This window comes from Phenylobacterium sp. (assembly GCF_030679875.1).
GTDB lineage: Bacteria > Pseudomonadota > Alphaproteobacteria > Caulobacterales > Caulobacteraceae > Phenylobacterium.
Genome location: NZ_JAUXSP010000006.1, coordinates 112143 through 169263, shown reverse-complemented (window position 1 = coordinate 169263; position 57121 = coordinate 112143). Strand labels below are relative to the sequence as shown.

Sequence of the window (57121 nt, the reverse complement as noted above, 5' to 3'; positions counted from 1 at the left end):
CGTCCACATCGGCGAAGGCGTCCTGGATTCGTTCATCCAGCGTCAGCGGTCGCTTGTCATGCCAGGCGGTCAGATCGACGAAGCGGGCGTTCACCCCGCGCCGACGCAGCTCCAGCGTCAGGTTGTGGGCGCTGTGGACCTCACCGAGGGAGGCCAGCATCTCCCGGGCCGCCCCCAGCTGGGTGTCCAGGCGGAAGTGGCCGTGGGCGCAGAGGCGCTGCAGGTCGCTGAGCGCAGAGCGGGCGTCTTCGATCCGCGCCAGAATAAAGGCGTTAGCGGCCTGCCGGTCCTCCCCCTCTTCGAAACGTTCCGCATTGATCTTGAGCATGTCGGCCTGCAGGCGCGCCATGGCGTCGAGCCAGGCTGAAGCCTCCATGGCTGACGCGCCGGCGAACAGGGCGTACACCCCGGGCGTCCCGGTCTTCTTGTGCTCCAGCAGCTGGTTGGTGATCCCGGCATAGGCCGAGACCACGAAGATGCGTCCATAGAGGTCAGCCCCCTGGCGGTCGCCCACCAGGATGTTCTCCATCACCGCATCAGTGTTGGAGATTGAGGTGCCCCCGATTTTCTCGACTGAATGTCCGCTCATCAGGCCGCCCTCACCTGCTGGGCCAGGCTCCCGGAAAGGGGCGCCAGCCGTTGGATATGCTCCCGCGCGCCGATGAATTCCGGGCGCGGGCGCTCGGCCCCGAAGGGCTTTTCAAGGCGGTTGGCCCAGGCGTTGTAGACCATGAAGGCGTTGGCCCGGGGGAAGGGCGTGATGTTGCCATTCGAGCCATGCATGGTGTTGCAGTCGAAGATCACCACCGAACCGGCAGGTCCCGTGGGCGCGACGATCCCGTGCTGCTCGGCCAGCTTGGCCAGGCTGTCGCGGTCGGGCACGCCGTACTCCTGCTTGCGCAGGGACTGCTTGTAGTGGTCCTCCGGGGTCGCCCCGACGCAGGTGACGAAGGACTTGTGCGAGCCGGGCATCAGCATCAGCGGCCCGTTGAACTCGAAATTGTCCACCAGCTGGACCGACATGGAGATGGCCCGCATGCGCGGCATGCCATCCTCGGTGTGCCAGGTCTCAAAGTCGGAGTGCCAGTAGAACTCCTTGCCGTCGAAGCCCGGCTTGTAGTTCAGCCGGGTCTGATGGAGGTAGACCTCGTCACCCAGGATGTGATTGGCGATCGTCACCAGGCGCTCGTCCGCCGCCAGCCGCCCCAGAAGCGCGCTCTGCTGATGGACCGCGAAGATCGAGCGCAGGGCGCCCGATGAGGGCTCGGCGACAACGGTCTGCGGATCCAGGGTGCTGGGAATACCCCGCAAACGGTTCATCTCGGCCTGTAATGCGGCGATTTCGTCAGCTTCGAAGACGTTTTCCAGCACCAGAAAGCCGTCGCGCTCGAAGGCGTCGTGCTGCGCCTGGCTCAGGGGGGATTCCGAATGCCAGTCGCTGTGGATCACAGGGTCTTTGCGGGCCAGCCACTGCGGCTGGTCGGCGACCCGGGATGGGTAAAGATCGGTCATGAAAGGCTCCTTCCGCCTCGGGGCGCCTGACCGCGCCCAGCGGCGCGGGTCAGGGGCTCCATCAAGTCAAAGGGTGGGGCGTGGGCTGGCCTGGGCCGCCCTGGCCGGCCTCAGACGGTTTCGGCTTCCAGCGGGTAAGCGCCGGTGTCGTCGTGGACCTCCAGCCCGTTGAGGGGCGGGTTGAACACACAGGCCATCTTCATCTCGGTCTTGGCCCGGAGGATGTGCTTGTCGTGCTTGTCCAGGGCGTACATGACGCCGGGCCTGATCTGGTGGATCTCGCCGGTGGCGATGTCCTCGATGGAGCCCTCGCCGGAGACGCAGTAAACGGACTCCAGGTGGTTCTGATAATGCATGGGCAGGTCAGAGCCGGCATAGATGGTCGTCATGTGGAAGGAGAAGCCCATCTGGTCCTCCTTCAGCAGCAGGCGGGTGCTCTCCCAGCCCTTGGTGACCACCCGGCGGCGGGTCTGCTCGGCTTCGTGCAGGTCGCGTACAATCATGGAAATACTCCCTTAGGCCGCCGAGCCGAGCGCCTGGCGCTCGGCGACTTCGGCGACACAGCCGGCCAGAATGTCGAGGCCGGCGTCGAGGTCGACGTCGGTGATGTTGAGGGGCGCCAGCACCTTGAGGATCTGGTCATGGGCGCCGCTGGTCTCGATGATCAGGCCGCGCTTGAAGGCCTCATCGACCACGGGATCGGACACCTCGCTCGATCCGACATCCAGGCCCAGCATCATGCCGCGGCCCTTCACGTCCTTGACCACACTGCGGTTGGCCAGGGCGATTTCCCGCAGGCGTTTGCGCAGCCGCTCACTCTTCTTCTGGACATCGGCGGCGAAGCTGTCGTCGGACCAGAAGGTGTCGATGGCGGCCTTGGCGGTGACGAAGGCGTGGCAGTTGCCCCGGAAGGTGCCGTTGTGCTCGCCGGGCTTCCACTGGTCGAATTCCGGCTTCACCAGCACCAGGGCCATGGGTAGGCCCATCCCCGACAGGGACTTGGCCATGGTGACGATGTCGGGCTTGAGGCCCATGCCTTCGAAGCTGAAGAAGCTGCCGGTGCGGCCACAGCCGGCCTGGATGTCATCGACGATGAACAGCGCGCCGTGCTTGTGGGCGATCTTCTCGACCTTGCGCAGCCAGTCGGCCGAGGCGACGTTCAGGCCGCCCTCTCCCTGCACCACCTCAACGATGATGGCGGCCGGCTTGTCGACGCCGCCGGAGGGGTCGCTCAGCATCTGGTCGAGTTGGGCCGCGGTGTCCACGTCCTGACCGAAGTAGCCGCAATAGGGCATGCGGGTGACGCCGCTGAGCGGGATGTGCGCCCCGCCCCGATGGTGGCTGTTGCCGGTGGCCGCCAGGGCGCCCAGGGTCACCCCATGGAAGCCGTTGGTGAAGGCGATCACATTGGTCCGTCCGGTCACCTTGCGGGCCAGCTTCAGGGCCGCCTCGACCGCGTTGGCGCCGGTGGGACCGGTGAACTGGGCGCGGTAGCTCATCTTCCGGGGCTTGAGGATCTTGGCTTCCAGAGCCTCCAGGAACTCGGCCTTGGCGCGGGAATGCATGTCCAGGCTGTGAACAACGCCATTGCTCTCGATGTAGTCCATCAAGGCGCGCTTCATGGCCGGGTGGTTGTGGCCATAGTTCAGCACCGAGCAGCCGGTCAGAAAGTCGAGATAGGCCCGGCCGTCCTTGTCGTACTGCCGCGAGCCCTCGGCCCGGTCGAAGACCGCCGGGAAGCTGCGCGAATAGGAGCGCACCTGCGACTCCAACCGCTCAAAGGTGGCGAAGGGGCGCGAGGTCTGCGCCGAGGTTTCTGAATCATACATGTTGATCTCCCTTCCTTGGGGTCGGGTCCGTGAAATGAGTGCTGGCCGCAGGGCGGCCTGATGGGATGGCAAGGCCGCCGGGCGGCTCGAAAGGCCCGATGCTGACCAGCTGTTCGGTCTCGTGACCTGGAGGAAAGTGCTGGCCCTTCAGGAACCAGGGCGCGTCGTCGAGCGGCGCCGACAGCTTCCGCGCCACCCCCTTGAACAGGCCCCAGGAGGCGCTGTTGTCCGGGGTGATGGTGGTCTTGATCCGCTCCACGCCTGCGCAGGCAGGCTGTTCAAGCAGGTGCAGGATCATCCGTCCGGCGAGGCCAAGGCCCCGGGCTTCCTCGCCCACGGCCACCTGCCAGACAAAGAGCGTGTCAGGCTCCTGCGGCGGTCGGTAGGCGGAGACCCACCCCACCAGCCGGTCGCCCCGCTTCACGGCCACACAGGTGTCGGCGAAGTGGGTGCATTGCAGGAGGTTGCAATAGACCGAGTTCTGGTCGAGCGGCGGACAGGCGGCGATCAGGCGGTGAACCGCCTGGCCATCGTCTGCTGTGGGTGAAGAGAACTCCAACCCGCCCCCCGAGCGCTCTCCGGCCCCCGGCGAACCGGGAGTCGATTGATTGCTCTGCATATCCATGGGCCGTTATTTCGTTTGTGGAACTAATTATGTCAACCCCAGCTGCATAGCGTTTGCGCACCATCGGGGCTGTGGATATGGGAATTCGCGGGCAAAACAGGCAGTTCCGCGAGAATTCGCAATTTCCGTTAATTTGCACTTCAAATTGTATGTGAGCCCTAACTTCCGGACGCTTGCGTCCCTGACAAAGTTGCGGGATCAGGGGTCTGCGATGACTCGCGAAGCCTAGGGGAGATGGAATGGAGAGCCGCGTCAGTGACGCCCTGGTGGCGATCCGCCGGATCGTGCGGGCCGCCGAGTTCGCCTCGCGGGATCTGGCCCGGACCACGGGGCTGACGCCCTCCCAGCTCATCGTCCTGCAGATCGTCGCCCGGGAAGGCGAACCCGGCGCCGGCGCCATCGCCGAGGCCGCCCGGCTGAGCCAGGCCACCGTCACCGCCCTGCTGGACAAGCTGGAGGCCCGGGGCCTGGTGATCCGCAATCGGGGCAGTCAGGACCGGCGCCGCGTCTCGGTGGAGCTGACGGCCGAGGGTCGTCGCGCCCTGGCCGACATGCCCGACGTGCTGCAGGACCGCTTCGCCGCCCGCTTCGAAAAGCTCGCCGACTGGGAGCAGGCCTCGATCATCGCCGGGTTGGAGCGCGTCGCCGCCCTGCTGAACGCCGAAGGCATCGACGCCTCGCCGGTGCTGGATGTGGGCGCGTTGGATTAGAGGGCGGGCGCCCTGCCCCCACCCCCCGTCATTCTCGGCCTTGTGCCGAGAATCTCCCTCGCCGCCCGCGCCCGCCCTCGACAGGGATGCTCGCCACAAGGGCGAGCATGACGTGAGGCTGGTGGAAGGGGGTCGGAAAAGCCGCCCCTCAGAGCGGCGTCAACGGATGGGCAGCGAACCTTGACTGTGCGAATCTCCTCTGCAGGCTGCGGAGGGAAATCGGGCACGTGTCTCTACTCAGGCTTTTGAGCTTCCGGGGCCGGTCAAGTCGGCGAACGTGGTGGGCCGTGGTCATCAGCGTTGCCGTCGCTGAGGCAAGCATGTCGGCATGGCTCACCGGCGAGCCGTTCCCGCTAGACCCACGACTTCCGGCCGATACCAAGGCAATAGGCGGCCTCCTCCGTCTCGCTACTATTTGGCCTGTTGTCGCCGTATCCGTTCGCCGGGCGCGCGACCTGAACCACTCAGGATGGACCGTTGTTTGGCTATGGGCTGTATATGTACTGGGTGGGCTCGCATTCGCCTTTCTCAGCCACTGGACCGGGGTCGCTGCCGCTATCGCAGGTGTCTCAGCCCAGGTCTGGATCGCCTTTAACCTCGGCCTTCGCAAACGCCGAGATGACGCCGCGGTCGGAGACTCGATGTCGAACCAGGCAGACGCCTCAGGTCTTTAGCGGATCGGGAGCCGAAATTTGGCGAGCAATGCCCGCACTCAGCCCTTCAGGCGCTCCGCATGGAAGGCGACATGGTCGGCGATGAAGCTGGCCATGAAGAAGTAGGAGTGGTCGTAGCCGGCCTGGCGGCGAAGGGTCAGTTTCTGGCCGGCGGCGGCGCAGGCGGCCTCCAGCAGGTCGGGCTTGAGCTGTTCGGCCAGGAAGTTATCTCCCAGGCCTTGGTCCACCAGGATGTCGTCGAACCGGCCCTTGGCGGCGCCGGCCTCGATCAGACGGGCCGCGTCGTGTTGCGCCCAGGCGGCGCGGTCCTCGCCCAGATAGGCGGTGAACGCCTTCTCGCCCCACGGGCAGCGGGTGGGCGAGCAGATCGGGGCGAAGGCTGAGACCGAGGCGAAGATGTCCGGGTGGCGCAGGGCGAGCGTCAGGGCGCCGTGGCCGCCCATGGAGTGGCCGGACACGCCGACCCGCGCCCGGTCGACAGGGAATTCCGCGACCACTGTGTCCAGCAGTTCGCCGGTGACATAGGTCTCCATCTGGAAGTGTGACGCCCAGGGGTCTTGGGTCGCGTCGAGATAGAAGCCCGCCCCCTGCCCCAGATCATAGGCTGGATCGTCGGCCACGCCTTCGCCCCGAGGGCTGGTGTCGGGCGCCAGGATGGCCAGTCCGTGGGCGGCGGCGGGGCCATAGGCGCCGGCCTTGGTGGTGAAGTTGTCTTCCGTGCAGGTCAGGCCCGAGAGCCAGACCAGCAGGGGAAACGGTCCCTCCCCGTCCGGCAGGAATAGGGAAAAGCGCATGGGCGTGCCGGTGACCGCGCTCTGGTGGCGGAGATAGCGCAAGGTCCCGCCATGGACGCGGTGCTGCTGGAGGATTTCAACGCTCATTGGCCGGCTCTAAAAGACCACGACGCTGCGGATGCTCTCGCCCGAATGCATCAGGTCGAAGGCCTCGTTGATCCGCTCCAGCGGCAGGGTGTGGGTGATCATCGGGTCGATCTCGATCTTCCCGTCCATGTACCAGTCGACGATGGTCGGCACGTCGGTGCGCCCGCGGGCCCCGCCAAAGGCGGTGCCTTTCCAGACCCGGCCGGTGACCAGCTGGAACGGCCGGGTGGCGATCTCCTTGCCGGCCTCGGCCACGCCGATGATGATGCTCTCGCCCCAGCCGCGGTGGCAGGCCTCCAGCGCCTGGCGCATCACCTGGACATTGCCGGTGCAGTCGAAGGTGTAGTCGGCGCCGCCGCCGGTCATCTCCACCAGATGGGCGACGACGTCGCCGGAGATTTCCTTGGGATTGACGAAGTGGGTCATGCCAAACCGGCGGCCCCATTCCTCGCGGTCGGGATTGATGTCGACGCCGATGATCATCGAGGCGCCGACCATGCGCAGGCCCTGCAGGACGTTCAGGCCGATGCCGCCGAGGCCGAAGACCACGGCGTTGGCGCCGGGCTCAACCTTGGCCGTATTGGTCACCGCGCCGACGCCGGTGGTCACGCCGCAGCCGATGTAGCAGGCCTTGTCGAAGGGGGCGTCGGACCGGATCTTGGCCAGGGCGATCTCCGGCAGGACCGTGAAGTTCGAGAAGGTCGAGCAGCCCATATAGTGGTGGACCATCTGGCCCTTGTAGGAAAACCGGCTGGTGCCGTCGGGCATGACGCCCTTGCCCTGGGTGCTGCGAATGGCCGTGCAGAGGTTGGTCTTGCGCGACAGGCAGCTTTTGCACTGGCGGCACTCGGGTGTGTAGAGCGGGATCACGTGATCGCCGGGCTTCAGGCTGGTGACGCCTTGCCCCACTTCGACCACCACGCCCGCGCCCTCATGACCGAGGATCGAGGGGAAGACCCCTTCTGAATCCAGGCCGTCGAGGGTGTAGGCGTCGGTATGGCAAATGCCCGTGGCCTTGATCTCCACCAGCACTTCAAAGGCCTTGGGGCCTTCCAGATCCAGTTCGACGATCTCCAGCGGCTTCTTGGCTTCGAAGGCGACAGCGGCGCGGGTTTTCATGAATGGCTCCCTCTGGTGGACGGTCCCTGGTGGCGCCTTGCGGGCCCCGGATCAAGCATCAGCGGTGAGAAGTCAGCCCCCGGCGCGATCATCGGTGATATGGTGAACGCCACCATGCGGGCGGCCATTTCGCCCGTAGACGCCAAGGGAGTACTGCATGTCCGGCCCAAGGCCGAACACTAGGGGCTGGTGGAGGGCCGCGGGCCTGCTGCTGACCTGGCTGCTGGTCCTGGGAAGTCCGGCCGCCGTCGCCGCCCAGACGCCATCCGCCCCGCCCTCCACCGCGCCGCCGGCGGCGCCCCTCGTCCTGGTGTTCGACCTGGACGGCGCCGTCGGACCCGCAACGGCGGAGTATCTGCAGCGCGGCCTGGCCACCGCCGCCGAACGTGGGGCCGAGCTGGCCGTGATCCGCATGGACACCCCAGGCGGCCTGGACTCCTCCACCCGCGAGATCATCGCCGACATCCTGGCCTCGCCCGTGCCGGTGGCGGTGTTCGTCGCCCCGGCGGGCGCCCGGGCCGCGAGTGCAGGGACCTACATCCTCTATGCCAGCCACCTGGCGGCGATGACGCCGGGCGCCCACCTGGGTGCGGCGACCCCGGTGCAGATGGGCGGCTCCAATCCCTTGATGCCCGAGAGGGGCGAACCGGCCGGCCAGGGGCAAGACGGGGCCGATGGGCCCCCGACGGACGCCATGACCGCCAAGGTCACCAACGACGCCGTGGCCTATATCCGCAGCATGGCGGGCCTGCATGGGCGGAACGCCGACTGGGCCGAACAGGCGGTGCGCCGGGCCGAGACCCTGACGGCGACCGAGGCGCTGGACCAGGGCGTCATCGAAATCCTCACCCGTGATCTGGACGGGCTCCTCGCAGCGGCCGATGGCCGGACCGTCATGATGAATGGCGAGGCGCGGGTGCTGAACACCGCCGGCGCTCAGGTGGAGACCTTGGCGCCAAACTGGCGGGCTCAGATCCTGGCGGTGATCACCAATCCCAATGTCGCCTACCTGCTGATGATGATCGGGATCTATGGGCTGATCTTCGAGTTCACCTCGCCCGGGACTGTGGGGCCAGGCGCCGTCGGCGCGGTCTCTCTGCTGCTCGGCCTCTTTGCGCTCAACATGCTGCCCGTGGACTATGCCGGGGTGGCCCTGATCGCCCTGGGCGTAGGGCTGCTGCTGGCTGAGGCGCTGGCCCCCGGCTTCGGCATCTTCGGAGCCGCCGGCGCTTTGGCCCTGGCGCTCGGTTCGGTGTTGCTGTTCCGCGACGTCCCCGGCTTCGGGGTTTCGCCCTATGTCATCCTCATCACCGTGGGGGTCAGCCTGGCCTTCTTCGTGTTCGTCCTTCGCGCCGCGGTTCAGGCCAGTCGCCATGTCTTGACCACGGGTCAGGCGGCCCTGCTGCGCGCCACCGGCGTGGTCCAGAGCTGGGCCGGCGGCGAGGGTTATGTCCACGCCCAGGGCGAGGATTGGCACGCCCGCTCCAGCGTTCCCCTCACCTCTGGCCAGTCGGTGCGCATCGCCGCCCGTGATGGCCTCACCCTCATCGTCGAGCCCGAAAACCCCGCCTGAGGCGGAGAAGGATCAAGCCCATGTTCGATATCGCCAGTTTCGGCGCCCTAGCGGTCTTCGTCATCATCATCCTGCTGCAGGCGGTGAAGGTGATGCGGGAGTACGAACGCGCCGTGGTCTTCACCCTCGGCCGCTTCACCGGCGTAAAGGGGCCCGGACTCATCCTGCTGATCCCCATCGTCCAGCAGATGGTCAAGGTGGACCTGCGCACCATCGTCCTGGACGTGCCCAGCCAGGACCTGATCAGCCGTGACAACGTCTCGGTGAAGGTCTCAGCGGTGATCTATTTCCGCGTCATCGACGCCGACCGGGCGGTGATCCAGGTGGAAAACTACATGGACGCCACCAGCCAGCTGGCCCAGACCACCCTGCGCTCGGTGCTCGGCAAGCACGACCTGGACGACATGCTGGCCGAGCGGGACAAGCTGAACCAGGACATCCGCGCCATCCTCGACAGCCAGACCGAGGAATGGGGCATCAAGGTCGCCAATGTGGAGATCAAGCACGTCGACATCGACGAGAGCATGATCCGCGCCATCGCCCGCCAGGCCGAGGCCGAACGGAACCGTCGCGCCCGGGTCATCAACGCCGAAGGCGAAAAGCAGGCCGCCCACGCCGTGCTGGAAGCCGCCCAGACCCTGGCCACCATCCCGGAAGCCATGCAGCTGCGCTATCTGAACACGCTCTCCGACATCGGGGCCGACAAGAACACCACCATCGTCTTCCCCATGCCGATCGACCTGGGCACGGCGCTGAGCAATCTGGGCAAGCCGAAGACCTGAGGTCCTCAGGCTGAGGCGACGATCCCGGCGTCGTGCAGCCGGGCGATCTCGGCGCCGTCCAGGCGCAGGAGGTCGCCCAGCACCTCTTCAGTGTGTTCGCCCAGCCTCGCGGCTGGGCGGGCGTCGCCACGGTCGTCCTGCGGCAGGGTGGCCGCATAGCCGGGGACCGGATAGGTCGCGCCGCTGACCTGAGCGAGATCCGAGAAGATCGGATTGCCCTTGAATAGCCGCGGGTCTTCCAGGGCCTGTTCCAGGGTCTGATAGGGTCCCCAGCAGACGCCCAGCTCATCGAACCTGGGCAGGAGGTCTGTGCTGTCGGCGCGGGCGAAGCCGGCCTCGAAGATCGGCATCAGGGCGTCGACGTGGGCGAAGCGCACGCCCTCATCCTTGCTGAAGTCGACGCCTCGCACCGCTTCGAGGGCCGCCACCTCGGCGCCGACCCCCAGAACCTGGATCAGGCCGGTCCATTGGCGCGGGGTGATGGCCACCACCATCAGGCGCTTGCCGTCGCGGGTGACGAAATCCCGCCCAAACGCGCCGAACAGGGTGTTGCCCTGCCGGGGACGCTCGCCTCCGCCCGCCAGGATCTCGGCGGTCATGCCCATATTGGCCAGGGTGGCGGCGGCGACGTCCGACAGGGGGATGCGGATCTCGCGGCCCTGGCCGGTGCGCATGCGGGCCAGAAGGGCTGCGACCATATTGAAGGCGGCGAAGGCCCCGGTCAGCAGGTCCCAGGCCGGCAGGACATGGTTCACGGGCCTTGGATCATCCGGATGCCCGGTCATCAGCGGCACGCCGATGGCGCTGTTGATCGTATAGTCGACGCCGGGTCCGCCATCAGCCCAGCCCATGACCCGCACGCAGATCAGGTCGTCGCGCAAGGCCTTCAGCTTCTCGTAAGAGAGGAAGCCCTCGACGGGGAAGTTGGTGACGAACAGGCCGGCGTCAGCGCCTGGCGCGGCCGCCAGGCGCTGGGCGATCTCACGGCCCTCCGGACGCGACAGGTCTAGGGCCACCGATTTCTTGCCCTTGTTCAGCCCCTCCCAATAGAGGCTGGAGCCATTGGGTGAGAGCGGCCAGCGGCGGAAGTCTGGACCGCCGCCGATATTGTCGAAGCGGATCACCTCGGCCCCAAGCTGGGCGAGATACAGCCCGCAGGTGGGACCGGCGATGAAGGCCGAACCTTCGACCACGGTCAGCCCCTTCAGCAGATCGTACATGGCCCTCTTCCTCCCGTGGATGCGCCAACGCCCCCTCGCGGCCATAACATGACCCCGGGTTGACGCTGGGGGCGCCCTGGCCCTGGCGGGTCAGGGAGTGTCATATCCTGGCCTGACGACTCACAAGCCCAAGGCGGAGGATGCTTGGTCCAGTTTCGCTCGCTCCTGTTCACCCCAGCCAATCGACCCGATCGCTTCGCGCGCGCCCTCGACAGCGGCGCAGACGCGGTATGTCTGGATCTTGAGGATGCGGTGGCGCCGGCGGACAAGGCGAGCGCCCGGGCCAGCGCGCTGGAGTTCCTCTCTCAGCGACCCGCGGGCGGCGTTCAGGTCGGCCTGCGGCTGAACGGTCGGACCAGCCCGTGGTTCACCGATGACCTTCGGACCGCAGCCCCGGCCCAGGCTGACTTCTTCATGATCCCCAAGGCCTCCAGCGCCCATGAGTTCGGCATGCTGCAACGCGCCCTGGGGGACGCCCGCCCCTTCTGGCCCCTGGTGGAGACTGCCGAAGGCCTGATGCGCTGCTGGGATATCGCCGAGGCGCCCGGCGTGGGTGGGATCCTGTTCGGGGCCTTCGACTACAGCGCCGAGGTCGGCTGCGACATGACCTGGGAGCCCCTGCTGTTCGCCCGCAGCCAGATCGCCGCGGCCTGCGCCCGGGCCGGGATCCAGGCCTTGGACGCGCCGCCTGGCCTGGTGGGGGAGCCCGAGGTGTTGAGCGCCGAGACCGACCGCGCCCGGCGCCTGGGCTTCACCGGCCGGGCCTGCATCCATCCTGACCAGGTCGCGCCCGTGAACGCCGCCTACACCCCCAGCGCCGAGGACCTGGACCGAGCCAGGGCCGTGATCGCCGCCTTTGACGCCGCTGAGGGCGGCCCCGCCCTGCTGGACGGGAAACTGATCGAACTGCCTGTGGCCCGCGCCGCCCGGCGGATCGTGGATCGCGCGAGAGGATAGAGTGATGAAGACGCTCAAGGAGATCGCGCCTGGGCGCTACCGGGAGACGTTTGGCCGCTACTATGACGACTTCGTCGTCGGCGACGTCTATGAGCACCGCCCTGGCAAGACGGTGACCGAGGCCGACAACCACCTCTTCACCCTGCTGACCCTGAACACCCATCCGCTGCACTTCGACGCCGAATACGGCAAGCAGACGGAGTTCGGCCAAAACCTCATCGTCTCGACCTACACCCTGGCCTTGCTGATCGGCATGAGCGTCAGCGACTGCTCGCAGAAGGCGATCGCCAATCTGGGCATGGACGAGGTGAAATTTCCCGCCCCGGTCTTCGCCGGCGACACCCTCTATGGGGAGAGCGAGGTGCTGGCCAAGCGCGAGAGCAAGTCGCGGCCTGGCCAGGGTATCGTCACCATCCGCACCCTCGGCAAGAACCAGGACGGCAAGATCATCGCCACCTTCCGGCGAGACATGCTGATCCCGGCTCGCGGCCAGGCGCTGGAGGACAAGCCCGGCAGCGGCTACTAGAAGCTTCACCATAAGAAGACCGGTCGGGGAGAACGGGACGATGACCACGCCCAAGGACGCCACCGAAGCCACCCTGCGGGCCCACGCGGCGCTCCGGGCCGAGTTGCCGAGGGATGACGGCCAGGACTGGGCCGACGCCCGGCGCGGCTATCTGGGCTCCATCCCCGACGGACGCATTGAGAACGCCAATGGCGGCGTGGTCTGGAACATGGGCGCCTTCGCCTTCGAGGAGCCCGAGGAGGCCCCGCCCACGGTCAATCCCAGCCTGTGGCGCCAGGCCCGGCTCAACGCCCTGCATGGTCTCTTCGAGGTGACGCCTGGCGTCTACCAGGTGCGCGGCTTCGACCTGTCCAACATCACCTTCATTGAGGGTGAGACAGGCTACCTTGTCATCGATCCGCTGATTTCGGCTGAGCCGGCGGCTGCGGCCCTGGCCCTGATGCGCCAGCATCGCGGCGACAAGCCGGTGACTGGCGTCATCTACACCCACAGCCACGTGGACCATTATGGCGGCGTGCGCGGGGTGATCTCCGACGCCGATATCGCCGCGGGCATGCGCATCATCGCGCCCGAAGGCTTCCTGGAAGAGGCGGTCAGCGAAAACGTCCTGGCCGGCAACGCCATGGGCAGGCGGGCGACCTACATGTACGGCGCGCTGCTGCCCAGAAACGCCCAGGGCCATGTGGATTCTGGCCTCGGCAAGACCACCTCCATGGGCTCCGTCAGCCTGATCCCCCCCACCGAGAGCATCAGCAAGACCGGCACGAAGCTGACCATCGACGGGATCGAGATCGAGTTCCAGGTGACGCCGGACACCGAGGCGCCGGCGGAGATGAACTTCTTCTTCCCGCAGCTCGGGGCGCTCTGCATGGCGGAGAACTGCTCCTGCCACCTGCACAACATCTACACGCCGCGCGGGGCGCAGGTACGCGACGCCAAGCGCTGGGCCTTCTATATCGACGAGGCCGCCGACCTGTTCGGCGACCGGACCGAAGTGCTGTTCGCCAGCCACCACTGGCCCCGCTGGGGACAGGACCGGGCGCGGAAGTTCCTGAAGAAGCAGCGCGACCTCTACAAGTTCATCCACGACCAGACCCTGCGGATGGCCAACCATGGGATGACGCCCCTGGAGATCGGGGAAGCCCTGAAGCTGCCGCCGAGTCTTGAGGCCGAGTGGTACACGCGCGGCTACTACGGGACGCTGAACCACAACGCAAAGGCGGTCTATCAGCGCTATCTGGGCTGGTTCGACGGCAATCCGGCCAACCTGCATCCCCATCCGCCGGTGGAGGCGGGCAAGCGGTATGTGGACCTGGCCGGCGGGCCTGAGCCCCTGCTGGCCAAGGCCCGGGCGGCCTTCGCCGCCGGAGACTACCGCTGGACCGCCGAGCTGGTGAACCACCTGGTCTTCGCCCAGCCTGACAACGCCGAGGCCCGCGAACTGCAGGCCGACGCCCTGGAGCAGATGGGCTATCAGGCGGAGTCCGGCCCCTGGCGCGCCTTCTATCTGACCGGCGCCCAGGAGCTGCGTCACGTCAGACCGCCCTCACCCACCCCGCGCCAGGGGGCGGCTGGCCAGATCCGCAACCTGCCGGCCGAACAGTTGCTGGACTCCCTGTCGGTGCGGCTGAACGGGGAGCGCGCCGGGGTCTTGGACGTGGCCCTCGACCTCACCTTCACCGACACCGGCGAGCGGTTCGGACTGAGCGTCGAGAACGCTGTCCTGCACCATGCCTGCGACAAGGCTGCGCCGGGGGCGACCCCGGTTCGCCTGACCCGCGCAGCCCTGGTGGCCCTGGTGCTGGGCGAGACCGACCTGGCCGCAGCCATGGGGAAGGGTGAGGTTGCAACCCCCAGTCCCGATGACCTCGCCGCCCTGCTGGCCTGCCTCGACCGCTTCGACTTCTGGTTCGAGATCGTCCTCCCCTAAGTCGCCGCCCCTATCGGCGGCGCCAGAAACTCTAATGTCCGCCAGTTTAATTCCCACTAGTCCGATAGGTTTGAATCTGCTTCATTGGCTCGTCCTCGAACGGGAGAGCGAGAATGACGATGACCTTGAACCGCCGGGCCGCCTTGATCGGGGGGCTGGCGAGCGCCGGGGCCCTGGCCGCCTGTGCGCCTCGAACCGGAGCCGCGGGGGCCGGCGCTCTGCTAAATGTCAGCTATGACCCCACCCGCGAGTTTTACCGGGACTACAACGCGCTCTTTGCGCAGTTGCAGCCCGACCTGGCCGGCGGGGTGCGGGTCGAGCAATCCCACGGCGGGTCGGGAAAGCAGGCTCGCTCGGTGGTCGATGGGCTGGAGGCCGACGTCGTCACCCTCGCCCTGGCCGCCGATATTGACGAGCTCGCGAAGCGGGGCCTGATCGCCTCCGACTGGGCCAGCCGGTTGCCCGACAACAGCGCGCCCTACACCTCAACGATTGTCTTCCTGGTGCGCAAGGGGAACCCCAAGGCCATTCAGGGATGGGATGATCTGATCAGACCCGGGGTCGAGGTCATCACCCCGAACCCAAAGACATCGGGCGGGGCCAGGTGGAACTACCTGGCCGCCTGGGGGCATGCCCTCAAGCAGAGCGGCGGAGACGCCGCTGTGGCCAAGAGCTTCGTCCGCGCCATGTTCCAGCGGGTTCCGGTCCTCGACACCGGGGCGCGGGGTTCGACGACCACCTTCGCCCAGCGCGGGATCGGGGACGTTCTGCTGGCCTGGGAGAACGAGGCCTTTCTGGCCATGCATGAGTTAGGCGCCGGCGGGCTCGACATTGTCGTCCCGGCCACATCGATCCTTGCTGAGCCGCCGGTCGCTGTGGTGGACGCCATCGTGGCGCGGCATGGCACCCGCCCCCTGGCGGAAGCCTATCTTGAGGGGCTCTATACTCCGGAGGCGCAGGACCTAGCGGCCCGCCATCACTTTCGGCCACGACGCGCTGAGGTCGCCGCCCGCTATTCGGACAAGTTCGTCCAGCTCCAAATGACGACCATAGCCGACTTTGGAGGCTGGGCCGTAGCTCAGGCCGAGCACTTCGCCGACGGGGCGGTGTTCGATCAGATCTATCAGCCGCAATGAGCCGGGCCCTGTCTCTCGCTGTGGCGGCCAAGGCCCGCAAACCCTGGCGGAAGGACTCCGTTCTCCCGGGCTTTCCCCTGGCGCTCGGGATCACGCTGACCTGGCTGAGCCTGATCTTTCTGCTTCCCCTCAGCGCGTTGCTGCTTCGTCCGTGGGAGCTCGGCCTGTCTGGCTTCTGGACAGTGGTCACTGACCCCCGGGTCATCGCCGCGCTCAGGATCAGCTTCGGCGCCGCGGCCCTGGCGGCCACCATTAATGCCGGCCTCGGCCTGCTCATCGCCTGGGTGCTCTCGCGCTACGCCTTTCCGGGGCGACGGTTTGTCGACGCCCTGGTGGACCTCCCCTTCGCCCTGCCAACCGCTGTCGCTGGCATAGCGCTCACCGCCATCTACGCCCCGAACGGTCCGCTGGGCGCGCCCCTGGCTGAGCTCGGGATTCGCATCGCCTACACGCCCCTCGGGATCCTCCTCGCCCTGATCTTTGTCGGTCTGCCCTTCGTCGTTCGGACGGTTCAGCCCGTGCTTGAAGACCTCGACCGCGAGGTGGAGGAGGCCGCGCGCACCCTCGGCGCCACACCCCGGCAGACCGCTTGGCGAGTAGTGTTGCCCGCCCTCGCCCCCGCCTTGCTCACCGGCGTCGGTCTGGCCTTCGCCAGGGCGGCTGGCGAGTACGGCTCAGTGATCTTCATCGCCGGCAACATGCCTTTGCGTTCGGAAATCGCGCCCTTGCTGATCGTCATCAAGCTGGAGCAATTCGACTATGCCGGCGCCGCAGCTGTGGGTCTGGCCATGCTGGCCCTGTCGTTCACGGGCCTTCTGCTGCTCAACTCACTGCAAGGCGCGCTCGCGCGGCGGGGGCGGGCATGACCGGCCGCAGACCCTCCCCGGGCTCGCTCGCGCTGATCACCGGGGCCCTCGTTGTGCTCGGCCTGATCGTCGTCCTGCCGCTGATCATGGTCTTTCACGAGGCGTTCCGCCTGGGGGCAGGCGCCTATATCGCCGCCCTAAAGGAGCCCGACGCCTGGGCGGCCATGCATCTCACCATGCTGGTCGCCGCGATCGCCGTGCCCCTCAACGCCGTGTTCGGCCTGGCGGCCGCCTGGGCGATCGCCAAGTTCGAGTTCAGAGGCCGCAGCCTGCTGATCACCCTGATCGACCTGCCGTTCTCCATCTCGCCGGTGGTGTCGGGTCTCGTTTGGGTGCTGCTCTTTGGCGCAAACGGTTGGTTTGGGCCGCTGCTCCAGGACCTCGGCATCCGAGTCATTTTCAACATCACAGGGGTGGTCCTAGCGACCGTTCTCGTAACCCTGCCCTTCGTGGCCCGGGAGTTGATCCCGCTGATGGAACAGCAGGGGGCCGACGAGGAGACCGCCGCCATCACCCTAGGCGCGGGGCCCTGGACCACCTTCTTCCGCGTCACCCTGCCCAATGTGAAGTGGGGCCTGCTGTACGGGGTCCTGCTCTGCAACGCCCGGGCGATGGGTGAATTTGGCGCGGTCTCCGTGGTCTCCGGACACATCCGGGGCCTGACCAACACCCTGCCTCTGCATGTGGAGATTCTCTACAATGAGTATGACTTCGTCGGCGCCTTCGCGGTCGCCACTGTTCTCGCCGGGCTCGCCCTCGTCACGCTGGGGCTCAAGTCCGCCCTTGAATGGCGCCACGCCGGCGAACTCGCCGCAAGCCGTCGTCACTGATCCCGGCATGTCCCTCGTCATCGAAAATGTGGCCAAGACCTTTGGCGACCACGCCGCTCTGGACGGCGTGTCCCTGGAGGCGCGGCAGGGCGAGTTCCTGGCCCTGCTCGGACCATCGGGATCCGGCAAGACGACGCTGCTACGGGTCCTGGCGGGTTTGGAGCGTCCCGATCAGGGGACCGTGCGGTTTGGCGGCGAGGATCTGCTGACCATGGACGCCAGGGCGCGCCGCATCGGGATGGTGTTCCAGCACTATGCGCTCTTCCGACACATGAGCGTGGCCCAGAATATCGCCTTTGGGCTGGAGGTGCGCCCCGCCAGCACACGGCCCTCACGGACCCAGATCAGCGCTCGGGTTGAGAGCCTGCTGGCCCTGGTCCAACTGGAGGGTCTGGGCGGACGCTATCCGGCCCAGCTTTCTGGTGGGCAACGGCAGCGGGTGGCCTTGGCGCGGGCCCTGGCGATCGAGCCGCGGATGCTTTTGCTGGATGAACCCTTCGGCGCCCTCGACGCCAAGGTTCGCCGCGACCTGCGGGGCTGGCTCAGGCGGATCCATGATGAGACGGGGCTGACGACCATCTTCGTCACCCACGATCAGGAAGAGGCCCTCGACCTGGCGGACAGGGTGGCGATCCTTCGGAACGGGCGCCTGGAACAGGTCGACACCCCTCAACGGATCTATGAGGCCCCGGCCTCGGCCTTCGTCTTCGATTTCGTGGGTGAAGGGGTCCAGCTACCGGGCGATGTCGCCGATGGCATGCTCATCGTGGAGGGGTGGCGTACACCGGCGCCGGCTGACGCCGCGCCGGGTCCAGTCATGATGAGTTTCCGCGGCGTCGACACCGACCTGCTCCCTCCCCACGCCGAAGGGCTTCCAGCCCGGAAAATCAGCGTTCTGCAGCGCGGCGGATCGTCGCGCGCGACCTGCGAGGTGGGGGGGCGGACCCTGGTCCTGGAAGTCCCGCAATCCCTTGCAGGGCTTGGCTTTGAGGTGCGGGTAGCGCCGCGGACCTACCTGTTGCACCCAAGGTGAAGCTTAAGCCTCAGGCAATCTTTGCGCTCTAGCTGGCTAACGCGGACCGACGGTGTCCGAACAGAGAGAAATTCTGAACACCATGACGCTGAAGACCTCGCGCGCCATCGGCGCCTCCCTGATCGTGCTGGCCAGCGCTGTCGCCACCAGCCCCGCCGCGGCGCAGTCTGCGCCCTGGACTCTGCATGACGCCGTCGGCGCGCCGGACAACCTCAAGCTCTCCGGCACGGTGCGGGCCCGCTACGAGAGCCTGGATGGCCAGTACCGCCCAGCCTTCGGCGACGGGTCCGACCAGGGCCTTGTTCTTCGCTCCACCCTGTTTGCTGAACTCAACCTCGAGCCGGTTCGCATCGGCGGTGAGATCATCGACGCGCGGGTCTATCTGAACGACAGCGGCTCGCCCACCGGCACCGGCGACGTCAACGCCCTGGAGCTGATCCAGGCCTATGTGGCCGCCGATGTGAACGACCTGTTCGTCGACGGCGCCAAGGGCTCGGCGACGCTTGGCCGCTTCACCCTGGACGTCGGCTCACGGCGTCTGGTGGGCCGCTCGTCCTATGGCAACGCCACCAACGCCTTTGCTGGCGTCCGCGCCGACTGGAGCGCCAAGTCGGCGGGCGCAGCGACCCTGTTCTACACCTATCCCCTGCAGAAGCGCCCGTCGGACCGGGCCGGCATCCTCGACAACGAGATCGAGACCGACCGGCAGAATGACGACCTGGTCTTCTGGGGCGGTATCTACACCACGCCCAAGTTCGCCGACGGCGGCCAGCTGGAGGTCTTCGGCCTGCGGCTGGAGGAGGAAGACTCTCCCCGGGTCGCCACCCGCAATCGCCGCCTGACCACGCTCGGCGGTCGCTTCTTCCGCAACCCGGCGGCGGGCCAATGGGACTATGAGTTTGAGGGCGGGTGGCAGACGGGCAAGGCTCGAAACTCCACCAGCGCCGCCGACCGCCGCGACCTGGACGTGGACGCCCAGTATCTGCACCTGGAGGTCGGCAAGACCTTCGAGGGCGCGTGGTCGCCACGCGTGGCTCTGGAATATGACTTCGCCAGCGGCGACAAGAGCAGCACCGATGGCGACTACAACCGCTTCGACGGACTGTTCGGCCCCCGTCGCCCCGATTTCGGCCCCCCTGGCGCCTATGGCCCGCTTGGCCGCTCCAACTTCAATTCGCCAGGCGTCCGGGTCGAGGTCGTTCCCAACAAGCGCTGGGACGCCATGGTCTTCTACCGCGCCCTCTATCTCGACGAGGCCACCGATTCCTTCGCCAGCACCGGCGTGCGCGACGCCACCGGCCGGTCCGGCGACTTCGCCGGCCACCAGTTGGAGGCCCGGGCCCGCTACTGGATCGTGCCGAAAGCCACCCGCCTGGAGTTCGGCTTCGCCAAGCTGGTGAATGGCGAGTTCCTGGACGACGCCCCCAACGCCACCGGCGCCGAACCCCTGTTCGGCTACGTCGAACTCTCTCAGACCTTCTAAGGCCTCCTCCCCCGGATGTCCCTGACAGCGCAGGGTTGGGCGGTTCTGCGGAATCGCCTGACCCTGCTCTTTTTGCTTGGGGGGGCGGCATGCGGATCGTGCTTTTCAAAGGGCAGTCGCAATACGGTTCGCTCCGACTGCATGTGGACCAGCTCGCCGCGGCCCTGCGCGACCTCGGACACGAAGCGGTGGTCGTCGATCTCGCCGCGGACGACCCCATCGCCGCGGTCAATGCCGTGCTGGCCGATCCCCCCGGGGCCTTCTTCGGATTCAGCGGGGTGGGATGCGACCTACAGGCCGACGGGCGTTCGATCTTCGACGCCCTGGGCGCGGTCTACGCCTCGCTCTACGTCGACCATCCCCTGCACCACCTGCCGCGGCTTTCGACGCCGATCCAGCGGAAGGTCGCTCTGTTCCTCGACCGGAGCCACGTCCAGTTCATGAGCGTCTGGAGCGAGGGACGAACATTCCGCCAGATTGGCTTTCTGCCCTGCGGCGCCAACCAGCTGGGTGAGCCGCCAGACACCACCGACGCCGCCTTCGCATCCCGCGATATCCCACTGCTGTTCACCGGCACCTATCGAGGGCCGCCCTTAGCGCCATGGAAAGAGTGGCCCCACAGCCCCGCGAAAGACCTGGTGCTGGATGTCGCCGGACAGATGTGCGCCGATGGTCGGCTCTCGATCCTGGACGCGCTCAAGCAAAGTCTGGCGCGGCAGGGGGGCGGGCTGACCAGCGAACTCCTGGATCAGGTCGCGCCGCTGTTGCAGGCCGTCCAGGCCTATTGTGAGGCCTATCATCGGGATCGGCTGCTGAACATTCTCGGCGCCGCCCGCGTCCCCATCCGGGTCTATGGCGCCGGCTGGGAGCCCCTGACGACGCAATATCCCAGCTTTGACTATGGCGGGGTCGGGAGTTTTGCCGAGACCCTGGCCCTGCTGCGGCGGACGCGGCTGGTGCTCAACACCAACAACGGCTTCGTGGCTGGCGGCCACGAGCGGGTCTTCACGGCCATGAGCGCTGGCGCCGCCGTCCTCTCCGATCAGAGCCGCTACTACGCCGAGGCGTTCAAGGACGGCCGCGAGATCGCGACCTTCGCCTGGGACGCGCTTGAGGATGTTCCCCAGCAGATCGAAACCCTGTTGGCCGATGAGGCCGGCCTGGCGGCGCTGGCGAGATCCGGCGCCAAAAAAGCCCTGGCCGAGCACCAGTGGCGCGACCGCGCCGCCCGGCTGGTCAAGACCCTCAAGCTGGCGCGTTGAGCGCTAGCAGGCCCTCGTACTCAGCCGGCGTGCCGCAGAAAATCACCTCGTCCCGGGGAATTTCCCGATAGCCGATCCGGGCGCCGGCTTGAATCAGATGATTGTAGAGCGGCGCGACATAGAGCTCCGCCGCCTGAGGATCAGCCCGCTCCGCCCTCAGCGCCATACGGAAGTCACCGCTTCTGGCGAAGTGATAGAGGCCCGTGCAGCAGAGATCTGAGATTGGTCGCTTCTCCGCCGTCTCCAGCGCCAGGGGGGCCGGCCCCGGGCCGGGGCGGACATAGGACCAGTTGGCGCCCTCGCCGCGAAACACTTCCAGCCAGCCAGCCATATCGTCCAGCAGGGGGCCAGGAAAGCTGAAGCCCGGCCGGAAGGTGTCGATGTTGAAGATGGTCAGGGGCGTCTCGTCCGGCGCCGACAGTCCATCCAGACCAAGCTCGACGGTCTCAGCCTGGCCGGCGGTGGGCCTGCTCAGGCTGACAAGGGCGAAGTCGCCGATCCCCAGGGTGGCGCACTCGGCCCGCACAAATTCGGCGGCGCGCTCGCCCTCGGGCAGGATGAACAGGAAGCGCGTCCGATCAAAGACTCCGCGGAAGCTTTCCACAGCGTGGGCGAAGACGCTGCGTCCGGACAGGTCGAGCATGTATTTTGGCTGGCGGTAGCCGGCGTCGAAGAACCGCTGCGATCGGCCGGCCATGGGGATGACAATCATGACGCCTCCAGGGTCCGCCACAGGCGCAGGGCGTTGGCCACGAAGGCCTGCTGGCGGTCAGGACGCTCGGCGTGCAGGGGCGGCATGGAGAGGAAAAGGCTGATCATCGTCGCCTGAACTGAGACCTCCAGCCCCCCGAGGCCGTCGATCCGCAGCTCTCCCAGGGCTTGCTGCAGCCAGGCCTGGGCGGCGACCTCCTCGAAGGCGATTTCGAAGTCGTCGCCCATGGCGCTCACCGCACAGCGGCCCGCGATGATCTGGTCGTAGCGACCCACGATGGAATGGGCCAGCTTGGCAAGGTCATAGCGGCTGTCCCCGAAGATTGTTGGCCGCTCGCCCACAAGGCCGCGGGGATCCAGGGCCTTGATCCGGCGAACCCGGGAATCGTAGAGGATGTTGGAGAAGCAGAAGTCCCCGTGCATCACACTGTCCTGGCGACCGCTGTCGAGCCCGTAGGCGGGCCCAAGGCGCTCAGCGATCTCCACCAGGGACGGACAGGCCAGGCCGCCGTATCGCAGGGGTTGGTGGATCGGGAACCCGCTGTCCCGCGCGAACTGTTCGAGCCGCGCCAGGGTCTTGTGGGACGTAAGGGCCGCCAAGGCGGCGTCCCCGGACCCACCGCCCTTGTGGGCCGCACAGGCGTTCAGGAAGGTTTCGCAGGCGCTCATGATCCGCAGCCACGGGGGTCGTCCCGCAGCCCCGAAGACGAACAGCTCAGACAGCACCGGCAGGAACTCGTACTCGGTCTCATAGAAGACCTTGTCAGCCTCCGCCCCGAAGCCCAGCAGGCGCGCACAGTGAATCTGGACCGGCGGCGGGGCCTCCTGCAGCCAGTGCGCCTCGGCCCAGATCTTGGCCTCATCGGCGCTGGACTTGCGCGCTGTGCGTCCATCGATCCGAACCGTGTTGAAGGCCCGCGCCGTGGTCGCCGCCAGCTTGGACTGAAAGAAGGTCTGCAGATGACCAAAGTCCAGCCAGGCCCCTGCGGCGACGGCCGTGACCGGATGCTCCGCCAGGTAATGGTTGAGCGCGCCGATAAAGTCCCCTCGCCGCCGCGTCAGCGCCCTCAACAGATCAAGACTCGATCCGAAGGCGAAATAGCCCGCTGCAATCGGCCGCCCCGCCTTGCCTTCATCCCCCGCGGCTGTGGTGTGCAGGGCGCAGATGCGGCCGTGGGAGTCGGCCTCCATCTCCGCCCAGGCATACTCACTGGTCCGCTCGCCGCTGATGAAGACATCTTCAGCCTCGAGGGGCGCCCCCAGAATCAGGGTGTCCCCATGCAGGATATGGACGGCGCTGTCGCCGGCGCCGATGGTGTTGAGCGCGTAGACCACCGCCTCCCCGAGGCTCAGCCCTTCGGGGATAGGCAGGACGGTCATGCCGAGCTCGGCCAGCTTGCCGCGATCATAGTCCGAAAGCGGGAAGGCCTCCGGAAGAACCAGATGCAGCGGACCGGCGCCGGCCAGGGCCTCGGCCTGCAACTCATAGAGCCGGCGCACGCCCACGGGCAGAAGCGCCGGCGGCAGGGGCCCGAACTCGGCGGCGAGTTCCTGACTGACCGGCGCCCCGGACATGATCAGGCGAACGGTCTTCACATGCCCGTCTCCGTCTCCCGCGCCAGGAGGCTGCGGATCTCGTCATAGGTCAGGGCGACGAACTCGCTCGGCCGGACAGCCTTGTCGTCCACATAGAAGCCGTCGGTTCCGCACCAAGGCTTGCCCACATGGACCTCGTCATAGGGGATGTCATGGCGGGAGAGCCATTCGAGGACCACAGGCAGGGTCAGGGCGTTGATCTTGCCAATCTGGCCGCCATGGGTGCGCATGTTGCGCGCCGTGCAGACGATGATCTCAAAGCCCATGGCCCGGTAGGCGCGGAGTTGCTCGACGACCGTGCAATTGGGTCGGCGTTCGCCATAGGGGACGCCGGGCTCGTCGAGGGACAGGGTTCCGTCCAGGTCGAAGACGAGGCGCTTCATAGCCGCCGGCTCCCGCAGATGCTTAAAGCAAGGCTTAGGACGATTCTGCCGTAGCGCCGCGGGCGCCGGCTCCCCATGTCCGTGCCAGCTTAAACCTTAGGAGACGCCCTTGGCCCTGACCCTCTATGACGCCTCGATCCCGGTGTACGTGCAGATGCTGCGCAACCTGGCCGCCCTGCTGAACAAGGCCGAGGCCCACGCTGAGGCCAACGGCCAGCCCCTGTCAGACCTTCTCGAGGCGCGCCTTGCGCCGGACATGCACACGCTGATCGGCCAGGTTCAGCTGGCGACCGACTCCGCCAAGGGCGGCGCCGCGCGGTTGGCGGGGCTGACCCCGCCCAGCATGCCGGATACCGAGACGACCTATGAGGACCTGAAGACGCGGGTCGCCAGGACCCTGGCCTTTGTCCAGGCGATCACCCCAGACCAGGTCAGCGACGACGCCGAGCGCACCATCGAACTGCCCTTGCCGAACCGGACCATGACCTTCACGGCCAGGGACTTTGTGCTCACCTATTCGCTGCCGAACTTCCTGTTCCACGTGTCGATGGCCTACGCCCTGCTCCGTCACAAGGGCGCCCCGATCGGCAAGATGGACTACCTCGCCGGCGGGCGCCCGCCGGCCGCCTGATCAGTCGCCTGCGAAAAGAGGCGGCCAGGGGATCCCCTGGCCGCCTCTCCCTTCGGACGGCGTGATGTCTCGCGCCCGCCTTAGCGGGGCAGCTTGCTCGCGCCCATGAGATAGGCGTCGACCGCCTGGGCGGCCTGACGACCCTCGCGGATCGCCCAGACCACCAGGGACTGGCCCCGGCGCATGTCGCCACAGGAGAAGATCCGGGGCTCGGAGGTCCGGTAGTCGTCCACCGAGGCCTTCACATTGCCCCGGGCGTCGAGATCGACCTTGGCCTGGTCGACGAACCCTTCGCGGCGCGGGCTGACAAAGCCCATGGCCAGCAGAACGAGGTCCGCCTTGAGTTGGAAGGCGCTGCCCTCCACTTCCTTCATGACCATGCGGCCGTCGTCGCCCTTGACCCACTCCAGGCGGGCGCACTCAAGGGCCTCGATCTTGCCGTCCTTGCCGATGGCCCGCTTGGTGGCCACGGCGAAGTCGCGCTCGCAGCCCTCTTCGTGGCTGGACGAGGTGCGCAGCTTCAGCGGCCAGTCGGGCCAGGTCATCAGCTTGTTCTCGCGGGCCGGCGGCTGGGGCATGATCTCCAGCTGGGTGACCGATGCGGCGCCGTGACGGTTCGAAGTGCCGATGCAGTCCGAGCCGGTGTCCCCGCCCCCGATGACCACCACATGCTTGCCCTTGGCCGACAGGGTCCCGGTCGGCGCGGCGACCTCTTCGGCGTCGCCAGCCACGCGGCGGTTCTGCTGCGTCAGGAAATCCATGGCGAAATGGATCCCGTCCAGGTCGCGGTTTTCGATCTCCAGGTCCCGGGGGTTCTCGGCGCCGCCGGCCATGACCAGAACGTCGTAGTCATCCAGCAGGCGCTGGACCGAGACATTGACGCCCACCTCGAAATTGGTGCGGAAGATGACCCCTTCGGCCTCCATCTGGCGCACCCGGCGATCGATCAGGTGCTTCTCCATCTTGAAGTCCGGAATGCCATAGCGCAGCAGGCCGCCGACCCGGTCGCTCTTCTCGAACACGGTGGGGGCATGGCCGGCCCGCGCCAGTTGCTGGGCGCAAGCGAGGCCCGCAGGCCCGGAGCCGACGACAGCGACGCGCTTGCCCGTGCCCCGCGGCGAGGGCTGTGGCGTGATCCACCCTTCATCCCAGCCCTTGTCGACGATCTGGCACTCGATCGTCTTGATGGTCACCGGATTGTCGATGATGTTCAGGGTGCAGGCCGCCTCGCAGGGCGCGGGGCAGACCCGACCGGTGAACTCCGGGAAGTTGTTGGTCGACTGCAGGTTCTCCAGCGCCGCCAACCACTGCTCGCGATAGACGAGGTTGTTGAAGTCCGGGATCTGATTGTTCACCGGGCAGCCGGTGTGACAGTACGGAATCCCGCAATCCATGCAGCGGGCGGCCTGCTTGGTCAGCTCCGGCTGAGCCAGGGGTTTGACGAATTCGTTCCAGGTCTTCAGGCGAGACTCGGGCTTTTCGTAGCCACGGTCCTGACGTTCGATCTCAAGGAAGCCGGTGGGCTTTCCCATGACGGTGCTCCGATCTTCAGTCTTATTCGGCGGCGACGGCGGCGGCGGACTTGCGTTCCTGGGCCAGGTCCAGCAAGGCGCGACGATAGTCGCTCGGCATCACCTTGCGGAAATTGGCCAGCTCGGCGTCCCAGTTTTCCAGGATCATCCGGGCTCGGGCGCTGCCGGTATAGAGCTGGTGCCGCTCGATCAGGATGCGCAGGCGCTCGGCGTCGAAAGCCAGAACATCACCCATGCCGTTGTCGTCCACCGACACCGACTTCTGCCGGGGCCGCTGGGCGTCATCGGGATCGGCCAGGCTGGAGGCCGGGGCTATGGCCTCGATCTCCACCATGGCCTTGTTGCACAAGGGGTCGAACCGGTTGGTGGGGTCATAGACATAGGCGATCCCCCCGGACATGCCGGCGGCGAAGTTGCGGCCCGTATCGCCCAGGACGACCACAACGCCGCCCGTCATGTACTCGCAACCATGGTCGCCGACACCCTCGACCACCGCCACGGCGCCGGAGTTGCGGACGGCGAAGCGTTCGCCGGCCACCCCTTCGAAATAGGCCTCGCCGGAAATGGCGCCGTAGAGGACCGTGTTGCCGATGATGATGTTCTGGGTCGGCTCACGCTTGGAGTTCGGCGGCTGGCGCACGATGACGCGCCCCCCGGACAGGCCCTTGCCCACATAGTCGTTGGAGTCGCCCACGAGCTCCAGCGTCACGCCCCGGGCCGCGAACGCCCCGAAGCTCTGGCCGCCGGTGCCGCGGAAGGTGAAGGAGATGGTCCCGTCGGGCAGGCCCGCATGGCCATGCGCCATGGCCACCTCGCCCGAGAGCATCGCCCCCACCGTGCGGTTGATGTTGCGGATCTCGAACTCACCCCGGACCGCCTCGCCCCCGCCGATCGCCGGGCGCGCTGCGGCCAGCAGCTGGTGGTCCAGGGCCATGGCCAGGCCGTGATCCTGCTGCTCGGTGTTCCACAGGCCCTTCGGGTTCTCCAGGGGCGCCTGGTAGAGCAGCCGCGACAGGTCGATTCCGCGGGCCTTCCAGTGATCGACGGCTGGCGCGGCGTCGAGCAGATCCACTCGGCCCACCATCTCATTGAGGTTGCGGACGCCCAGCAGGGCCATGATCTCGCGCAGCTCTTCGGCCACGAAGAAGAAGTAGTTGATCACGTGCTCAGGCTGGCCGGTGAAGCGGGCCCGCAGGACGGGATCCTGGGTCGCCACCCCCACCGGACAGGTGTTCAGGTGGCACTTGCGCATCATGATGCAGCCGGCGGCGATCAGCGGGGCGGTGGCGAAGCCGAACTCCTCGGCGCCCAGCAGGGCCCCGATGGCCACGTCCCGGCCCGTCCGCAGGCCGCCGTCCACCTGGACGGCGATGCGCGAGCGCAGGCCGTTCAGCAGCAGGGTCTGCTGGGTTTCAGCAAGGCCGATCTCCCAGGGTGATCCCGCATGGGTGAGGGAGGTCAGCGGCGAGGCGCCGGTGCCACCCTCGAAGCCCGAAATGGTCACGTGATCGGCCCGGGCCTTGGAGACGCCGGCGGCGACGGTGCCCACCCCAACCTCGGAGACCAGCTTCACGGAGATGCGGGCCTTGGGATTGACGTTCTTCAGGTCGTGGATCAGCTGGGCCAGATCCTCGATCGAATAGATGTCGTGGTGCGGCGGCGGGCTGATCAGGCCGACGCCGGGGGTCGAGTGGCGCACCTTGGCGATGGCCTTGTCGACCTTGTGGCCGGGCAGCTGGCCGCCCTCCCCGGGCTTGGCGCCCTGGGCCATCTTGATCTGGATGTCGTCGGCGTTGACCAGATATTCCGCCGTGACCCCGAAGCGGCCGGAGGCCACCTGCTTGATCTTCGAGCGCATGGAATCGCCGTTGGGCAGGGGCTTGAAGCGATCAGGCTCCTCGCCGCCCTCCCCCGTGTTGGACCGGGCGCCGATACGGTTCATGGCCATGGCGAGCGTGGTGTGCGCCTCACGGCTGATGGAGCCGAAGCTCATGGCGCCGGTGGAGAAGCGCTTGACGATCTCGCTGGCTGGCTCGACCTCGTCGATCGGGATGGCCTTGTCAGCCAGCTTGAAGCGCATCAGGCCGCGGATGGTCAGCAACCGCTCGCTCTGCTCGTTGATGCTCGCGGCGAAGGTCTTGTACTCGTCGGGCAGGTTGCCGCGGACGGCGTGCTGCAGACGGGCCACCGAATCCGGCGTCCAGGCGTGCGCCTCGCCGCGCAGGCGATAGGCGTATGAGCCGCCGACATCGAGCATATGGCGATAGATCGGGTTGTCGCCATAGGCGTCCCGGTGACGCCGCACGGCCTCCTCGGCGATCTCGCCCAGGCCGACACCCTCGATGGTCGAGGCGGTGCCGGTAAAGTACTTCTCGATCAGCTCGGAGTTCAGACCGACCGCATCGAAGATCTGGGCGCCGCAATAGGACTGATAGGTCGAGATGCCCATCTTGGACATGACCTTCAAGATGCCCTTGCCGACCGCCTTGATGTAGTTCTTGCGCGCGTCCTTGGCCGAGAGGTCGAGCTTGTTCTGCACCCGCAGCTGCTCGATGGTCTCGAAGGCCAGATAGGGATTCACGGCTTCGGCGCCATAGCCGGCCAGGACGCAGAAGTGGTGCACCTCGCGGGCCTCGCCGGTCTCGATGACGAGGCCGGTCTGCATCCGCAGGCCCTGGCGGATCAGGTGATGGTGAACCGCCGCCGTGGCCAGCGCGGCGGGGATGGCCACGCGGTCGGCGCTGACCGCCCGGTCCGACAGGATCAGAATGTTCATGCCGGCCAGCACCTCGTCGGTGGCCTCGCGGCATAGACGTTCCAGGGCGCGCTCCAATCCACCGGCGCCCTCATCGGCCGCCCAGGTGGCGTCCAGGGTGGCGGTGCGGAAGGCGCCGTCCAGCAGCTCGTTGATCGAGCGGATCTTGGCCAGGGCCTCATTGGTCAGGATGGGCTGGGCGACTTCCAGGCGCTTGTGCGAGCCGGCTTGACGGCCGAGCAGGTTCGGGCGGGGCCCGATCATCGAGACCAGGCTCATGACCAGTTCCTCGCGGATCGGATCGATCGGCGGGTTGGTGACCTGGGCGAAGTTCTGCTTGAAATACTCGTAGATCAGCTTCGAACGCTGGGAGAGCACGGCGATGGGCGTGTCCACGCCCATAGACCCGATGGGGTCATCCCCCAGGCGCGCCATGGGTTCGAGGAAGAACTGCTGGTCCTCCTGGGTGTAGCCAAAGGCCTGCTGGCGATCGAGCAGGGCGGCCGGATCGTCGATGCTGACCGGCTCGACCTCCTCGGCGTCGACCACATCCTCCAGCTTGAACTGGGTTTCGGCCAACCACTCTTCATAAGGCTTGGCGCTGGCGAGGGAGGCCTTGATCTCCTCGTCCTCGATGATGCGCCCCTGCTCCATGTCGATCAGGAGCATCTTGCCCGGTTGCAGCCGCCACTTGCGGACGATGCGCTCGTCCTCGACGGGCAGCACGCCGACCTCCGAGGCCATGATCACATGGTCCTGGTCGGTGATGACGAAGCGGGCCGGACGCAGACCATTACGGTCGAGGGTCGCGCCAATCTGGCGGCCATCGGTGAAGGCCACGGCGGCGGGGCCGTCCCATGGCTCCATCAGGGCGGCGTGATACTCGTAGAAAGCCTTGCGCTTGGAATCCATCAGCGGATTGCCGGCCCAGGCTTCCGGGATCAGCATCATCACCGCGTGGGCCAGCGAATAGCCGCCGGCCAGCAGCAGCTCCAGGGCGTTGTCCAGGCAGGCGGTGTCGGACTGGCCGTGCGGGATCAGCGGCCACATCTTGTCGAGATCGGCGCCGAGCAGGTCGGACTCCATCCCGCGACGGCGCGCGTTCATCCAGTTCACATTGCCGCGGACGGTGTTGATCTCACCGTTGTGGGCCATGAACCGATAAGGGTGGGCCAGCCGCCAGGACGGGAAGGTGTTGGTCGAGAACCGCTGGTGGACCAGGGCCAGGGCCGATTCCGCCAGGGGGTTGGCCAGGTCCTCGTAGAAGGTCCCGACCTGGCCGGCCAGCAGCAGGCCCTTATAGACGACGGTCCGCGTCGACAGCGACGGCAGATAGAGGTCCTTCAGGCCCGGCAGGCCCTTCTTTTCCGCCAGCTGGGCGATGGGGTTCTGAACCTGCTTACGCACGGCCAGCAGCTTCCGCTCGTGGGCGTCCTGATCCTTGATGGTCGGGCCGCGACCAATGAAGGCCTGGCGGATCACCGGCATGGCGTCGAGCACGGCCTGGCCGATGCCGTCCAGGTTCACCGGCACATCGCGCCAACCGAGAACCGGCTGCTTCTCGACCTTCATGAAGTGTTCGAACTGGGCCACGGCGACGTCGCGCGCGGCCTCATCATGCGGCAGGAAGCACATGGCCACGGCGTATTCACCGGCCGGCGGCAGATCGACGCCGTTGTCCTTGGCCCAGGCGCGATAGAGACCATCGGGGATCTGAATCAGAATCCCGGCGCCGTCGCCGACCAACGGGTCAGCGCCCACCGCGCCGCGATGGTCCAGATTGACCAGAATCTGCAGACCCGCCTGCACGACCTCATGCGATTTGCGGCCTTTAATATTGGCTACAAACCCTACGCCGCACGCATCATGCTCGTTACGCGGATCATACAATCCCTGCCGCTCTGGCGCCCCCATACGGACTCCCTTCCACTTGCTACGGGCGTGCGTCCACGCGGCCCAAAAGGGCCGTTCCGGACGCACGTTTGAACCGCGCATTTACCCGGCAAGAACAGCCCTTGTCGATGGGGCAGAAGCACCGGAATTGAAATGATCTTCCAAGTTGCGGCTTCAGGAGCCCCTCAATCGCCCCAAAGCCGCCCCTGACGGTCGGCTGAGCGCCGGATCACAATGAAGCGATTGCGCGCCCTTGCGCCCCGATCACAGGGTCGTTCGGGCGCCATCATCGAGACCCAGCGCCGCGCGCCTTGCAATTCCTTTGCGGATGCGATTGGAGACCGGCTCGTTACTGCGCTATTTTCCCGCCACCGAACTCGAGGAGTGCCTGATGACCGACCAGATCGAACGGCCCTGGGCCCTGATGCGCCATCACGCCGGTTGGGCCGACGTCTTCCACATCGAAAAGGAAGCCGGGGACTCGGTGACGGGTTTCTATCCCGACCGGGAGACGGTGGGGCCGCCGGTCAGCTATTCCGTCCGCGCCGTCCTCGCCCGCTTCCCGACCATGGAAGCCGCCCGGGCCGCCCGTGAAGGGGCCGTGTCCGAATGGCGCAAGCATGACGCCGGCGTCCAGGAGGCTGAGGAGAAGCTCCGCGCCGCCGAAAAGGCCCGCGAAGACGCCTGGCTGGGCTGCCTGCGCGAGGCCGCTGACCGCTCGATCGGCTAAGGGCTTCAGGCTTAACTGATGCGAAAACCCCGTCGCCATCAGGCGACGGGGTCATTCGACGGCTCTCGGCCGTGGTCGCCGGCCTAGTCCTCTTCGCGATAGGCGGTGTGGCAGGTCTTGCAGGCGGCGGCGACCTGGCCGGCCTGCTTGCGTAGGGCGGCGAGATCACCCTCCCGGGCCAGGACGTTCAGCCGCTGGGTCTGAGTTCGGAGATTGGCTGCGGCGTCAGCGAATCCCGCCGCATCGCTCCATACCGCCGCCCGAGCCCCGGTCTCTGCGCCCGACTCAGGCCCGCTGCCGCGGGGGAACCAGGTCGGAAGTTGAGTGGCGTGGCCCTCCAGCCGCGCCGCAGCGGCGGCCACCACGGCGAGGTCGGGCTTGCGGGCCCGCAGCTCGTCGTTCACGCCCTTGAAGGCCGCGCCGATCTGCTTGAATCCGGCTTGACGGGCGGCCACCGCCCGCTCCGCCGCGCTTTCGGCCACAGCCGGGGAAGCCCCCGCGAGCAGCGCGCCCGTGGCTAGAGCCAGTGCGGCGGCAAGGCCAGCCGATGTCTTCGTCATGAATTGTTTCCGACAGTGAACTGGAGCCGAGTGTTGCGGCCTGTCCGGGTTGGCGTCAATTGGCCGGCGCGCCGGCGCGACGGGCCTCCGAGATCAGAGCCCCGCAGGCGGCGTCCTCTGCGAGCCCCGGATCGATGAAGGGCAGCAGGGCGGCCAAGGGGGCGGCCACGACCCCCAGCGCCACAGCCAGTCCGCCCTGGACGATGGCGCCGGCCGCCTCAACGCCCACCTCGGGCGACAGCATCGGGCCGCTGACGGTCACCGGGGCCATCAGACGGATCAGCCGGGGCTCCTTGGGTTCGCCGTCCAGGCGGAAGTCGATCCGCTCGCGGCCCAGATCGATCTCACCCTCTCCGCGACCCAAGACCGGTCCCGTGTCGAAGACGATGTGGTCGGCGCGCAGGACGCCCTTGGTCCCCTTGAAGTGCGCCACAGCGCATCGCACCGGGGTGCGCGACTGGTCATCGGTGAGCAGGAGACCCAGCCCCCGGGTCACGTTGATGCCGATCAGCTCGGCGAAGGCCTCGCGGATTTCCCCCTGGGGAACCACCAGCAAGGCCTCGCCCTCGGCGTTGGCGAAGGCCCGGTGGACCGAGGCTCCGGCGCCGCGCAGCTGCACCCGGCCCAGCAGATCGCCAGACAGGGGCGCGACACCGCCCTCCGCGGCGGGCAGCAACTGTTCAAGCCGGGCGCGGGTGAGCCGCATGTCCAGATCGGTGATCGGCACATCGGGGCGGGCGTCCAGAGAGATGCGGCCTGCGAACGCACCCTGAGGCAGGGAGAAGACCACCTCGTCGGCGTCAAGGAAGCCGTCCTTGAGGGTCAGATGCACCCTGGCGCCGCGCAGGGGCAGGTTCGGCGCCTCAATGGCCTCAGCGCGGTAGGTCAGCTCAGCGTCCATGGAGCGGATACGATCGACCTGCAGGGTCGCGTCGGGGAACAGCCGCTGCTCGGCGCGAAGGCGCCGCGCCATCTCCTTCTGGGGCTCTGAGGCGGTCTCCCCCGCGCCCACTGACGGCGCCCCGCCGAATAAGGTGGCCAGGTCGTCCAGGTCGAGGCGGCGGGAGCTCAGGTCCGCCGACAGGAAAGGCCGGTCGTCCGACACGTCGACCCGCAGGCTGCCCGAAAGGTCGCTGTCGCCCAGGCGTCCGCCCAGATCGTCCAGGCGGTAGATCTGTCCCTCTCTCACCAGGCGACCAGACAGCCGGTAGGGCGGCGTATTGGGCAGGGCCAGGCCCGTGATGGCGTAGAGGCGCGACAGGTCGGGGCCTTCGGCGGTCAGATCGAGTCCGAAACGACCAAAGTCAAAGGGCTCCGGCAACGCGCCCTTGGCGGTCACCTGGGTCGCCCCGGCGCGGATGTCCACGTCAAAGGGATAGGGCTCGTCGGGGTTCACATTGATCAACGGGCCGCCATTGACCCGCAGCCGGAAGACTTCGCCATTCAGTTCACCGTCGCCGGTAAGGGAAAAGCCGGCGTCGCCGCCGCGGACTTCCTGGGCTTCCACGCCGCCGGAGAACCGCAGGTCCCGCTGGTCATCGATGACTTCGAGCTGGCCGCCGTCGATGATGAACCGACGGATGGCCGGCAGATCGACGGGCTCGTCCTTGGCGCCGGGTCTCGAGAAATCCCAGGTCGCCCGCCCCTCGCCGTCCCGACGCAGCCGGGCCACAGGCCGGGTCAGCTCCAGGCGCGTCAGGATGGTGCGGCCTCGAAACAGGGGCAGGAGCTCCATCTGGACAGTCAGGCGCTCGATCTCGAGGGTCTTGCCGTCCCCCGCCCACTCTGGATCGCCGATGCTCAGGCCATTGACCGTCGCCTGGGGCCGCAGCGACCAGGGCTTGGCCTCCAGGTCGCCAGCTAGAACCACCTCACGTCCCAGACGCGCCGAGGCGAAGGCTCCTATGGGACCGCGCAGCAGGTTCCAGTCGAACAACAGCAGGAAGAGACCCAGCGCCAGGATCACCGCGCCGACCACGCCGCCGCTCCACAAGGCCGTTCTGCGGTAGCCCTGCCGGGCTTCCGGGGTGGCGCTCCGGGCGCGGGCGCGGGCCGTCCAGGCGCTCACCCTCTCTCGGCGCTGGGCGGCCCAGGGGCGAAGGGCGGCGACACGCCGGGACAGGTCTCTGGAAAATTGGGGCAAGGGGAGCTCCAGTTGCGTCCATCACAACGCGCGAAGTCCGGACTTGTCTCCCCTCAGTGCGAAACCCCACGGGCTGCAACCGCGGCGCGCAGGGTGACCAGGATAATCCGGATGTCGAAGGCCAGGCTCTGGCGGGAGTCATACTCGGCGTCCAGGCGCACCTTGTCGGCGATGGGCAGGTCATCGCGGCCATTGATCTGCGCCCAGCCCGTGACCCCGGGCCGCAGGCGATGGACGCCGGCCTCGGTGCGCAGGGCGACCAGATCGTCCTGGTTGAACAGGGCCGGGCGCGGCCCCACCAGGCTCATCTGACCGACCAGCACGCTCCAGAGCTGAGGAAACTCATCCAGGCTGGTCCGCCGAAGAACGCGCCCCAGGGGCGTGATCCACTGCTGCGGATCCTCCAACAAATGCGTCGCGATGTCTGGGGTGTCGATCCGCATGGAGCGGAACTTGGGCATCAGGAAGATCTCATTGTCCCGCCCCACCCGCCGCGACCAGTGGATGGCCGGACCTGGCGAATCCAGGCGCACCGCCACGGCGATGATCAGCAGGACGGGCCACAGGACGAGGAGCCCCGCAAGGGCCCCGGCCATATCGAACAGACGCTTGATCAAGACGTCCACGCCTCCTCCGATCGGTCGTCCCTGGCTTATCGCGCCGGAGCCCTGCGCGCCAGCCGGGCTCAACCCAAGGCCCAGACCCGGGCCTGTCCGCCGGGTTCGACGGCTGTCACCCAGTCGGCCGCGGCCTGCAGCGGCGCCTCCAGGCCGTCGGGCGGATTGATCAGCACCAGGGCGCAGCCGTTCATTTTCATGGGATCGCCCAGGGGGCGCATCCTGGCCTCGACCACCAGCAGGGGCGCTGGCTCGCAGGCGTCCTCCAGGTCGCGCAGGAAGCCGTCGAAGGTCTCCAGATCCTTCAAGGGCAGCCAGATCAGAAAGTGCGTCTTCGGTGAGCGGGCCAGGGTCTCGCCGGCCAGGACGGCGATCCGGTCGTAGTCGTCGGCCTTCTCGAATGGCGGGTCGATCAGCACCAGTTGGCGCGCCTTGGCGTCCAAGACCTGAGCGGCCTCAGCGAAGCCGTCGCCGCAAAGGGTCCGGACCCCCGGCATGGCGCCCACAACCTGCGCCAATCGCGCCTGCTCCTCAGCTTGCATTTCGCAGGCCAGGTAGGTGTCGGCTGGCCGCAGCGCCTGGGCGATCAGCCAGGGCGAGCCGGGATAGAGCCAGGGCTCACCGGCGCCGTCATTGGCCGCCGTGACGGCTCGCACCAGATCATCGAGCGCCTCGGGCCGGTCTCCCGCGCCCATCATCCGCATGACCCCGGCCTGCGCCTCGCCAGACCGCTGAGCCTGAGGTCCACGCAGGTCATAGAGGCCAGACCCCGCATGGGTGTCGATGATGCGGAGCGGCGCCTTGTCGGCCTGCAACGCGGCCAGCAGATGCAGCAGGGCGGCGTGCTTGACCAGATCGGCGAAGTTTCCGGCATGGAAGGCGTGGCGATAGTTCAATTCGACCTCGGCGGCGGATGAGGAACCGGCCGCTCCCCTAGCACGTTGCTCGCCCGCTCCGGACCCCCCGGCGCGAGGCATTGAGACCGGCCATGCCCAAAGACGTCGCCCATCCCCCCGAGGTTCTAGAATTCGGCCTCATCTATGTGAACGCCGACGATCCCGGCATTGCGCGCAAGGGCGAGTCCGGGCGATTTTCCTATCGCAACTCCAAGGGCGAGCCGGTCACCGATGAGGCGACCCTGGCGCGGATCGAGGCCCTGGTCATCCCGCCCGCCTGGACCGAGGTCTGGATCTGCTCAAGCCCGCGGGGCCATATTCAGGCCGTCGGGCGCGACCAGCGCGGGCGCCGGCAATACCGCTACCATGAGGGCTGGCGGATGGCCCGGGACCTGGCGAAGTTCGAGCGGATGACCGCTTTCGGGCGGGCCCTGCCCCGTCTGCGCCGCCAGGTCGAAGGCGACCTCGCCCGCCGCGGCCTGCCCCGGGAAAAGGTCCTGGCCGCCGTGGTGCGCCTTCTGGAGACCACGCTGATCCGGGTCGGCAATGACGAGTACGCCCGGACCAACAGGAGTTATGGCCTGACGACCCTGCGCGACCGACATGCGAGCATCAACAGCCGCGGCGCGGTGTTCAGCTTTCGCGGCAAGAGCGGCAAGGACCACGAGACCGGCTTCCAGGACCGTCGCCTCGCCCGGGTGGTCAAGTCGTGCCAGGACCTGCCGGGGCAGCGACTGTTTCAGTATGTGGATGAGGACGGCGCCCGGCGCGCCGTGGAGTCGGCCGATGTGAACGCCTATCTGCGGGATGCGACCGGCCTGGAGATCTCGGCCAAGGACTTTCGCACCTGGGCTGCGACGGTCTCCGCCGCCCGCGCCCTGGCTGGCGGCGAGCCGTCTGTCTCCGAGACAGAGGCCCGTCGACAGGTGGCCATCTGTGTCAAGGCGGTGGCCCAATTGCTGGGCAATACCCCGGCGGTCTGCCGCCGGGCCTATATCCACCCCTGGGTGCTGGAGGCGTATGAGACGGGCGTTCTGCCCCTGAAGGCCAGGGATGGGCGCGCCTTCGAACTGGCGGTCATCCGGTTTCTGGAGGCGGCTCCGACCGCAGCCCGTCCTGCGGTGCGATAAGAATACCACTGGTATGCGAACAAATTCCCGCCAGATAGGCTTGGTGCGTCGCTACTATACATTGTTTTTATAGTTTTTTTTCCCGCCCTTTAGTCGCCTGATTACTTCATTATAAGAATCATATGGACTGAAAGGCGCCTGCGGGCGCCCTCGGATTCGTGACTGTAAGAAAGGATTTCCATGCGCAATCGCCTCCCCACGTTTGCCGCCGCCGCCGCCCTCGCCCTTGGCGCCGGCTCCCTCGCCCACGCCCAGACAGCCCCCGGCCCGGCTGCGGCGCCACCGGCCGCCGAGGCGAACGCGGCGATCAGCGACGACCAGGTGAACAGCTTCGCCCTGGCCATGAACGAGATCAGCACGCTGAACCAGAAGTACGCCCCGCAGATCCAGGGCGCGACCGACGACACCGCCCGCACGGACCTGCAGCGTCAGGCCGCGACTGAAATGGCTGCGGCCGTGGAAAAGAGCGGCATCAGCGCCGAGCAGTACAATCAGATCGCCCAGGCCGCCCAGGGCGACGCCGAACTACGCGCCCGCATCGGCGTGGCCATGCAGGCCAACGGCGTCACGCTGCCGGCCAACTAGACGCAGTCCAAGCCTCACGGCTGGAACTATGATCGCCGAGGCCGAAGGGTCTCGGCGATTTGCGTTTGAGCGCTTTAGCGACGCAGGGCGTAGCCGATGCGCAGGGTGCGCGGCGCCCCCAGGGTCAGAAGACCGTCCCCGGCCCGCGCGGTCTCGATCTCGGCGTCAAGGATGTTGTCCGCCGCCAGATAGAGCTCGGCCTCCGGCGCCAGACGCCAGCCGACCCGGAGGTCCAGGGTCGTGGCGGCCCCCAAGGTCCGGCTGTTGAGATCGTCTTCGAAACGGGGCCCTTCGTGCCGGAGGTCAGCCGATAGCCGCAGGGGCTCCGACACCCGCCAGTCCAGCCCCAGGCTGGCGGCGAACTCCGGTGTCTGGGCCGGACGCAGGCCTGTGAGTTGCGGGGCCGCCGAGCCGCCATCCACCTCGGCCCGGGTGGCGACGGCCGCAGCGCGCAGCGTGACCGGGCCAAGGTCGCCGGCCGCCGACACCTCCAGTCCCACAGCCTCGATCGCGCCTGCATTCTGGCGCTGTCGCAGCACGCCGCCGGCAGGAACAAAGCCGGCGATGGGGAAGGTCCCCGGCCCCCGACCGATAGTCACGTTGGTGATCGGCTCCTCAAGGCGATTGAAGAACAGGCTGGCCGACCAGGCTAAGGCGCCCTCCCCGCCGATCCCGGCTTCCACGCCATAGAGGCGCTCAGGTTCAAGCTCGGGATTGGCCTCGGTGATGTCGTTGCCGACCCGGAAGGGACGATGCAGCTCATTGAGGGTTGGGGGACGGAAGGCCGAATAGGCCGCGCCGCGCAGATAGACCTGCTCCGACAGGTCCAGCCGGGCGCCCATGCGGGCCGTGGGCGTGGCGCCCGATGCGTCCGGGGCTCGGGACTCGAGAACGACGGCGCCGCCGTTCAGGTCGCGCTCGATCCGGCGGGCGTCCCTGGCCGACCAGCCGTCCAGTCGCACCCCGCCGGTCAGCAGCAGTCCGGCGCGATCATAGGTGGCCTCGCCATAGGCCCCACCGACGGTCGTCCGTCCGCCGGCCACCCGCCCTCGGGTGAAGCCCGCCCCGAGGTCGCGGAAGAATTCCCTCGTCTCGCCCTCGGCGACTCGCAGATCACCGCCAAGCTCCCAGGTCCAGGCGCCCGAGACCTGCCGCCAGGCCGCGTTCATTCCATAGCCCAGGGCTGGGGTCGCCAGCTGCTCGGCGGCGGGCCGGCTGGCGGCCCGGCCGGCCTCTACGGCCGCAAAACGATTCTTGAGATCGCTGCTCCGCAGCCACGCCTGGGCGCGCCAGCCGCCGGATCCGGCCGCCTGAGGCTGGGCCAGGGATAGGGTCGCTGAACCGCCGCTGGCCTCTGACCCGACGCCGACCACCCCGCCGCCGCGGCGCTCCTCGAAAGCGTCGAGCCGGAAAGCGGCCCGCACCCCGCCGATCTGGCCCTGCAGGCGGGCGGCGGCTGAGACCTGGTTGAGGCCCGCGGGTTCATCGACAGCGCCACTGCCAGGGCCGCGAATCGGGGTGTAGCCCTCGGTGGTGGAGCCGGCGACCACCGCCAGCAGGTTGGCCGTACCCAGCGCCGCCGCCGCCCGGTAGGTCCCGCGGGATCCCGCCGAGATATCCAGCGCAGAGACTCCCTCGACGGGGTCACGCTCCGTCAGCGCCACCACCCCGGTCAGGGCGCCGGCTCCATAGGGCCCTGCGCCCGCACCCTTGATGATCTGGGCTCCGTTCAGGCCTTCGGGCGGCAGGGCAGACCAGATCACCCAGCCGCCGAAAGGATCGTTCTGCGGCGCGCCGTCCAGGGTGACCAGGGTGCGGCCGGCGCCGGAGGGGGCGATCGCGCGCAGGGACAGGCCCTGGATGGTGGGGTTGGCGACTTCGCTGCCCGAGCGTCGGAACAGGGCGACCCCAGGCTCTGAGCGTAGCGCCTCATCGAGCCGCGGCGCTTGCGCCAGGTCGTCGGGACGCAGTCGGACAATGGCGAAGGCCCGGTCCGCCGGACTCGGCGCCAGCCTTGGCGCGGTCACCTGCACTTCGTCGACCAGGGGCGGCATGTCGGGCATCAGGGCCTCATCGGGGTCAGGCGGAGGGTCACATGTGGGTGACAGTCCGAGGATGTTAGCAATTCGTTGCGGGCTTGGGGCCAAACCTAGGGTATTGAAGTCGTTCTGTTTCCAGCGTGTGAGCGTAGATGGCCGCCCCCGACGCCAATAGTATTGTCACCAGCCTAGTCACCGCCTCCCGGTGGTGGGGTGGCTCGACCATCACCTACAGCATCCCGCGAGAGGGTTCGACCTGGCCCGGCTACGGCACGGCCGATGAGCCCAATATCGCCGGTTACAGCGTCCTGAACGGCGCCCAGGGCCAGCGTCTGATCGCTGCTGTCGAGACCTGGGACCGGCTGATCGCCAGCCGCTTCGTGCAGACCGACGACCTCGCCTCGCCGGGCCAGATCCGCGTGGCCTTCACAGATGTCGCCGCTGCGGATGACGATGACGACGGAGAGCCAGGTTGGGGTTTCGCCTACTATCCCCCGAGTTATGGCGGAGCGGGCCAGCCCTATATGGGCGATATCTGGATCAGTCATGAGAAGGCCAGCGCGGACTTCGCCGCCGGCAGATACGATTTCAGCGCCCTGATCCACGAGCTTGGGCACGCCATAGGCCTGAAGCATCCCTTCGAGGATGGGGCGGTGCTGCCGGCCGCCTATGACACCACCCGCTACACGGTGATGTCCTATACCGGGGCGGTGGACAGTCTGCACTGGCAGGCCGAGGCCACAGCCACTGGGGTGCGGATCACGCCGACGCGGGTGGCGCCCGAGACGCCCATGGTGTTCGACATCCTGGCCATCCAGGCCCGATATGGCGCCGATCCGACGACGGCGACGGGGAACACCACCTATAGCTGGGACCAGAACAGGCCCTTCTTCCAGTCCCTCTACGACGCCGGCGGGATCGACACCTTCGACCTGTCGAGCCATACGCGGGGGTCGTTCATCGATCTGACCCCGGGCGCCTATTCATCTATCGCCCAGTTCTCGGCCGAGGCGCAGATCGCCGAGATGCTGGTCAGGTTTCCATGGGCCCAGAGCTTCTTCAACGAGCACATCCTGACCGCCGAGACCTACACCTGGACCGACAATCTGGGCATCGCCTACAACACGGTGATCGAGAACGTCATCGCAGGCTCGGGCGCCGACACCATCCTCGGCAACAGCGCCAACAACGAAATCCGCGGCGGGGACGGGCGCAGCTATCTTCGAGGCATGGACGGCGCGGACCAGATCTGGGGCGGCCGCGACTTTGATGACCTGCACGGCAATGCCGGGAACGACACCCTGTGGGGCGGCGCCGGCGATGACTGGGTCGTGGGCGGCAAGGACAATGACCTGCTGCATGGCGAGGCTGGCGCCGACATCGTCTACGGCAATCTCGGCAATGACACCGGCTATGGCGGCGACGGAAACGACCTGATCCGCGGCGGCCAGGGCGATGACGTCCTCTATGGCGGCGGCGGGAACGACTGGATTTCCGGCGACCGAGGCAATGATACGATCAGCGGCGGCCCCGGCGCCGACATCTTCAACACCTTCGGCGACGCCGGAATTGATCGGGTGCTGGACTTCAACAGCGCCGAGGGCGACCGGGTGCGCTTTGACCCCGGCACGACCTGGACCCTGGGCTTCTCCGGCGCCGACACGGTGATCGACATGGTCGGCGGCGCCCAGATGATCCTGGTGGGGGTGACGTCCGCCACTTTGGGCGACTGGATGCTGGCCTGAGGCCTTAAGCCGGCGCCAGCGTGTGCTACATACGTTCTCATGCCTGCGCCCGATTCAGTTCCCGTCCCCGCCCCGAAGATCAGCGACCTCGCCCGTGTGGGCGGGGCGGGGTCTGCGCCCGACTACCTCCAGGGGCTGAACCCCGAGCAGCGCGACGCGGTGGAGACGGTGGAGGGCCCCGTCCTGGTCCTGGCCGGCGCCGGCACTGGCAAGACCCGGGTCCTGACCACGCGGCTGGCCCACATCCTGACCACCGGGCGCGCCAAGCCCTGGGAGCTGTTGGCCGTCACCTTCACCAACAAGGCCGCCCGCGAGATGCGTGAGCGGATCTCCGCCATCATCGGTCCCCAGGCCGAGGGTCTGCGCTGGCTGGGCACCTTCCACTCCGTCGCCGCCCAGATCCTGCGCCGGCACGCCGAGCTGGTGGGCCTGAAGTCCAGCTACACCATTCTCGACACCGATGATCAGGAGCGGCTGCTCAAGCAGTTGCTGGAAGCCGAGAACATCGATGCAAAGCGCTGGACGGCCAAGGCCCTGGCGGGCCTGATCGACCACTGGAAGAACCGCGGCTGGACGCCCGACCGCCTGCCGCCGGCCGAGGGCGCGGCCTTCGCCAACAACCGCGGCCAGGCGCTCTACCGGCTCTATCAGGAGCGGCTGCGGGTGTTGAACGCCTGCGACTTCGGCGACCTGCTGCTGCACAACCTCACCATCTTCACCTCGCAGCCCGACGTGCTGGCCGAGTATCACGACCGCTTCAAATTCATCCTGGTGGACGAGTACCAGGACACCAATGTCGCCCAGTACCTGTGGCTGCGCCTGCTGGCCCAGAAGCGCCAGAACGTCTGCTGCGTCGGCGATGACGACCAGTCGATCTATGGCTGGCGCGGGGCCGAGGTGGACAACATCCTGCGCTTCGAGCGCGACTTCCCGGGCGCCAAGGTCATCCGTCTGGAGCGCAACTACCGCTCCACCAGCCATATCCTGGGGGCGGCTTCGGGCCTGATCGCCACCAACAAGTCGCGCCTGGGCAAGACGCTCTGGACCGAGGCCGACGGCGGCGACAAGGTGGTGGTCCGCGGGGTCTGGGACGGCGAGGCCGAGAGCCGGCTGATCGCCGACGAGATCGAGCGCGCGCGCAAGGGAACCACCGAACGCGATCCGCGGCGCTACAAGGACATGGCCATCCTGGTGCGGGCCTCGTTCCAGATGCGCGCCTTCGAGGAGCGCTTCGTCCTGCTCCAGATTCCCTACACGGTGGTCGGCGGGCCGCGCTTCTTCGAGCGGGCGGAAATCCGCGATGCGCACGCCTATCTGCGGCTGATCCAATCCGAGGATGACGACCTGGCCTTCGAGCGGATCGTCAATGTGCCCAAGCGTGGGATTGGCGAGACCACGGTCCAGAAACTGCTGCAGATCGCCCGGTTGAACGGGGTCTCAGCCGCCACCGCGGCCCGCCAGATCGTGCTGACTGACGAGCTGGCCGCCCGCACCCGCACGTCCTTGGCCAACTTCCTGCGCGACCTGGATCGCTGGCGGGCGCAAGGCGAGACCCTGCACCACAGCCGGCTGACCGAGCAGGTGCTGGAAGAGAGCGGCTATACCGACGCCCTTCGTCTGGACAAGACGCCGACGGCCCAGACGCGGCTGGAGAACCTCAAGGAACTGGTCCAGTCCATGAGCAACTTCGAGACTCTCAGCGCCTATCTGGAGCACGTCTCCCTGGTTATGGATCTCGATCGCGGGGCGGGCGAGGACGCCGTCCAGATCATGACCCTGCACTCGGCCAAGGGCCTGGAGTTTCCCCTGGTCTTCCTGCCCGGCTGGGAAGAAGGCGTCTTTCCCTCGCAGCGCTCCATGGACGAGAGCGGCGAAAAGGGTCTCGAGGAAGAACGCCGCCTGGCCTATGTGGGCATCACGCGCGCACGCGAGCAGGCCCATGTCTCCTTCGCCGCCAACCGCCAGGTCTATGGCCGCTGGACGAGCCAGCTTCCCTCGCGCTTCGTCGACGAACTGCCCCTCGCCCACGTCGAGGCCGCGTCCGACACGGGCTATTATGGCGGCGGGCCGGGGATGCAGCAGCACGGCAGCCGCTGGGATGAGAGCCCCAGCTTCGGCTCTGGCTATTCCTCGCCCGGCTGGCGTCGCGCCCAGGACCGCGGCTATCAGGGCAGCCATCCTGGCCGGCAGCAGGTCATCGAAGGTGAAGGCCGCCTGGTGGCCGTCTCAGACCCCTCAGGCTCCAGCAGCGCCTTTTCCCGCGGCGAGCGGGTGTTCCATCAGAAGTTCGGCTACGGCCAAGTGCGCGCCATCGAGGGCAACAAGCTAACCGTCACCTTCGACAAGGCGGGCGACAAGAAGGTGATCGACTCCTTCGTCGAGAAGACGCCGGCCGCCTGATCAGCCTCAGCGCCAGGGTTCGCCCTTGCGCCGGGCCAGAAAGCCGGCCAGCACGGCCACGCCCCCGGCCAGCAGGGCGGCGGCGCCGCCCACCACGGCGGTGGGCATGACCAGCCCCGCGCGTTTCGCGGCCTTGACCTCGGGGTCGATCTTCGCCTCAGGCGCGGCCTGGGGCGTTGTGGCGCTGGCGGGCGCAGCCATGTCCTGATCGCGCTGAAAAACCACCGTCTGGGCGGTCCGATCGATATCCATTACGCGCCAGCCGGGCTCGGTCCAGGCGCTGTGGTGGGACTTATCCCCGCCCCGCCACCAGGCATTCTGCTCACGGGCGCTCTTGGGCAGCGGGAAGCCCAGCACGTCCTCAAGCTCGGCGAAGCTCGCCGTCCACAGGTCGGCCTCGTGCCGCGACAGGCGGTCGGACAGGGGTTTGTACTTGCTCATCAGACTCCTCCTTCGGACGGAGCCTAGCACGTCAAATCGCCGAACGGCGCAGGCCGACTAGGCCGGCGCAGGATACGCGTGAAACCCTCTGGGCCCTGATGCGCTTAAGCCCGGCACGGAGGCGCAGATGAAGTCACTTTTTCATGGCATCACCCTGGCGGCGGCGAGCGGACTGCTGCTGGGTGCGGCGTTCAAGCCGGACATCACCTATGGCGAGGCGGTGCTTGGCCCGCAGATCAGCTACAGCAGCGCCCCCGTCACAACCTCCCCGCCGCCGGTGCAGGTCGCGGCCCTGGACGCCCCCTAGTCCTTCCCCCCTCGCCATCCGGGCTTTGCGCCTCTAGAGGAGGCGCATGACTCACGACCCTGTTCAGATCATCGCCCGGGGCCCACGGAAGCTCGCCGAAGGCGCCGCCGAGGCTATCGACGCCCAGTCGGGCCTGGAGGCCGTGACCTACTCCATCCTGGAAGAGGATGAGGACCACGACGTCTGGCGGATTGACGCCTATCCCACCGAGCAGGCCGAGGCCGACGCCCTGCGCGATCTGCTGGAGAGCCATGGCGGCCTCACGGTCTCGACCGAGGTGCTCGCCGACGCCGACTGGCTGGCCATGGCCCTGTCGGGCCTTCCGCCGGTGCGCGCCGGTCGATTTTTCATCTATGGGGCTCATGATCGAGGTCTTGCGCCCCCTAACGCCGTCAACCTGCGGATCGAAGCCGGGGCGGCGTTCGGCACCGGCCACCACGGCACCACCGTGGGATGCCTGCAGGCCTATGACGCGCTCTTGAAGCGGACGCACTTCAACCGGGTCCTCGACGTCGGCGCCGGCACGGGCGTGCTGGCCATCGCCGCGGCCAAGACGGGAACGCCGGTCGCCGTCGGCACCGACATTGACAGACCCTCGGTGCGCATCGCCCGGGAGAACGCCATCCTGAACCAGGCCCGCGCCCGTTTCGTCCACGCCTCGGGGCTAGGGCACCGGCTTGTGAGGGCGCACGCCCCCTATGACCTGGTCTTCGCCAATATCCTCGCCGCTCCGCTCGTCATGCTGTCCCAGGACATCAAGGGCGCGCTTCGACCGGGGGGCGTAGCGATCCTGTCGGGGCTGTTGCGGTCCCAGGCGCGTCGGGTCCTGGCGGCCTATCGTTCCCGCGGTTTCGTGCTCGTCAGACGGCTGAACCGCGACGCCTGGTCGACTCTCGTACTCAAGCGGAGCTGACCTGGCGGAACCGGCCTGATGGACCGGCGTTCTCTTCGGCACCCAGACATGGTCAAGCCTGTCTGACTGAGGAGAGAAACCAATGACCTACGATCCCAACACTGAGCGTCGCGACCCGCCCCCGGTTGAGCGCGAGGTCGTTCACAAGAGCGGCGGCTCGGCCGCCTGGTGGGTGGCCGGCATCGTCGCCATCGTCGCCCTGGTGGGCATGTTCTTCATCTTCGGCAACAACGGCGATAACACCGGTGACCTGGAAGCCGCTCGCGACACCGGTCGCGCCGAAGCCATGGTCGAGAACGCCGCGGCGAGCGCTCAGAACGCCGCCTCCGAAGCTGCGGAGAGCTCGCGCGCGGCCGCTGACAGCGTGGCCCAGAGCGCCGAAGCCGCAGCTGACCGCACTGCCGCCGCCACCGAGGAGGCTGCGTCCAACACCGCGAACGCCGTTGACGAAGCTGGCGATCGCGCGGGCATGTAGGCGCTGAGCCTACGGCCCCGACATCAAGGGCGGCGCCTCCCGGCGTCGCCCTTTTTGTTGCGGCGGGCCCGCTTCGACGAGGCGCGGCCCGAATAAAAGCATCCTGCCTGTGGTCGCATCCGTACCATCGACAGGAAGCCGAACGGCGCCATCTGCGGAGACCCAGTCGTGAACCCGCCTGCCCTCATCCTCCTGAGCCGCCGAAGCCTTCTGGGCGCCAGTCTTGGCGCCCTTGTCGCGCCGGGCGCCTTGGCCGCGGTCCCCTCCAATGGCCGCCTGGCCTTTGCGGTGTTTCGCGGGAAGGACAAGGTGGGGGAGCACCTGATGCGGTTTACCCGCAGCGGCGGCGTGACCACGGTCAGCACCGAGGTCGAGATGCGGGTCCGCCTGGGCCCCATTCCCGTCTTCCGCTATGCCCACACCGCCACGGAGCGGTGGCGGGGCGACAGCTTTGCAAGCCTGACGACGCGTACCGAAACCAACGGCAAGGTCGAGCAGGTCGAGGCCGAGGCCTCGGCGTCGGGGGTCGCCATCGAAGGTCCGGGCGGACGCCTCGCCGCCCCGGCATCAGCCGCTCCGCTGACGCACTGGAACACCGCGGCCTTTGCCCGGCCCCTCTTCAACCCGCAGCTGGGCAAGCTGATGCGGATCCGCGCGACGCGGGTCGGCGCTGATAGCGTCCAGCTCGCCAACGGCCAGTCCGTCCCCGCCACCCGCTGGACGCTGCGGGGCGAGGCTGAGATCGACAACTGGTATGATTCCACCGGCGCCTGGGCGGGCTTGCGGGGCAAGCTCGAGGACGGCTCGACCATGATCTACCGACGGATCTAGACCTCACGGCGCCTTGATCCGCCGCCGTTCAAAACTGCTTTAACCTGACCCTCATCGGAACCGGAGCATGCCATGCGAAAGACCTTGATGATCGCCGCCGCCGCCCTCGCGATGGCCGCGGCTCCCGCCGCCAGCCTCGCCCATCACGGCTGGAGCTCCTATGACGCCAGCCAGACCGTCAGCGTCACCGCGACTCTGAGCGACGTGACCTGGGGCAATCCCCATGGGACCGCCAAGGTCGCTCACGCGGGCAAGACGTGGGATTTGATCCTGGCCCCGGTCTCGCGGATGGAGGCTCGCGGCCTGACCCGCGCCATGCTCGGGCCCGGCCAGACCGTGACTATTGAAGGCTATGCCCGCCGCGACGGTACGGCCGAGCTGCGCCTCGAACGCATCACGGCCGGAGGCAAGACCGTCGAGCTGCGCTAGGCCGTGGAGGCGCTGGCCGCCCTGCTGGAGGCCTCGGCCCTGGGCCAGTGGGCGCGCGGCTCGGCCGTGGCCTATCCGGTCGCCAATGTGGCGCACCTGCTGGGGCTTGTGCTCCTGTTGGGCGGTATCGGGGTGGTCGATCTCAGGCTGGCGGGACTTTGGCGCGGACTTCCCGTCCAGACCCTGTCTCGGGCGCTGACCCCATGGGCCGTGGGCGGCCTCATCCTGCTGGCGGCGAGCGGATCAGTAATGTTCGCCGCCGACGCCGGCCCCATGGTCAGTTCCAACATCTTCCGCGCCAAGGTGGCGTTGATCGTCGTGGGCCTGCTCCACGCGGTCCTGTTCCACTGGGTTTGGCGCAGACGCATGGCGGACTGGGAAACGTCCCCGCCCCTGGCCGGGCGGCTGATGGCGGTGGGCTCGCTGGGCGTCTGGCTGACCGTAGGCGCCCTCGGGCGGCTGATCGCCTACGCTTGAGCCCGCATGATCCCCATGGCGCTCCGGCCCGGCCGGGCCTATTTCTAGTCCATGCGCCAGACCTTTGATGAGACCACCGAGCGCGCCTTTGGCGCCCGCCACCTGCCCCTGATCCGCCAGGCCATGGCCGATCAGAAGCTGGACGGCTTCCTTGTCCCCCATGAGGACGAGCATCAGAACGAATACCTGCCCGAGGCCAATGACCGTCTGGCCTGGGCCACGGGCTTCACCGGTTCAGCCGGGGCCGCGGTGATCCTGAAGGACAAGGCCGCCGTCTTCGTCGACGGCCGCTACACCCTGCAGGTCCGCGACCAGGTGGATGAAAGCCTGTTCGAGATCCGCGACCTGGTTGAGGGTGGGGTGCCCGCCTATCTGGAGACCGCCGCGGCCAAGGGCCAGGCCATCGGCTATGACCCGCGCCTGCATAGTCCCGACGCCCTCGCCAGGGTCCGCGCCGCCGTGGAGAAGGCCGGCGCCGAACTGAAGGCCGTCGGCCTCAATCCCCTGGATGCGGCCTGGGGCGCGGCGCGCCCGGCCCAGCCCCAGGCCCCGGTGGTCCCCCATCCCCTGGACTATGCCGGCGAGGACTCCGCCGCCAAACGGGCGCGGGTAGGACAATCATTGGCCGCCAAGGACGCCCAGGCCGCGGTGCTCACCGCACCCGCCTCCATCGCCTGGCTGTTCAACATCCGCGGCGGCGATGTGATCCGCAGCCCCCTGCCGCTGGCCCAGGCGATCCTCGACGCCAGCGGCCGGGCGCGGCTGTTTCTCGACCCCGCTAAGGTCAGCGAAGACCTTCCGGCCTGGCTGGGCAACGAGGTCAGCCTGGAGACCCCCGAGGCCCTGGCCAGCGCCCTTGCCGATCTGAAGGGCCAGAAGGTGCTGGTCGATCCAGGCCAGTCCTCGGCCTGGTATTTCGACACGCTCGAGGCCGCCGGGGCCCAGACGATCCGCGCCGATGATCCCTGCGCCCTTCCCCGGGCCTGCAAGAACCCCGTCGAGATCAAGGGCGCCCGAAAGGCTCATGTGCGGGACGGCGGGGCGCTGGCCCGCTTTCTCCACTGGCTGGCCACAGAGGCCCAGACCAGCCTGCCCGATGAAAAGACCGTAGTGCAGACCCTGGAGGGCTTCCGCGAAGCCACTGGCGCGCTGAAGGACCTGTCCTTCGACACCATCGCCGGCGCGGCCTCCAACGGCGCCATCGTCCATTATCGGCCCACCGAGCGGCTGAACAAGCGTACCGAGGCGGGGTCCCTGCTGCTGGTGGATTCCGGTGGCCAGTATCTGGACGGCACCACAGATGTGACCCGCACCGTGGCCATCGGCGACCCCAGCCGGGAGATGGCCGAGCGCTTCACCCTGGTGCTGAAGGGCCATCTGGCCCTGGCCCATGTCCGCTTCCCGACCGGGACAAGCGGCTCAGCCCTCGACGTCCTGGCCCGTGCGCCCCTGTGGATGGCCGGACTCGACTACGACCACGGCACCGGCCACGGGGTGGGCAGCTATCTCGGCGTCCACGAAGGTCCGCAGCGCATCTCCAAGGCGCCCAACAACGTGGCCCTGCAGCCCGGCATGATCGTCTCGAACGAGCCCGGCTACTACAAGACCGGCGCCTATGGCATCCGGATCGAGAACCTGCAGGTCGTCACGGCCGCCGACGAAATCGGGGGCGGCGAGCGGCCCATGCTTGGCTTCGAGACCCTGACGCTGGCGCCCATCGACCGCCGCCTGATCGTGGTCGAGATGCTGTCTGATGAGGAACGTCGCTGGATGGACGTCTATCACGCCCGGGTCCTGCGCGAGATCGGGCCGCTGGTGGATGGCGAGGTCCGGTCCTGGTTGGAAGACGTCTGCGCGCCGCTGTAGGGCCCACTTCTACGGGGCGAACGTCCAGTTCTTTCCACGACAACGCCGTCATCCTGGGCCTTGTGCCCAGGATCCCTCGTGACGCTCCCGACCGCCCTCGACAGGGATGTTCGACGCGGGCGAGCATGACGATATGAGTGGACCGAGGCGGGCCGCCCCTACCCCTGAGCCACCAGCTTCAGCCAGTCGTCCTCGGTGATCACCTCGATGCCAAGGTCGGTGGCGGTCTTGAGTTTTGAGCCTGCGCCCGGGCCGGCGACGACAAGGTTGGTCTTCTTCGAGACCGAGCCGGAGACCTTGGCGCCGAGGGCCTCGGCCTGGGCCTTGGCCTCATCACGGGTCATCTTTTCCAGGGCGCCGGTGAAGACGATGGTCTTGCCGGCCACAGCGGTATCGGTTTTCGGGCGCTCGGCGGCCTGGACCTGCAGTTCAGCCAGCAGGTGATCGACCATGGCCCGGTTGTGATCCTCACCGAAAAAGCCGGCGATCATGCTGGCGGCCACGGGGCCCACCCCGTCGACGGCGGCCAGCTCGGCGAAGTCCTCCCCGGGGGCCTGGGCGACGGCCCCCTGGGCGGCGGCCTCAAAGGCTGACCAGTCGCCGAACCGGCGCTCCAGGGCCTCGCGGGCTGTCTTGTTGAGCTTGGGGACGCAGGCCTTCAATCGCGTATCGAAACTGGCCCCCTCTGGAAGCATCACCTCATGGGGCGCGGACGCCCAGGCGAGGATGGCGTCGAGCGCCGTGGGGCCCACCCCGTCCAGCTGAGAGAATCCATCGTGCGCCGCGCCAGCCTGTTGGGCCGACGCGGTCCGGGCGGCGGCCAGGAACGCCTCCACCGTCTCGAAGTGACGGGCCAACGCCAGGGAGGTGGTCTCGCCTATATGTCGGACCCCAAGGCCATAGATGAAGCGGTCGAGCGGAATGTTCCGCTTGGCGTCGATGCCGGCCTTGAGATTGGTGACGCTAGTCTCGCCATAGCCGTCTGTCGAGCGCAGTTCGTCCAGCCTGGCCTCGTCCTTGGCCAGGCGGAAGATGTCGGCGGGTTCCTTGACCCAGCCCTTGTCGAAGAAGGCCTGAAGCTGCTTTTCCCCCAACCCCTCGATGTCGAAGGCCCGGCGGGAGACGAAGTGCTTGAGATGCTCGACCCGCTGGAACGGACAGGCCAGTTCGCCGGTGCAGCGGCGGACCACTGTCTCGGCGCCTGAGGCTGTGGTCTCTCGCGCGAGCGGCGTCCTCAGCGGACAGGGGCAGTGATCGGGGAAGACATAGGGTACGGCGCCCTCGGGGCGCGCATCCAGCACCGGCCCCACCACCTGTGGGATCACGTCGCCGGCCCGCTGGACGATGACCGTGTCGCCGATGCGCACGTCCTTGCGGGCGATCTCATCGCCGTTGTGCAGGGTGGCGTTCTCCACCACCACGCCGCCCACGGTCACGGGCGCCAGCCGCGCGACCGGCGTCACAGCGCCAGTCCGGCCCACCTGGAGGTCAATGGCGTTCAGCACCGTGCGGGCCTGTTCAGCGGGGAATTTGCGGGCGATGGCCCAGCGCGGCGAGCGCGAGACGAAGCCGAGGCGCTGCTGCCAGTCCAGCCGATCAACCTTGTAGACCACACCGTCGATGTCGAAGCCCAGGCGGGGCCGCGCCACCTCCATGTCGCGATAGGCGCCGAGCAGGCCCTGAGACCCCTCGACGCGGCGCGACTGCGGATTGGTCTGGAAGCCCCAGGCCTTCAACGCCTCCAGGGCGGCCCACTGGGTTTCAGCGAAAGGCTCGCTGACCAGGCCCCACGCATAGGCGAAGAAGCGCAGAGGCCGCTGGGCGCTGATCTTGGGGTCCAGCTGACGCAGGGAGCCCGCCGCGGCGTTGCGGGGATTGGCGTAGGCTTTCTGGCCTGCCGCCTCGGCCGCGGCGTTCAGGGCCTTAAAGCCCTTGTGCTCAAGATAGACTTCGCCGCGGATTTCGATGACCTCGGGCCAGCCGGAGCCGGTCAGGCGCTCGGGAATGTCGGCCAGCGTGCGCAGGTTGGCGGTGACGTCCTCTCCCACTCTGCCGTCGCCCCGGGTGGCGCCGCGGACAAGCCGGCCCTTCTCATAGCGGACCGAGGCCGACAGACCGTCGATCTTGGGCTCGGCGGTAAAGGCGATCGGCCCGTCGTCCAGGCGCAGGAAGCGGCGCACCCGCCCCTCGAACTCGAGGGCTTCCTCGTCCGAAAAGGCGTTGTCGAGGCTGAGCATGGGCACGCCGTGCTCGACCGGCGAGAACTGGGCCGAGGCCGCGGCGCCGACCTTCAGGCTGGGGGAATTCTCACGCACCAGGTCGGGAAACACCGCCTCGATCTCGGCGTTGCGGCGCTTGAGGAGGTCGTAGTCGGCGTCGGAAACCTTCGGCGCGTCATCCTGGTAGTAGGCGATGTCATGGGCCGCCATGGTGTCGGCCAGCCAGGTCAGCTCCTCGGCGGCCTCGGCCTCGGAGAGGTCCCCCGCGGGCTTGGAAGCAGGGAAGTCAGGCATCCATCAGCGCCCTGGCCGCAGCGCGGGCCGCATCGGTGATCTGGGCGCCGGCCAGCATGCGGGCGATCTCTTCCTCGCGATCGGTCACAGACAGCACCTCGACGGCGGTCCGCACCAGATCCGCGTCGCCGGCCTTGGAGATCCGCCAGTGGGCGTCGGCCCGGGCGGCGACCTGCGGGCTGTGGGTGACCACCAGGACCTGGGCGGCGGACGCCAGGCGGCGCAGGCGCAGGCCCACCGCATCGGCCACCGCGCCGCCGACGCCTTGATCCACCTCGTCGAAGATCATCAGGGGCTGGGCGCCCTGCGCCCGGCCGGCCAGGGCCGCCTTCAGCGCCAGGGCCAGGCGGGCGAGCTCGCCGCCCGAGGCGATCTGGCCGAGCTCCCCAAATGGCGCGCCGGGATTGGTGGAGATTTCAAAGGCCACCCGGTCCTGTCCCTGAGGGCCAGCCTTTTCAGGCGCCAGGCGCTCAACCGTGGCGCGGAAGCGGGCCTTGTCCAGTTTCAGGGGACCAAGCTCGGACATGACCGCCTGGGCCAACCGCTCACCCGCCGCCCGGCGGGCTTCACTCAGGGTCTCGGCCGCCGTCAGGTATTCAGCCCGGGCCGCAGACACCGCGGCGTCCGCCGCTTTCAGGTCCTCGCCGGAGGTTTCCGCCGCCCGCAGACGTTCGGCGAACCGAACCCGCAGGACGGGCAGTTCCTCGACGCTGACATTGAGCTTGCGCGCCATGCCGCGCAGTTCGAATAGCCGTTCCTCGGTCTTCTCCAGGCGATCGGGATCAAAATCGAAGGCCTCGGCGGCGCCGTCGATGGCTGCCTCAGCCTCCTGAGCCTCGACCAGGGCGCGGTCGATGGCGCTGGTCGCCGCAGCCAGCCGGGTCACGGTCGGGCCCGTCTCGGCGGCGCCGGCATGGACGGCGCGCTCGCGAGCGCGGTCCAGGGCGCGGACGGCCTGGGCCATGCGAGGGGCGAGGCCGTCAAAGGCTTCGCGGGCCGAGGCGATGTCGGACAGCGCCTTCTCGGCGGCGCCCAGCATGGCGCGGCTTTCGGCGAGGTCGGCCTCCTCCCCTTCCCGGGGTTCGAGGCGATCGAACTCGGCGAGACGGAGATTGAGCTCCTCCATCTCGAGGGCGGCCTGCTCGGCGGCGGCGGCGAGTTCGTCACGATGGGCCTGGGCGGCCCGCCACGTCTTCCATAGGGCGCCCACCTTGGCCAGGGATCCGCCGAGTTGTCCGAAGGCGTCCAGCAGGCCCCGATGGGTGCGGGTGTCGAGCAGGCCCACGGTCTCGTGCTGGCCGTGGACCTCCATCAAGAGAGCGCCCAGCTCCCGCAGGACGCCGACGCTGGTGGCCTGGTCATTGACGAAGGCGCGGCTGCGGCCATCGGCGCTGACGGTGCGACGCAAGACAAGATCTTCGGTGGGGTCGTAGGCGAGGCCCTTGTCCTCCAGCAACGCCCAGGCAGGGTGCTCAGGCGCTGGGGCGAACAGGGCCGTGGCCTGGGCCAGGATTGCGCCCTGGCGCACCAGGGCGGCCTCGGCCCGCGCGCCGGTGGCCAAGCCCAGGGCGTCGAGGATGATCGACTTGCCCGCCCCCGTCTCTCCGGTCAGGGCGGTGAGCCCCGGCCCGATGGGCAGGTCGAGCGCTTCGATCAGCACCACGTCGCGGATCCACAGTCCGATCAGCATGGGGTGCAAGATTGCCTGGAATCACCTCGGGCGAAAGCCCGCCCGTTCGCCTTAGGTTCTATTCGCTCGCCGGGGGGCGCAGGGTTGTCCCCTTGTCGCGTTCCAGCTCATCGGAATTCCGTCCGCCAACGAAGGGCAGACGGGACAGGAAGCCACCGCCCGAACGGGCTTCTGGGGCGTTGGCCGGCCGTAGGCCGCGGCTGTTCAGCAGCGCGTAGGCGTCGCGGTACCAGACGCTGCCCGGATAATTGAAGCCCAGAACCGCGCCATTGCGCTTGGCCTCTTCCGCCAGACCGAGGGTCAGATAGGCCTCCACAAGACGGTAGAGCGCCTCTGGGGTGTGGCTGGTGGTCTCGTAGCGCTCAACGACGGTATTGAACCGGCCAATGCCGGCGAGAATGTCGTTGTTGCGCAGATAATAGCGACCGACGGTCATCTCCTTGCCGGCCAGCTGATCACGGACCATGTCGATCTTCAGCCGCGCATCCTTGGCGTACTCGCTGTCGGGATAGCGTTGAACGACTTCCTGCAGGGCGTTCAGCGCCTGGCCGGTGGCGGCCTGGTCGCGACCGACATCGACGATCTGTTCGAAGTAGCAGATCGCCTTGAGATAATAGGCGTAGACCGCCGCCGGATTGCCGGGCGCCTGGGTCAGGAAGCGGTCGGCGCTGGCGATGGCCTCGGCATAGTCATTGGCCTGATACTGCGCATAGGCGGTCATCAGGATCGAACGACGGGCCCAGACCGAATAGGGATGCTGACGCTCGACCTCGGCGAAATAATCCACCGCCTGATTCCAGAGGCCGCGATCCAGCCGATTGGCGCCAGTGTTGTAGAGCAGCTCGACCGGCCGCTCTTCATAGGCCAGCCGGGGACGCTCTTCGCGTCCGGCGCAGGCCGTCAAGGCCAGGGCGGCGACCAAAGTCGCCAGGGCGGGACCCCGAAGGGAATTGTGAAGCAGAGACACCTTCACCTCAAAAGGACCAACGCGCGCCCCCGCGCCGCGAGCCCCCGCTTCTACACCACGCGGGCGGCGGCGCAAACGGAAGCTCAGACCGCCAGGGCCAGCTCAGGTGCGAAGGTGCGGATCCGCCAGGCGTCAGGCTGGGCGACCAGGGCCCGGACGAGCTGGTTATTGATCCCGTGACCGGCCAGGCGGCCCTCGAAGCGGCCCAGGATCGGCGCGCCCAGGACATAGAGGTCGCCAATGGCGTCCAACGCCTTATGGCGCACGAATTCGTCAGGCCGGCGCAGGCCCTCCGGATTGAGGATGCGATCGCCCTCGATGACCACGGCGTTTTCCAGCGAACCGCCCCGGGCCAGACCCATGGCGCGCAGGGCCTCGACCTCATGGGCGAAGCCGAAGGTGCGGCAGTTGGCCAACTCGGTGCGGAAGGCGTCCTCAGTCATGATCAGGTCAACCGCCTGACGGCCAATGACCGGCGAATCAAACACGATCTCGAAGGCCACCTCGAACTGGCCGCTGGGCAGCAGACGGGCGCTCTTGTCGCCATCGACCACCTCGATCGGCGCCAGGATTTCGATATAGCGGCGCGGCGCGTCCTGCACGCGGCGGCCGGCCTGATCCAGAATCTGCACAAAGGGCTCCGAGGAGCCGTCCATGATCGGCATTTCCGGACCGTCGAGCTCGACAACTGCATTATCCACGCCGAGCGTGGCGAAGGCGGCCATCAGATGCTCGATGGTCGAAACCGTGACGCCGGCGGCGTTGCCGATGACCGTTCCGAGCTGCGTCTTGCAGACAGCCTCGGCCGAGGCTGGAACACGGTTGTCCTGTTCGGTGATGTCCGTGCGCACAAAGACAATGCCCGTGTCCGCCGCAGCCGGTCGAACCGAAACCCGGACGTGAGCGCCCGTATGGACACCGACTCCGGCGAAGATCGCGGGGCCAAGCACAGTGTGCTGAAGGACGGAGGCGGTGGGCGCGTTGGCTGCGGGCACGAATAGAACCTTGGTTGACCGAGACACGAGGTTGCAGGCGCGGAACGACCGCAGTCAGCCCCAGGACACGGTTAAAACCTGTGCAATGGCGCCGCAACACAAGTCCTGTTTCTGAATGTTTCGCCTGAACCAGGCCCGACTTTAGTGTTGTTTTTCAGGCGGCTATACGGCCGAGGCCGTTAAGGTTTGCTCATGAAAACGGCCGGCCCCAGAGGGACCGGCCGTCTCAGTCGCATGTCACGGGACGCCCCGTGGCCGAATGTCGGCCTAGTTGGCCAGGCGCCGCAGGAAAGAGGGGATTTCAAGATCCTCGCCGCCGTCACGTTCGACCTCGGCCGACTCCGCCGGCTGGGCGCCGCCGCGACTGGGGGCCGATGACCGGGCTGGCGCCGGGGCCGCAGCGGGCGGCGCGTCATAGCGGGGACGGCCCCCAAACAGGCTGAGGAACCCGCCACGTTGGCGACGATCATCAGCAAAGGCGCTGTCGCCGAACAGGGGCTCGTCCTCTTCATCGGCGACCATCGGGTCGACGATGCGGGTGATGGGACGTTCGGCTGGCGCCTGAACGGGCGCGGGCGCAGGACGAGCATAGAGATCAGGCTGCGGCGCCTGAGCCTCAAAGGCCGGGGCCGGCTGAGGCTCGGACGCCCTGGCCTGGACGTGCGGCGCGGGCGGCGGGGCATAGGCCTGAGGGGCCGGCTCCGGAGCCCGAGCCGCGGGCTCGGGCGCATAGGCCGCCGGCGCGGGGCGCTCGACATAGGCTGGCGGAGGCGCGGCCTGTCGGACCGGCTCGGCCTGGCGGACCGGCGTGTGCATGGGTTGCGGCGCCGGCTGAGCCGGACCCTGCGGGCGTCGAACCTCGGCCTTGGGCTCAATGGCGGCGATCGAGGCGCCGTCCATGCCGGTGGCCACCACCGAAACCCGGATCATGCCGTCCAGCGACGGATCGAAGGCCGCGCCGAAGATGATGTTGGCCTCGGGATCGACCTGCTCGGAGATGGCGTTGGCGGCCTCGTCGACCTCCAGCAGGGTCATGTCCAGGCCGCCGGTGACATTCACCAGCACGGCCTTGGCGCCCTTGAGGGAGACTTCGTCCAGCAGCGGGTTCTGAATGGCGTTCTGGGCGGCCATCAGGGCGCGGTCATCGCCGGAAGCTTCGCCGGTGCCCATCATCGCCTTGCCCATCTCGGTCATGACCGTGCGGACGTCGGCGAAGTCGAGATTGATCAGGCCCGGCAGCACCATCAGGTCGGTGATGGAGCGCACGCCCGAATGCAGCACCTGGTCGGCCATGCCGAAGGCTTCGGAGAAGGTGGTGCGCTCATTGGCGACCCGGAACAGGTTCTGATTCGGAATAACGATCAGGGTGTCCACATAGCGCTGCAGCTCGGCGATGCCGGAGTCCGCCAGACGCATCCGGTGACGCCCTTCGAAGTGGAAGGGCTTGGTCACCACGCCGACGGTCAGGATGCCCCGCTCGCGGGCGCACTTGGCGATGATCGGCGCGGCCCCGGTGCCGGTGCCGCCGCCCATGCCAGCGGTGATGAAGATCATGTGGGCGCCGTCGAGGTGCTCGCCGATCTCGGGGATCGACTCCTCGGCGGCGCTCATGCCGACTTCAGGATGGGCGCCGGCGCCCAGCCCTTGAGTGACTGTTGCGCCCAACTGGATACGCCGATCCGTCTTCGAGAACGCCAGCTGCTGGGCGTCAGTGTTGGCGACCACGAACTCCACGCCCTCGAGGTGCGCCTCGATCATGTTGTTCACAGCGTTTCCGCCTGCGCCGCCAACGCCGAACACCACGATACGCGGCTTCAGCTCGGTCTCGCGCGGCGCCGTCAGTGCAATAGCCATAGGACCCACCGTCCTCCGCAAATCTGTTGAAGCGCACGCGACCCGCCCGCTGCACGCTCCGATTGGGAT

General features: G+C 67.7%; 50 protein-coding genes (1 of these 50 running past the window's edge). 26 read left to right on the top strand and 24 right to left on the bottom strand.

The annotated features are described in order from the left end of the window. The 5 genes from Q8K84_RS03960 to ectA form a co-directional block, all read right to left on the bottom strand. Positions 1–589, bottom strand: partial view of an aspartate kinase gene (locus Q8K84_RS03960; RefSeq protein WP_305281033.1) — the beginning only. The gene continues 860 nt to the left of window position 1, outside the view; the window shows 589 of its 1449 coding nt (coding positions 1–589); the start codon lies at positions 587–589; the stop codon falls past the left edge of the window. Continuing rightward, the gene (gene thpD / locus Q8K84_RS03955; protein ID WP_305281031.1) at positions 589–1512 is read right to left on the bottom strand and encodes an ectoine hydroxylase; all 924 of its coding nucleotides are present in this window, start codon (positions 1510–1512) and stop codon (positions 589–591) included. Before thpD ends, Q8K84_RS03960 begins: the two co-directional genes overlap by 1 nt. Positions 1513–1622: 110 nt before the next feature. Next, positions 1623–2015, bottom strand: a complete 393-nt coding sequence (locus Q8K84_RS03950) for an ectoine synthase (protein WP_305281029.1) — start codon at positions 2013–2015, stop codon at positions 1623–1625. A gap of 12 nt (positions 2016–2027) precedes the next feature. Continuing rightward, positions 2028–3341 (bottom strand): diaminobutyrate--2-oxoglutarate transaminase, encoded by a 1314-nt coding sequence (gene ectB / locus Q8K84_RS03945; RefSeq protein ID WP_305281027.1) that lies wholly within the window; start codon positions 3339–3341, stop codon positions 2028–2030. After that, positions 3334–3900: a diaminobutyrate acetyltransferase gene (gene ectA / locus Q8K84_RS03940; RefSeq protein ID WP_305281025.1), complete on the bottom strand. Its 567-nt coding sequence runs from the start codon at positions 3898–3900 to the stop codon at positions 3334–3336. Before ectA ends, ectB begins: the two co-directional genes overlap by 8 nt. Before the next feature lie 305 nt (positions 3901–4205). Here ectA and Q8K84_RS03935 point away from each other — a divergent pair, with 305 nt between their 5' ends. Together Q8K84_RS03935 and Q8K84_RS17365 are read left to right on the top strand one after the other, a co-directional pair. Further along, complete coding sequence (locus tag Q8K84_RS03935; RefSeq protein ID WP_305281023.1) at positions 4206–4676, top strand: MarR family winged helix-turn-helix transcriptional regulator; 471 nt, start codon at positions 4206–4208, stop codon at positions 4674–4676. A 227-nt stretch (positions 4677–4903) separates the two neighbouring features. After that, a complete protein-coding gene (locus Q8K84_RS17365; RefSeq protein WP_370867825.1) occupies positions 4904–5350 on the top strand; it encodes a DUF805 domain-containing protein in 447 nt (148 codons plus the stop codon). A gap of 38 nt (positions 5351–5388) precedes the next feature. Here the strand turns inward: Q8K84_RS17365 and fghA are convergent, their stop codons facing one another. Further along, on the bottom strand, positions 5389–6231 hold the full coding sequence (fghA, locus tag Q8K84_RS03930; protein ID WP_305281021.1) for an S-formylglutathione hydrolase: 843 nt from the start codon (positions 6229–6231) through the stop codon (positions 5389–5391). Between the two features lie 9 nt (positions 6232–6240). After that, positions 6241–7350 carry an S-(hydroxymethyl)glutathione dehydrogenase/class III alcohol dehydrogenase gene (locus Q8K84_RS03925; protein ID WP_305281019.1) on the bottom strand — a complete coding sequence of 370 codons (1110 nt, stop codon included), beginning with the start codon at positions 7348–7350 and terminating at the stop codon, positions 6241–6243. Between the two features lie 157 nt (positions 7351–7507). On the opposite strand from Q8K84_RS03925, the gene Q8K84_RS03920 reads away from it, so the two are divergent. Next, positions 7508–8923, top strand: coding sequence for a nodulation protein NfeD (locus Q8K84_RS03920; RefSeq protein WP_305281017.1), 1416 nt, complete (start codon positions 7508–7510; stop codon positions 8921–8923). 20 nt (positions 8924–8943) lie between these two features. Continuing rightward, the gene (locus Q8K84_RS03915; protein ID WP_305281015.1) at positions 8944–9705 is read left to right on the top strand and encodes a slipin family protein; all 762 of its coding nucleotides are present in this window, start codon (positions 8944–8946) and stop codon (positions 9703–9705) included. 5 nt (positions 9706–9710) lie between these two features. Here the strand turns inward: Q8K84_RS03915 and Q8K84_RS03910 are convergent, their stop codons facing one another. After that, the gene (locus tag Q8K84_RS03910) at positions 9711–10925 is read right to left on the bottom strand and encodes a CoA transferase (protein ID WP_305281013.1); all 1215 of its coding nucleotides are present in this window, start codon (positions 10923–10925) and stop codon (positions 9711–9713) included. A gap of 144 nt (positions 10926–11069) precedes the next feature. Between Q8K84_RS03910 and Q8K84_RS03905 the strand changes: the two genes are divergently transcribed. From Q8K84_RS03905 to Q8K84_RS03865, 9 genes are all read left to right on the top strand, one after another. Further along, entirely contained in the window at positions 11070–11882 is an 813-nt protein-coding gene (locus Q8K84_RS03905; protein ID WP_305281011.1) for a CoA ester lyase, read from the top strand. A 4-nt stretch (positions 11883–11886) separates the two neighbouring features. After that, positions 11887–12408, top strand: coding sequence for a MaoC family dehydratase (locus Q8K84_RS03900; RefSeq protein WP_305281009.1), 522 nt, complete (start codon positions 11887–11889; stop codon positions 12406–12408). 40 nt (positions 12409–12448) lie between these two features. Further along, on the top strand, positions 12449–14338 hold the full coding sequence (locus Q8K84_RS03895) for an alkyl/aryl-sulfatase (protein WP_305281007.1): 1890 nt from the start codon (positions 12449–12451) through the stop codon (positions 14336–14338). A 113-nt stretch (positions 14339–14451) separates the two neighbouring features. Beyond that, positions 14452–15474, top strand: a complete 1023-nt coding sequence (locus Q8K84_RS03890; protein ID WP_305281005.1) for a sulfate ABC transporter substrate-binding protein — start codon at positions 14452–14454, stop codon at positions 15472–15474. Then, positions 15471–16340 carry a sulfate ABC transporter permease subunit CysT gene (gene cysT, locus Q8K84_RS03885; protein WP_305281003.1) on the top strand — a complete coding sequence of 290 codons (870 nt, stop codon included), beginning with the start codon at positions 15471–15473 and terminating at the stop codon, positions 16338–16340. The genes Q8K84_RS03890 and cysT overlap by 4 nt, the downstream gene beginning before the upstream one ends. After that, a complete protein-coding gene (gene cysW, locus Q8K84_RS03880) occupies positions 16337–17170 on the top strand; it encodes a sulfate ABC transporter permease subunit CysW (RefSeq protein ID WP_305281001.1) in 834 nt (277 codons plus the stop codon). Before cysT ends, cysW begins: the two co-directional genes overlap by 4 nt. Before the next feature lie 7 nt (positions 17171–17177). Then, positions 17178–18203, top strand: coding sequence for a sulfate/molybdate ABC transporter ATP-binding protein (locus Q8K84_RS03875; protein ID WP_305280999.1), 1026 nt, complete (start codon positions 17178–17180; stop codon positions 18201–18203). Positions 18204–18285: 82 nt separating this feature from the next. Continuing rightward, positions 18286–19686 carry an alginate export family protein gene (locus Q8K84_RS03870; RefSeq protein ID WP_305280997.1) on the top strand — a complete coding sequence of 467 codons (1401 nt, stop codon included), beginning with the start codon at positions 18286–18288 and terminating at the stop codon, positions 19684–19686. A gap of 89 nt (positions 19687–19775) precedes the next feature. Then, the gene (locus Q8K84_RS03865; protein WP_305280996.1) at positions 19776–20948 is read left to right on the top strand and encodes a glycosyltransferase; all 1173 of its coding nucleotides are present in this window, start codon (positions 19776–19778) and stop codon (positions 20946–20948) included. Here the strand turns inward: Q8K84_RS03865 and Q8K84_RS03860 are convergent. The 3 genes from Q8K84_RS03860 to Q8K84_RS03850 are packed head-to-tail and all read right to left on the bottom strand — an operon-like array spanning position 20932 to position 23638. Next, positions 20932–21660, bottom strand: coding sequence for a glycosyltransferase family 2 protein (locus Q8K84_RS03860; RefSeq protein ID WP_305280994.1), 729 nt, complete (start codon positions 21658–21660; stop codon positions 20932–20934). The genes Q8K84_RS03865 and Q8K84_RS03860 overlap by 17 nt on opposite strands. Further along, positions 21657–23255, bottom strand: a complete 1599-nt coding sequence (locus tag Q8K84_RS03855) for a hypothetical protein (protein ID WP_305280993.1) — start codon at positions 23253–23255, stop codon at positions 21657–21659. The genes Q8K84_RS03860 and Q8K84_RS03855 overlap by 4 nt, the downstream gene beginning before the upstream one ends. Beyond that, a complete protein-coding gene (locus Q8K84_RS03850) occupies positions 23252–23638 on the bottom strand; it encodes a capsular biosynthesis protein (protein ID WP_305280991.1) in 387 nt (128 codons plus the stop codon). The genes Q8K84_RS03855 and Q8K84_RS03850 overlap by 4 nt, the downstream gene beginning before the upstream one ends. Positions 23639–23747: 109 nt before the next feature. On the opposite strand from Q8K84_RS03850, the gene Q8K84_RS03845 reads away from it, so the two are divergent. Beyond that, positions 23748–24269, top strand: a complete 522-nt coding sequence (locus Q8K84_RS03845) for a DUF1993 family protein (RefSeq protein ID WP_305280990.1) — start codon at positions 23748–23750, stop codon at positions 24267–24269. An 80-nt stretch (positions 24270–24349) separates the two neighbouring features. Here Q8K84_RS03845 and Q8K84_RS03840 read toward each other — a convergent pair whose 3' ends face one another. Both Q8K84_RS03840 and gltB read right to left on the bottom strand, forming a co-directional pair. Continuing rightward, a complete protein-coding gene (locus Q8K84_RS03840) occupies positions 24350–25801 on the bottom strand; it encodes a glutamate synthase subunit beta (RefSeq protein ID WP_305280989.1) in 1452 nt (483 codons plus the stop codon). Positions 25802–25823: 22 nt separating this feature from the next. Then, complete coding sequence (gltB, locus tag Q8K84_RS03835; protein WP_305280987.1) at positions 25824–30470, bottom strand: glutamate synthase large subunit; 4647 nt, start codon at positions 30468–30470, stop codon at positions 25824–25826. Between the two features lie 370 nt (positions 30471–30840). On the opposite strand from gltB, the gene Q8K84_RS03830 reads away from it, so the two are divergent. Further along, the gene (locus tag Q8K84_RS03830; protein WP_305280985.1) at positions 30841–31179 is read left to right on the top strand and encodes a hypothetical protein; all 339 of its coding nucleotides are present in this window, start codon (positions 30841–30843) and stop codon (positions 31177–31179) included. 83 nt (positions 31180–31262) lie between these two features. Here Q8K84_RS03830 and Q8K84_RS03825 read toward each other — a convergent pair whose 3' ends face one another. From Q8K84_RS03825 to rlmJ, 4 genes are all read right to left on the bottom strand, one after another. Next, complete coding sequence (locus Q8K84_RS03825; RefSeq protein WP_305280983.1) at positions 31263–31739, bottom strand: cytochrome c; 477 nt, start codon at positions 31737–31739, stop codon at positions 31263–31265. A 55-nt stretch (positions 31740–31794) separates the two neighbouring features. Next, the gene (locus Q8K84_RS03820) at positions 31795–33882 is read right to left on the bottom strand and encodes an AsmA family protein (protein WP_305280981.1); all 2088 of its coding nucleotides are present in this window, start codon (positions 33880–33882) and stop codon (positions 31795–31797) included. 53 nt (positions 33883–33935) lie between these two features. Continuing rightward, positions 33936–34496, bottom strand: a complete 561-nt coding sequence (locus Q8K84_RS03815) for a sugar transferase (protein WP_305281236.1) — start codon at positions 34494–34496, stop codon at positions 33936–33938. Between the two features lie 71 nt (positions 34497–34567). Next, positions 34568–35395, bottom strand: a complete 828-nt coding sequence (gene rlmJ, locus Q8K84_RS03810; protein ID WP_305280980.1) for a 23S rRNA (adenine(2030)-N(6))-methyltransferase RlmJ — start codon at positions 35393–35395, stop codon at positions 34568–34570. Between the two features lie 92 nt (positions 35396–35487). Between rlmJ and Q8K84_RS03805 the strand changes: the two genes are divergently transcribed. Together Q8K84_RS03805 and Q8K84_RS03800 are read left to right on the top strand one after the other, a co-directional pair. Continuing rightward, positions 35488–36525 (top strand): DNA topoisomerase IB, encoded by a 1038-nt coding sequence (locus Q8K84_RS03805; protein ID WP_305280978.1) that lies wholly within the window; start codon positions 35488–35490, stop codon positions 36523–36525. Positions 36526–36705: 180 nt separating this feature from the next. After that, positions 36706–37110 (top strand): DUF4168 domain-containing protein, encoded by a 405-nt coding sequence (locus Q8K84_RS03800; protein WP_305280977.1) that lies wholly within the window; start codon positions 36706–36708, stop codon positions 37108–37110. A 74-nt stretch (positions 37111–37184) separates the two neighbouring features. Here the strand turns inward: Q8K84_RS03800 and Q8K84_RS03795 are convergent, their stop codons facing one another. Continuing rightward, positions 37185–39173, bottom strand: a complete 1989-nt coding sequence (locus tag Q8K84_RS03795) for a TonB-dependent receptor (RefSeq protein WP_305280975.1) — start codon at positions 39171–39173, stop codon at positions 37185–37187. Positions 39174–39301: 128 nt separating this feature from the next. Between Q8K84_RS03795 and Q8K84_RS03790 the strand changes: the two genes are divergently transcribed. Together Q8K84_RS03790 and Q8K84_RS03785 are read left to right on the top strand one after the other, a co-directional pair. Further along, positions 39302–40894, top strand: coding sequence for a M10 family metallopeptidase (locus Q8K84_RS03790; RefSeq protein ID WP_305280973.1), 1593 nt, complete (start codon positions 39302–39304; stop codon positions 40892–40894). Positions 40895–40933: 39 nt separating this feature from the next. Next, positions 40934–43294 (top strand): UvrD-helicase domain-containing protein, encoded by a 2361-nt coding sequence (locus Q8K84_RS03785; protein WP_305280972.1) that lies wholly within the window; start codon positions 40934–40936, stop codon positions 43292–43294. 6 nt (positions 43295–43300) lie between these two features. Here Q8K84_RS03785 and Q8K84_RS03780 read toward each other — a convergent pair whose 3' ends face one another. Next, a complete protein-coding gene (locus Q8K84_RS03780; RefSeq protein WP_305280970.1) occupies positions 43301–43735 on the bottom strand; it encodes a hypothetical protein in 435 nt (144 codons plus the stop codon). 127 nt (positions 43736–43862) lie between these two features. Here Q8K84_RS03780 and Q8K84_RS03775 point away from each other — a divergent pair, with 127 nt between their 5' ends. The 7 genes from Q8K84_RS03775 (at position 43863) to Q8K84_RS03745 (ending at position 49033) form a co-directional block, all read left to right on the top strand. Continuing rightward, positions 43863–44042: a hypothetical protein gene (locus tag Q8K84_RS03775; protein ID WP_305280968.1), complete on the top strand. Its 180-nt coding sequence runs from the start codon at positions 43863–43865 to the stop codon at positions 44040–44042. A gap of 46 nt (positions 44043–44088) precedes the next feature. Continuing rightward, on the top strand, positions 44089–44955 hold the full coding sequence (locus Q8K84_RS03770; protein WP_305280966.1) for a 50S ribosomal protein L11 methyltransferase: 867 nt from the start codon (positions 44089–44091) through the stop codon (positions 44953–44955). Positions 44956–45037: 82 nt separating this feature from the next. Next, the gene (locus tag Q8K84_RS03765; RefSeq protein ID WP_305280965.1) at positions 45038–45430 is read left to right on the top strand and encodes a hypothetical protein; all 393 of its coding nucleotides are present in this window, start codon (positions 45038–45040) and stop codon (positions 45428–45430) included. Positions 45431–45598: 168 nt separating this feature from the next. Beyond that, on the top strand, positions 45599–46261 hold the full coding sequence (locus Q8K84_RS03760) for a DUF6134 family protein (protein WP_305280963.1): 663 nt from the start codon (positions 45599–45601) through the stop codon (positions 46259–46261). Between the two features lie 72 nt (positions 46262–46333). Beyond that, positions 46334–46690 carry a DUF6152 family protein gene (locus tag Q8K84_RS03755; RefSeq protein WP_305280961.1) on the top strand — a complete coding sequence of 119 codons (357 nt, stop codon included), beginning with the start codon at positions 46334–46336 and terminating at the stop codon, positions 46688–46690. 3 nt (positions 46691–46693) lie between these two features. Beyond that, positions 46694–47167, top strand: a complete 474-nt coding sequence (locus Q8K84_RS03750; RefSeq protein WP_305280958.1) for a DUF6644 family protein — start codon at positions 46694–46696, stop codon at positions 47165–47167. Between the two features lie 51 nt (positions 47168–47218). Beyond that, entirely contained in the window at positions 47219–49033 is a 1815-nt protein-coding gene (locus Q8K84_RS03745) for an aminopeptidase P family protein (protein ID WP_305280957.1), read from the top strand. Between the two features lie 158 nt (positions 49034–49191). Here the strand turns inward: Q8K84_RS03745 and ligA are convergent, their stop codons facing one another. The 5 genes from ligA to ftsZ form a co-directional block, all read right to left on the bottom strand. Continuing rightward, positions 49192–51546 (bottom strand): NAD-dependent DNA ligase LigA, encoded by a 2355-nt coding sequence (gene ligA, locus Q8K84_RS03740; RefSeq protein ID WP_305280955.1) that lies wholly within the window; start codon positions 51544–51546, stop codon positions 49192–49194. Further along, positions 51539–53236 carry a DNA repair protein RecN gene (gene recN / locus Q8K84_RS03735; protein WP_305280953.1) on the bottom strand — a complete coding sequence of 566 codons (1698 nt, stop codon included), beginning with the start codon at positions 53234–53236 and terminating at the stop codon, positions 51539–51541. Before recN ends, ligA begins: the two co-directional genes overlap by 8 nt. Positions 53237–53294: 58 nt before the next feature. Continuing rightward, positions 53295–54167, bottom strand: coding sequence for an outer membrane protein assembly factor BamD (locus Q8K84_RS03730; RefSeq protein WP_370867830.1), 873 nt, complete (start codon positions 54165–54167; stop codon positions 53295–53297). 119 nt (positions 54168–54286) lie between these two features. Beyond that, on the bottom strand, positions 54287–55198 hold the full coding sequence (gene lpxC, locus Q8K84_RS03725; RefSeq protein ID WP_305280949.1) for a UDP-3-O-acyl-N-acetylglucosamine deacetylase: 912 nt from the start codon (positions 55196–55198) through the stop codon (positions 54287–54289). Between the two features lie 267 nt (positions 55199–55465). Beyond that, positions 55466–57052 carry a cell division protein FtsZ gene (gene ftsZ, locus Q8K84_RS03720; protein WP_305280947.1) on the bottom strand — a complete coding sequence of 529 codons (1587 nt, stop codon included), beginning with the start codon at positions 57050–57052 and terminating at the stop codon, positions 55466–55468. Positions 57053–57121 lie beyond the last annotated feature (69 nt).

Bases quoted from the DNA above. Each gene is read 5' to 3' on its own strand.
- thpD (WP_305281031.1), bottom strand. From the start codon at position 1,512: ATGACCGATCTTTACCCATCCCGGGTCGCCGACCAGCCGCAGTGGCTG.
- Q8K84_RS03950 (WP_305281029.1), bottom strand. From the start codon at position 2,015: ATGATTGTACGCGACCTGCACGAAGCCGAGCAGACCCGCCGCCGGGTG.
- ectB (WP_305281027.1), bottom strand. From the start codon at position 3,341: ATGTATGATTCAGAAACCTCGGCGCAGACCTCGCGCCCCTTCGCCACC.
- Q8K84_RS03935 (WP_305281023.1), top strand. From the start codon at position 4,206: ATGGAGAGCCGCGTCAGTGACGCCCTGGTGGCGATCCGCCGGATCGTG.
- fghA (WP_305281021.1), bottom strand. From the start codon at position 6,231: ATGAGCGTTGAAATCCTCCAGCAGCACCGCGTCCATGGCGGGACCTTG.
- Q8K84_RS03925 (WP_305281019.1), bottom strand. From the start codon at position 7,350: ATGAAAACCCGCGCCGCTGTCGCCTTCGAAGCCAAGAAGCCGCTGGAG.
- Q8K84_RS03920 (WP_305281017.1), top strand. From the start codon at position 7,508: ATGTCCGGCCCAAGGCCGAACACTAGGGGCTGGTGGAGGGCCGCGGGC.
- Q8K84_RS03915 (WP_305281015.1), top strand. From the start codon at position 8,944: ATGTTCGATATCGCCAGTTTCGGCGCCCTAGCGGTCTTCGTCATCATC.
- Q8K84_RS03910 (WP_305281013.1), bottom strand. From the start codon at position 10,925: ATGTACGATCTGCTGAAGGGGCTGACCGTGGTCGAAGGTTCGGCCTTC.
- Q8K84_RS03900 (WP_305281009.1), top strand. From the start codon at position 11,887: ATGAAGACGCTCAAGGAGATCGCGCCTGGGCGCTACCGGGAGACGTTT.
- Q8K84_RS03895 (WP_305281007.1), top strand. From the start codon at position 12,449: ATGACCACGCCCAAGGACGCCACCGAAGCCACCCTGCGGGCCCACGCG.
- Q8K84_RS03890 (WP_305281005.1), top strand. From the start codon at position 14,452: ATGACGATGACCTTGAACCGCCGGGCCGCCTTGATCGGGGGGCTGGCG.
- cysT (WP_305281003.1), top strand. From the start codon at position 15,471: ATGAGCCGGGCCCTGTCTCTCGCTGTGGCGGCCAAGGCCCGCAAACCC.
- cysW (WP_305281001.1), top strand. From the start codon at position 16,337: ATGACCGGCCGCAGACCCTCCCCGGGCTCGCTCGCGCTGATCACCGGG.
- Q8K84_RS03875 (WP_305280999.1), top strand. From the start codon at position 17,178: ATGTCCCTCGTCATCGAAAATGTGGCCAAGACCTTTGGCGACCACGCC.
- Q8K84_RS03870 (WP_305280997.1), top strand. From the start codon at position 18,286: ATGACGCTGAAGACCTCGCGCGCCATCGGCGCCTCCCTGATCGTGCTG.
- Q8K84_RS03865 (WP_305280996.1), top strand. From the start codon at position 19,776: ATGCGGATCGTGCTTTTCAAAGGGCAGTCGCAATACGGTTCGCTCCGA.
- Q8K84_RS03860 (WP_305280994.1), bottom strand. From the start codon at position 21,660: ATGATTGTCATCCCCATGGCCGGCCGATCGCAGCGGTTCTTCGACGCC.
- Q8K84_RS03850 (WP_305280991.1), bottom strand. From the start codon at position 23,638: ATGAAGCGCCTCGTCTTCGACCTGGACGGAACCCTGTCCCTCGACGAG.
- Q8K84_RS03840 (WP_305280989.1), bottom strand. From the start codon at position 25,801: ATGGGAAAGCCCACCGGCTTCCTTGAGATCGAACGTCAGGACCGTGGC.
- gltB (WP_305280987.1), bottom strand. From the start codon at position 30,470: ATGGGGGCGCCAGAGCGGCAGGGATTGTATGATCCGCGTAACGAGCAT.
- Q8K84_RS03830 (WP_305280985.1), top strand. From the start codon at position 30,841: ATGACCGACCAGATCGAACGGCCCTGGGCCCTGATGCGCCATCACGCC.
- Q8K84_RS03825 (WP_305280983.1), bottom strand. From the start codon at position 31,739: ATGACGAAGACATCGGCTGGCCTTGCCGCCGCACTGGCTCTAGCCACG.
- Q8K84_RS03805 (WP_305280978.1), top strand. From the start codon at position 35,488: ATGCCCAAAGACGTCGCCCATCCCCCCGAGGTTCTAGAATTCGGCCTC.
- Q8K84_RS03800 (WP_305280977.1), top strand. From the start codon at position 36,706: ATGCGCAATCGCCTCCCCACGTTTGCCGCCGCCGCCGCCCTCGCCCTT.
- Q8K84_RS03795 (WP_305280975.1), bottom strand. From the start codon at position 39,173: ATGCCCGACATGCCGCCCCTGGTCGACGAAGTGCAGGTGACCGCGCCA.
- Q8K84_RS03790 (WP_305280973.1), top strand. From the start codon at position 39,302: ATGGCCGCCCCCGACGCCAATAGTATTGTCACCAGCCTAGTCACCGCC.
- Q8K84_RS03785 (WP_305280972.1), top strand. From the start codon at position 40,934: ATGCCTGCGCCCGATTCAGTTCCCGTCCCCGCCCCGAAGATCAGCGAC.
- Q8K84_RS03780 (WP_305280970.1), bottom strand. From the start codon at position 43,735: ATGAGCAAGTACAAACCCCTGTCCGACCGCCTGTCGCGGCACGAGGCC.
- Q8K84_RS03775 (WP_305280968.1), top strand. From the start codon at position 43,863: ATGAAGTCACTTTTTCATGGCATCACCCTGGCGGCGGCGAGCGGACTG.
- Q8K84_RS03770 (WP_305280966.1), top strand. From the start codon at position 44,089: ATGACTCACGACCCTGTTCAGATCATCGCCCGGGGCCCACGGAAGCTC.
- Q8K84_RS03765 (WP_305280965.1), top strand. From the start codon at position 45,038: ATGACCTACGATCCCAACACTGAGCGTCGCGACCCGCCCCCGGTTGAG.
- Q8K84_RS03755 (WP_305280961.1), top strand. From the start codon at position 46,334: ATGCGAAAGACCTTGATGATCGCCGCCGCCGCCCTCGCGATGGCCGCG.
- Q8K84_RS03745 (WP_305280957.1), top strand. From the start codon at position 47,219: ATGCGCCAGACCTTTGATGAGACCACCGAGCGCGCCTTTGGCGCCCGC.
- ligA (WP_305280955.1), bottom strand. From the start codon at position 51,546: ATGCCTGACTTCCCTGCTTCCAAGCCCGCGGGGGACCTCTCCGAGGCC.
- recN (WP_305280953.1), bottom strand. From the start codon at position 53,236: ATGCTGATCGGACTGTGGATCCGCGACGTGGTGCTGATCGAAGCGCTC.
- ftsZ (WP_305280947.1), bottom strand. From the start codon at position 57,052: ATGGCTATTGCACTGACGGCGCCGCGCGAGACCGAGCTGAAGCCGCGT.